We start from the raw sequence: 54,870 nt of genomic DNA on the forward strand, positions 1-54,870 counted from the left end.
CCGCCCCTAAGAGAGTGCGGCGCGACGCGCGGGGGGATCTGGTCTTGTCGGAGTTTGTGTGGGTCGTTGGTCTGGGGGGCGGCCCGGGCCGCCGGGGGGGCGCGGGGCGGACGTCAGGCGAGCATCTGGTGGAGGGCGGGAAAGACGATCAGGACGGTCATCAGCAGGGTCAGCGCGGACCCGGGGGCGACCATCCGCTCGCTGTCGGCGTTGGCGCGGGCCAGGTCCTCGGCGAGCAGTTCGCCCCGCAGGCCCTTGGCGCGGGCCCGCAGGGTGTCGTACACGGCGGCGCCGTCGGTGCCGGACAGGCGCATGATGTCGGCGACGTCCTGGAGCGGGGTGAGGCCGAGTTCGGCGGCCAGCGCGTCCAGCCCGGCCCACGGCGGCATGCGGTCGGTGGCGGCGCGGTCGAGGGCGTCGCGGATGCGCAGGAACACCGTGCCGCGCCCGACCGAGGCGGCCCGGCGCAGCGCCTCGGCCGGCCCGCAGTCGGCGGCCCGTTCGAGCGCGACGAGTTCGAGGTAGGCGGCGATGCCGTGCAGGTACTCGACGCGCGCCTCCTTGGCCTCGCCGGCGACGATGGCGTCGGGGACGAACCAGAGCAGCGCGGCCAGCAGCGGCCCGGCCACCATCGGCAGGGCGAAGGGCAGTTGGACGTCCACGACGGCGAACACCGCCGCCAGGTAGGCGGGCAGCATCAGGCCGATCACGGCGAACAGCAGCTTGTGCACCATGAAACGGGCCGGGGTGCGGCCGATCAGGGCGAGTTCGCGGTGCGGGACGCGCACCCCGCGCACGGCGACGGAGCGCTCGCCGATCCGGTCGTACCAGCGCGGGCGCTCGTCCGGGTCCTCGGGGCGGTCGGCGGGGACGCGGTGCAGCCGGTCCAGGGCCTGGCGCAGGTCCGGCGGCGCCGGGCGCAGTTCGGCGATCAGCAGCGCGACGCCGCCGGCCGCGGCGGCACCGGCCAGGACGGACCACGGCGAGATCATCGGGCCTCCCCGAGCAACTCCGCTGCCTCGTCGGCGCCTTGGGCGTCCTGGCCGGGCGCGGCACGGCGGCGGCCGGTGCGGCTGCGCCGGTCGGCCACCAGCAGCCGGGGCACCGGCGGGTGGGAGGCGAGCGCGCGCATCCACGCGATGATGGCGACGAACAGCGCGGCGACGACGGCGAGCACGACCTGCCCGACGAGGGTGGTGTACGGGCGGGTGTAGTCGGAGTTGAAGGCGCCGACCACTATCACCAGCGTGATGATGCCGACCAGCCAGCGGATCGTGGTCCGGTGCTTGGAGCGGTCGGCCTCGATGGCGCGGCGCTGGCGCACCTCCTCGCGCACCGAGTCGGCCATGTCGGCGAGCGCGCGGGCGAGGCCGGGGCCGCTGTCGCCGGCCCGCAGGAGGAGCGCGGCGAGCACCTTGTCGGCGGTGGCGTCGGCGAGGCTGTCGGCGAAGGCGCGCAGCGCCTCCTCCGGCCGCCAGCGGGCCTGGAGGCGGGCGGCGAGCTCGCCGATCTCCTCCTCCAGGGCGGCGGGGGCGGTGCGGCGGCTGGTGACGATCGCCTGGTTGAGGCCGACGCCGAGCAGCAGCACGTCCGCGATGCGCTGGGTCCACTCGGAGAGCGCTTCGAGGCGTTCGATCCGGTGGGTGTCGGAGCGGGTGGTGTCGAACAGCCAGGGCAGGCCGAACACGGCGAGCGGCACCAGCAGGGCGGTCAGCGGGATTCCGGTGAACAGCCAGCCGAGCGCGGCGCCGATCAGCGCGAGCGGCAGCTGGATCCGGCGCAGGCGCACCATCCGGGCGGGGGCGGTGCCGGGGGCGCCGTACCAGAGCGTGTGGGCCCGGGTGGCGAGCGGGTTCTCCTGCTCGTCGCCGCCGTCCGCTTCCGGCGCCGGTTCGCTGCCGCGGGCCCACGCCACCAGGGCGACGACGCCACCGGTGACCAGCAGCCCGCACAGCACGAAGAGCAGCATCATCGGGCGCCACCGCCGATCCGCAGCTGGAGCTGGGAGGCCCAACTCCCGTAGCGGGAGCCGAGGAGCGAGGCGTCGAAGCCCGCCCGGCGCAGGTCGTCCAGGCACTGCGGCGGGGTGTGCGGGACGGCGCGCGGCTCGCCGTGCTCGGGGCGCGGGCCGAAGACGGTGTTCAGCGCGGGCCGGCCGCTCTCGCCGAGGCCGGTGACCTCCAGGACGTGCGAGACGAAGCGGTGCCGGCGCCCGCCGACGGCCGTCTCGTCGACCATGGCGACGTGGACGATCAGGTCCAGCGCGTTGGCGGTGAGGCGGTAGGCGAGGCCGTCGGTCATGTGCGAGCCGTACTCCAGGCAGAGCTCGGCGATGCGGTCGACGACCATGTGCGGACCGCGGGCGTGCAGCGTGCACATCGAGCCGCCCTCGCCGTTGGTCATGACGCGCAGCATCGGCACGACCTCGCCGGAGCGGACCTCGCCGACGATGATCCGCGAGAGCGTCATCCGCAGCGCGGCCGGGATGAGGTCGCCGATCGTCAACTCACCTGCCAGGCGGCCCTCGACGCGTTCCCCGTTGCCCTCGCGGGCCTCCATCGGGACGACCTGGCGCAGGTGGCCGAGGGTGTGCAGCCAGAGCTCGAACTCCGACTCCAGGGTGCCGATCCGCTCGTCCGGCGGGATCTCGGCGGCCATGGCGCGCAGCAGGCTGGTCTTGCCGACGCCCTGGGTGCCGGTGATCATCACGTTCTTCCGGGCCCGGATGGCGGCGGCCAGGAAGGCGGCCAAGGTGCTGTCCAGGGTGCCGAGCCGGACCATCTCGGGGAGCGTCGCGGAGGCCACCCGGTGGCGCCGGATCGCGACGTACGGGCGGGGCGTGACCTCGGTGAGCGCCTGGAGGCGCATGCCGCCCTCCAGGCGCAGGGCGAGGGTCGGGCTGGCGGTGGAGAGGCTGCGCTCTCCGCCGCCGTGCTGGCGGGCCAGGTCCTGGAGCAGCTCGACGAGTTCGGCGTCGCTGTCGGCCACCGGCGGCACCTGGCGCAGCGGCTGGTGCACGCGCGAGACCCAGACGTCGTCGCAGCCGTTGATCAGGATGTTCTCGATCTCCGGGTCGTCCAGGTAGGGCTGGAGCCGCCCGGCGCGGAACAGCAGGTCGAACACGGCCTCGGCGAGCGCGCGGTCCTGCTCCCGGGTGGGCGGGATGCCGTGGGTCTGCGCGTAGGCGTCCGACCAGCGCGCGACGGCCTCCTCGATGAGCGCCCGGCCGCGCTGGCGGCGGGTGGCGCGGTCCGGCTCGGCGCCGGTGCCGGAGGTCAACCGGGCGATCTGCTGGTGCAGTTCGGCCGCGACCTGGCGCTTGAGCTCGCGCGCGACCTGCGGGTCGACGGCCGGCCGGGTCCCGGCGCCGCGCAGGTCGAGCGAGGGCAGCTGGGACGGGACGGCGGTGGGCCCGGCCGGCGCCGCCGCGTACGCGGACTGCTGGGCGTACGGCGGCTGCTGGGCGTGCTGATGCGGCTGTTGGTCGGGCACCGGCTGGGGCACGGGCTGAGGCGCCGACTGGGGCACCGGCTGCGGATGGACCGGCCCGGTCGCGGGCAGCGGGCCCGACCACGGGAGCGCGGCCGGATCGGCGGACGGGCGCTGGTGCAGGGGGCTACCGCGCACGGAGCACCTCCCCGGGGCCGTGGGGCCGACCGTTCACCGGGGGCTGCTGCTCCTGGTGCGGGTCCGGCTCCTGGACGTGCTGTTCTGGGACCTGCTGCTGCGGGTGGGACTGCTGCTGGACGTACGGCTGCTGCGGCTGTTGTCCGTAGGCCTGCTGCTCGTAGGTCCGTTGCTCGTAGGTCCGTTGCTCGTACGCCTGCTGCCCGTGCGCCTGCGGGGCGTACGGCGACGGGGCCTGCACCTGCGGGCCGTACGCCTGCGACCCCTGCCCGGGGAACGGTGCGGGTGCGGCCGGCTGCGGCGCGAGCCCGGCGAGCGGCGCCACCGGGCCGGTGACGATCACCGGCGCGACCGGCTGCGGCTGCGCCTGGAACTGCACCTGGGCCTGCGGCTGTACCTGCGGCCGCACCTGGCCGGACGACTGCATCGGAGACTGCAACCTCGCCTGAGCGTACGGAAGTTGCTCCGCCTCCACCGACGACGGCGCCGCCATGGCAGCCCCGGCGGGCACGCCGACCGGCGCCCCCGGCTGCGCGCTCCGCGCGGGCGCGGCGACGGGCCCCGCCATCGACGCCACCGCCGTGACCGACGCCACCGGCGCCACCGCCGCGACCGGCACGTGCGCCACCGCCTGTCCGGGCGCCAGCCGCTGGCGCCGACGGCGCACCGCGAGCTGCACCTCGTCCGCCGCCGACCGCGCCGTGCGCATCAGCTCCGAACGGATGAACCGCCGGTCGGTGATGTCCCCGCCGTCGGAGAGCACCCGCGCGGTGCGCACCGCGTGCGGCAGCAGCCCGAGCACCGGCAGGCCGAACTCGCGCGACACCTCCGCCCCCGAGTACGGCCCCTCCGCGACGAGCAGCAGCCCGAGCGCGTCCGCCCCGGTGCCGGCCGTCGCCAGGTCCTCGGCGAGCGCGGCCAGCCGGGGCCGGGCCGCGCTCAGCCCGCGCAGGGTCGTCCGCACGGTGGCCGCGACGACGTCCGCCCGGCGGGCGAGGACGGCGCTCGCGCCGGTGGTGCCGGAGCGGCCGAGGTCCACGATGACGTCGTAGCCCTGCTGTTCGAGCCCGTGCAGCAGGTCGGCGAGCGGCTCCCAGGTGTAGGCGAGGCCGGGCGCCTGGCTCGGGTCGGTGAGGCCGGGCAGCAGGAGGCGCTCGGCGGTGCCGTCCGGGGAGAGGTCGACGAGCTGTTCCCAGAGCGTCTGGGCGAGCAGGCCGCGCCGGTCGGCGATGGCCAGGTTGCGCAGTCCGTACACCGCTTCGACGCGCCCCTCCAGGGCGCCCGCGAGCACGGCGCCGCCGTCCGGGTCGGCCTCGACGAGAACGACCCGGCGGCCGGGCTCCAGCGGCCAGGCGAGCAGGAGGGCCAGCGCGGACGTGGTCGCACCGGGTGCGCCGGGGCCGCCGGCCACCGCGATCACCGCCATCAGGCCCCACCCGCCCCTGTGCTGCGGCTCGCCCCGGCCGACGGGCTGCCCGCGGGCGGCGCCCCGGCGGCGGAGGTCCCGGGCGCGGGAGTCCCCGGCGCCGGTGTCCCCGCGGCCGGGGAGGCAGGAGCCGAGGGAGTCGAGGGGGCCGGGGTGGACGCCCCGGTGGCCGGCGGCGCGTCCCCGGCGGCGGCGCGCGGCGCGAGCAGCACCTGGATCCGTCCGCTCGCGACCCACTGGGCCAGCCGGGGCCCGTCCGCCGTGCCGATCGCCACGTCGGTCACGACGCTGCCGTCGGTGTCCGGGCGCCCGACCGTGATGACCGTCGCGGTCAGCGAGTCCGCCCGGCCGTTGTCGGGGGTGTAGACGATCACGACCTGCATGCCCGGCTGGAGCCGGGAGGCGGGCAGCTGGCTGCGGTGGGCCGCCACGCCGACGATGATCTGCCCGGGCTGCACGGCCAGCGACTGGGCGAGGTCGCCCTTGGTGAGCATCGCACCGCGCTTGAGGTCGGTGGCGGCCCGCAGGCCGACCGCGCCCGACCGGTCCTGCGCGGACACCGGGCGCAGCGCCGGGTCGGAGGCGATCCGCGCCACCACGAGGTCGTCGTCGGTGATCACCTGCCCGTACGGGACGTCCCGGGCGAGCGCCAGCACGGCGACCCGCTGCCCGGTGCTGCTGTAGAGGACGGCGCCGCCGAGCCCGCCGGCGGCGATCAGCGCGATCGACATGGCGAGCACGGCCGGACGGCGGCGCCGGGCCCGCAGAGTGCGGGCGGGGGCGTGCGGCGCGGCGCGGCCCTTGCCCTTCCCCGTCCCCTTGCCGCCGCCTTGGCCCTGTGCCTGTTCGGGCACGGCCACGGACACCGCGGCGCCTGCGGGTGTGCCGGGTCCCGGCGTCGCGTACGTACGGTTCTCCACCGGGTTGAGGCCTTTCGCGTGTCGTCGTGCTCGTCGGTCGTCGGTCATCGGTCGCCGATCGTCGGTCGCCGATCGTCGGTCGTCGGTCGTCGGTCGTCGGTCGTCGGCGGAGCAGGTCAGTTGAGGACCTGCACCTCGGCGACCTTGAGCTGGAAGGTGGCGCTCTGCGGCATGGGGATCGGGTCGACCTTGGTGTTCAGGCCCGTGACGGTGACCTCGCCCACCCAGTTCGCCGTGGCGGACACGGTGAACGCGCCGCCGGGCTCACGGGCCGAGCCGGTCGGGAACTCGAAGCCGCAGTCGGGCGACTTGGCGGCGCCGTAGCCGGGGTCGTACGGCGTCCCGGGCTTGTCGCAGGTCAGCGAGTACTTGTCGTTGAAGGTCCAGACCACGTTCTTCAGCCTGGGCGTGACGGTGACGGTGATGCCCTGGAGCGGCAGGGAGATGGGCTCCGGCGCCTGGCGGCCGTTCAGCCAGAGCCAGACCGGTGACTTCACCACCGCCGTGCCGAGTGGCGCGGCGGCGGGCGCGGGGGCCGGGAAGGGCATCCGGCCCACGATCTTCATCGCGATCGCCCGCGGGTCCGGCGGCGGTGCGGAGGGTGCGGTGGCGCTGAACTGGATCTTGCCCGGGGAGAAGCCTCCCCCGGCCTGCGGGCACGACGGCAGGTACAACGAACCCTCGGACGGCTTGTGCCCCTCCCACGCGGGGTCGTCGGCCGGCTTGTCGACGGTGGTGTAGTAGCAGCCGTCGCTGTTGCTGAACCAGCCCATCTCGGGGTCGTGGCACGGCCATTCCTGCCCGTGGTAACTGCACAGCAGCGGGCCGCCGCTGTTGCCGCCCCCGCCACCGCCTCCGTTTCCGCCGCCCGTGGACGTGCCTCCCCCACCGTGGACCTCACCGCAGATCACGTTCGGGGCGCATTGCTGCGCGCTGCCGCCCGGTGTTTCGTCCGCGATCGCCGGAACAGCCGCCGACATCAGCAGCAGGGCCGCCGACACCGGCGCGAGGGGTGCGAATCGCCGAGCGGTATTCCTGGTGTTCAGCATGTCCGGTCCGCCTCCCGCTTGAAGTCGTAGATCAGCCAGCGTGCTTGGAACCAGCGCAGGGACGCCTTCGCCACGTACCGGTCGACCCGCCCCACCGGTTCCCGCGCGGCCTTCGTGGTGGCGTCGACCCGGTTCCACTGCGACACGTCGAGGCAGTCCTCGATCACCGCGGTGTGCGGATCGGCGTTCAGGTCGACCGCCGTCACGACGGCGGAATTGCGCGGCGCCCCGGTCATCACCAGTTTGGCGTCGTGGAGTTGACGCAGTCCGACGAGCGTATCGGCGAGCGCCTGTCCGGAGGAGTACGTCTCCAGAGCGATTCCGTCCGAATCCGTGCGCCCGAATGCCTCGGTCTGGGCCCGCCACCAGTCCTGATAGGTGTTCACGGCCAGTCGGCCCGCGGCACCTTCCGGACCGGTGGTCGGCGCGATCGTGGCGTTTACGGAACCACCCGAAGGAGTTAGCGGGTTCACTTGCGCGACGCTCGGCGCACCCGTCCCGAGACGATCGACGGAACCGCCCGGCCCACCGCTCGCGCACGCGCCCAGCAGCATCGCCAGAACCACCCCACCGACCCCAACCGCCCCAGGGCGCAACACATTTCCGCGCTGCCGCATCGCCCCACCTCATCGCGACCGAACCCGACCGAAGTCCGTGGCCGCCGGAAGAATTCCGCCGTCCCACCGATGTTTCCGCGGGGCATCGATTCTTCGCCAACCCACCCCATCACGGCAACACCTCGGGCCCCCTGACCTTACGCGGAAGGCGGATCCGTCGGGGCACTTTCGCGCCACAGGACGGCCAACAGTTCTTCGGAAAGCGACAATCCGGCCAATGCGCCCCGCACCGCCGCCCGATTGCGCATCAAGAGGCGCCCGCCCTGCGGCGGAACGAGCAGGCGCGCGCCCGGCGCACCCGAACTTCCGGCCGGTTCCGCGCGGTCCACGACCGCGGCGACGGCGGGCTGGAGGTCCAGCGGCCCGACGGCGGCCGGCGCCCCCGGCAGGCCCTGGCGCAGCACGGTGGCGAGGGCGTGGCTGAACGATCCCTCACCGCCCGGCAGCACGGCGTCCCGGCCGCGTCTACCGGGGACGTAACGACCGATCCGGCCCCAGAGCGGGACGCGCGAGTAGCTCAGCAGTTCGCCCGCGCCCTCCTGGCCGGAACGAGTGTCGGCACCGCGTTCGAGCGCCGCCCAGGTGTCCCGGTCGGCGACGGCGTCGACGAGCAGCAGCGTCTCCTCCTGGTCGCCGTGCACCATGGCGCTGACCACCCAGTCCCAGGCGAGGCCGCGGCGGTAGGCGTTGCCGGCGGTGCTGCCGGCCGTGACCAGGGCGAGCCGGCGCCCGCGCGGGTCGGCGACCAGCTGGCCGAGCAGGCAGACCACCAGCCAGCGACCGGGGTGCTGGGCCGCCGAACGGACGGCGGTGAGCATCGCGTTGGCGTCCGCGTCCGGCGCGACGGCGGTGACCCGGCAGCCCCCCGCGCCGGTGTCGAAGCACATCCCGGGCAGTTCCCCGGCGAGCAGGCGGGCGCCGTCCGGCGCGTGCGCCGACCCGCCGAAAGCCTTGTCGGGGCCGCCGTCCGCCCCGATCACCACCAGATCGACCCCACCGGCCATCAGCACACCCCCTCCTCGCCGGCCCCGGCGCACCCGGGGCCGCCCGCCGGGCAGGCTACCGCCCCCGGCCGCCGCCGACGGGGCTCCCGGCCCCTTCGCTCCGGGACCATGGGCCCTATCGGCCCGCGCGGCGGCCGGAGGACGATCGGACGCATGGAGCCCGACGACCGTGTGGAGACCCTGAGCGAGACCGAGTGCCTACGGCTGCTCAGCACCGTGCCCGTCGGGCGCGTGGTGTACACCGAGCACGCGCTGCCCGCCGTCCTGCCGGTCTCCTTCGAGGTCGTGGACGGGCGGTTGCTGCTCGCCGTGCGCCGGGGGAGTGCGACCGCGCGCGGGCTCGACGGCACCGTCGTGGCGTTCCAGGCGGACCTCCTGGACCCGGTCACCCGCACCGGATGGAGCGTGCTCGTGCACGGGCGGGCCAACGCGGTCGGCGACCCCGAGCAGGTGCGGCGGGCGCTGCGCTCCGGGCTGCGGCCGTGGGTGGGGGACCCGGAGCCGACGTACTTCGCGCTGGTGCCGGAGCTGGTGAGCGGGCGCCGGCTGCTCCCGGCCGGACACGGGGTCCTGTGGTCCCGAGGGGTGCCGCGGGTCTCGACGAGTGCTGCGGGCCCCGATGGGTGCTGCGGGTCCTGAGGGGTGCTGCGGGTCCCTAGGGGCGCTGCGGTCCTGAGGCGCTGACCTGGGAGTTCCGCGTCCACCCTCGATGAGGTGCGGGGCCCGCTCCTGACAGGTACCCGGGAGTAGGCATACCCTGCCGACGTCCTGATCACCGGGCTGCGGCCCGTCCCCCTCCAGGAGCGACCGTGACGAGCTTCGCCTCCCTCGCCGACCTCACCAACGCCGTCGGCACCGAGCTGGGCACCAGCCAGTGGCACACGATCGAGCAGCGGCAGATCGACCTGTTCGCCGAGGCGACCGGCGACCACCAGTGGATCCATGTGGACCCGCAGCGGGCCAAGGAGAGCCGGTTCGGCTCGACGATCGCGCACGGGTACCTGACGCAGTCGATGATCCCGGTGCTCGCCAAGGAGTGCTACAGCGTCGAGGGGGTGCGGATGGCGCTCAACTACGGGTCGGAGAAGGTGCGCTTCCCGGCGCCCGTGCCGGTGGGCACCGCGATCCGGGCCACCGCCGAGCTCGTCTCGGCCACCGAGGTGCCGGGCGGGGTCCAGGCGGTCGTGCGCTTCACCATCACCAGCGCGGAGAGCGCCAAGCCGCACTGCGTCGCGGAGACGATCACCCGCTTCTACGCCTGACCCGCCGCCCGGGGGCCCGCCCGCAGCGGCGGGCCCGCACTCCAATTGGCCTGTACGCCGATCGGCTCGCACTCCTATCGGCCCGTGCTCCGATCGGCCCGCACTCCTATCGGCCCGTGCTCCGACTGGTCCGTACTCCGATTGGCCCGCACGGACGTCTCCACCGGGTCCGGACGGCTCACGGGGCGTAATCTCCGACGAGATGGTTGTCGCACCGCGTGGGGGCCGCACCCGGCCCGCCCCGTGGTGCGCCCCCCGGCATGCCCGGTAGCCGTGACCGTCCCTGGAGGAGCCGTGCCCCGCCCTGCCCCGTGGTTCTCCCGCCTCGCCGGTCTGACCTCCCAGCTCGCTCCTCCGCCCGCACGCCCGGCCCGCGGCCCGGGATCCAGCCCGGGATCCAGCCCGGGACCCGGCCTCGCCCAACTGCCCCGCGCGGCCTGGCACCGCGTGCGGGCCGAGGCCTTCGGGGCCGACCCGCGCGGCGAACGACTGGCCCGCATCCACCGCTCCCCGCAGTTCGCCGACGGCTCCTTCCGCAACCCGCTGCCCACCCGCCGGCTGGTGTACGAGCGCAGCCCGCTGGAGATCACCCTCGCCCAGCTGTCCGGCGACAAGACCCGCCGGGCGCCCGCCGCCGCCGTACCGGTGCACCGGCTCCTGCCCTCCGACCTCGCCGAGCCGCCGGAGTCCGGGCTGCGGCTCACCTGGCTCGGGCACGCGACCGTCCTCGCCGAGATCGGCGGACGCCGGGTGCTGCTCGACCCGGTGTGGGGCGAGCGCTGCTCGCCGTTCGCCTGGACGGGCCCCAAGCGGCTGCACCCGGTGCCGCTGCCGCTCGCCGAACTCGGGCCGGTGGACGTGGTCGTGGTCTCGCACGACCACTACGACCACCTCGACATGGCGACCGTCCGCGCGCTCAACGGGACGGGCGCGGTGTTCGCGGTGCCGCTCGGGGTCGGTGCGCACCTGGAGCACTGGGGGGTGCCGACTGCGCGGATCGTCGAGCTGGACTGGTGGGAGTCGGCCGAGGTCGCCGGGCTGACGCTGACGGCCACGCCCGCCCGGCACTACTGCAGCCGGGGACCGCGCACGAGCGCGCTGTTCCTGTGGGCGTCCTGGGTGGTGGCCGGCGGCGGGCACCGGATCTTCCACAGCGGGGACACCGGCTACTTCCCCGGCTTCGCCGAGATCGGGCGCCGGCTCGGGCCGTTCGACGCGACGATGATGCAGGTCGGCGCGTACAGCGACTTCTGGCCCGAGGTCCACATGACGCCCGAGGAGGGCGTGCGGGCGCACCTGGACCTGGGCGGCGAACTGCTGCTGCCGATCCACTGGTGCACCTTCAACCTCGCGCTGCACCCGTGGGAGGAGCCGGCCGAGCGGGTGGTCACGGCCGCCCACGCGCTCGGCGCCCACCTCGCGGTGCCCCGACCGGGCAAGCCGTTCGAGCCGGTGAATCCGCCGGCCCTGCGGCTGTGGTGGCGGGCGGTCGCGGCGGCGGCGCGCGGGAGCGTCGACCCGGTGGTGGTGCGGGAGACGGGTTTCAGCGAACAGATTTCAAAATCTGTTCGCTGAAATCTGTTATCTGTTATCTGTCTTCTGTCAGCTGTCTTCTGTCAGCTGTCACCCGTCGCCGCTCCCCCCGACGTCCGCCCGCCCCCCACGCCCTGCCCCCTACGCCCTACTCCCCCAGGACGTCCCGCAGGGCCCGGGCCTCCTTCACCACCCGGCCAGAGCCGCCCTTCGCCGCCGTGCCCGTCACCTCGGCGATCGCACCGCGCGCCCCCGTCCGGCGGGCGCAGTCGGCGGCCAGCGCGACGAGGTCCCCGAGGCCGCGCACGCTCTGGTCCCCCGCCAGCAGAACCGGCAGCGCGGCGCCGAGCACCGACCACACCGTGGCGTACGCCCCCGTCCCTGCCGCGAGGCCCAGCGCCGAGGCGAGCCGGGTGGGCTTCACCACACCGCACTCGACCAGTGCGCCCAGCTCCCGCCCGAGGAGCGCGCCGTCGAGGTCGCCGCGGGCGGCCAGCACGAGCAGCGCGTCGACGGCCGCCGTCCGGTCCTCGGCGTGCCGGGCACCGAGCCCGTACCCGAGGGCCAGGTGCAGCGCGAGCCCCGCCCGCCCGCCGGCCTCGGCGAGCACGGGCAGCAGCGGCCCCGCCCCGCGCTCGTCGAAGTCGGCCGCCGCGGCGAACCAGTCGAGCCAGCGGGCCGCCAGCTCCTCGCGGTGCCACGGCAGCATCGCCGCCCAGTGCGCCGTCGGCATCCACAGCCAGTGCCGCTGCGCCCGGACCCGCGCCACGCTCGGCTCGGTGCCGTCCAGCAGCGCCCGGAAGTCGCCCGCGAGCCGCTCACCCGCCGGTCCCTCGGGCCCGGCGCCGAGGCCCGGCTGGGCGACGGCGACCCGGTGCAGGTCCTCCCACCAGCGCTCGCCGTAGAGGTGCGAACTCCGCGCGCCCCGGCCGGGCGCGAAGACCACCCGCTCCGACGGCTGGGCGGGCAGGCCGCCGCCGCGCAGCCACTGAGCCACCCACCGCCCGGCGGGCGTGGGCACCGCCTCCGCCGCGCGGAGCACGCCGGCGTCGGCCGGCCCGACCCGCAGCAGCGCCGAGCACAGGTCCGCCTGGCCCGGTGTGACGCCCGCCGCCGCGTACCCGGCCAGCCGCTCGACCAGCACCGCGGCGTCCAGCGCTCCGGTCGCGTCGGTGGGCGTGGCCAGCAGGTACGGCGGGCGGTTCGCCGTCACCTGCCACGCCGCCTCCTCCAGTCGGGCAGCGAGCACCCGGCCGTGCAGCGTCGTGTAGTCGCCGCGCAGCGGGGAGCGGCCCTTGCCGCCGAGGAAGTCCCGGAGCCGGTGCGGCGGCGTCCGGCCGGCCGCCGCCGTCGCGACGTAGAGGACGCCCCCGGGGCCGCAGTCCTGCCAACGCCCGACGTCGTTCCACTCGTGCACCCGAAGGACCGGCCCCAGCGCCTCGACGAGCGCGGCCCGGTCCTCGCAGGCGTGCCGCACGAGCCCGTCCAGGACGCGCTCGAACACCGCGACCTCCGGCGCCGAGGACGCGAGCAACGCGGACAGCTCCTCCGCGACCTCCGCCGCCGAGGCGATCGGCGCCCCGAGCGGCAGCGGCTCGGGAACGGGCGGCAGCAGCTCGTTCCACCCGGTGTCCGGGTCGTCCCCGCCGACCGGTGCGCCGAACAGCTCGCCCGCGCGCGGATGGTGGACGGGGTTCAACCCCTCGGCGGCGAAGAGGAGTTCGGGCAGCACCGCGCTCCCGGCCGCCTTGAGGTGACGGGCCACCACGTTCAACGCCCGCTCCTGGACGCCCGCGTCCGGGTGCCCGAACGCCCCGGCCGCGGCGAGCACCACCGCGCCCGCCCGCTCCGGCGAGCGCCGGGCCGCCTTGTCCAGCCACCCCAACTGCGCGCGCACCAGCTTCTTCTCGGCCCGGAACAGCACCACCGCCGAGGCCTCGCCCAGCAGTTCGGGCTCGACCAGCCCGGCCTCGTCCAGCCCGGCCAGCGCCTCCTGCGCGTACCCGGCGATGACCGCCAGGCCGTCCAGCATCGCCACCAAGTCCCGTGCGCGGGCCGCGAACTCCTCGGGCGTCGGCGCGAGGGCGCGCAGCACGTCGGCGAAGAGCCGCTGGTCGGCGGGCCGCCCGCCGCGCAGCAGCCGGGCCAGGCAGCGGTCGAGCACCTCACCGCGCTCCAGCACCCCGGAGGAGGCGAGCTCCGCGACGGCCTCCGTGAACACGTCCCCTGGCCGGTTGCTGAGCGACCAGGACAACAACTGCCCGACGTCGTCGAGTTCGAAGACCCTCGGTATCAGCACCGGGGTGAAGGCGTCGGCGCGCAGCTGCTGCGCGAGCGTCGGGCGCGCGCCGGTGCGGCCGATCTGCCCGTTCAGCCACTCCCGCACGAACGGCTCGCTCTGCGGCACCGCGCACCCGGTGCGCCGCACCACGGCCTCGACCACCGGGTGGAGCGACCAGCCCCAGCCCGGCACCGCCCGCTCGGCCAGCCGCGCGGCCACCTCGACCTGCCACTCCACCGGCTGCGCCGCGACGACCACGGCCAGCTCCCGGGGCAACGTGCCGCTGCGCCCGCCGAAGTCCCGCCCGCCGATCCAGGTGGCCGCCCCGGCCGGGCCCGCGTGGCAGCCGGCCCCGGCGACCAGCAGGGCGGCGGCCCGCGCGTTCGCGAGGTTCGACCACTCGCCGCGGATCTCCCGGCGCTGCTCCTTCAGCCCGGGCACGCAGGCCCGCCGCTGCGCCGGGTCCAGCGCGGCGAGCAGGCCGGGCACCGCCCGCACCGCACCGCTCCGGACGGCCGCGAGCAGCTCGCCGACCCCGTCCGCCATCGCCACGGCCGCGTCCGCCGATGCCACCGCGTTCACGCCCCGGCCTCCTTGCCGTCCCGTACGATCCCCACCGCGAGCGCGTGCTTGCACGGCCCGCGCCCGCCGCGGTACTTGGCCCACCACAGGCAGGTGCAGCTCACCCGGCCCGCTTCGTCCGTCCGCACCCGCTGGACATGGTCGTCCACCGTGACGACGGCCGTCACACCGCCCTCCTCCAGCCGCACCGCGCCCGCCGCGACGAGCGCCCGCGCGGCCCGCAGCCGCGGGTTCGCCGCCTCGGCCCGCCCGGCGTCGTACGGGAGCTGCCGGTGGAAGTAGGCGGCCTCGGCGGTGTCGTAGCCGATCTGCCCGGCGGTGCCCAGCCTGGTGAGCGCGGCCCGCACCCGCTCCGCGGTGAGCCCGGACTGCTCGGCCAGGTCGGCGACCTCGATCCGCGGCTCCCACGCGAGCAGGACGGAGACGAGCTCGGCGTCGCGCTCGACGGTGTCGGTGGCCAGGGCCCCGAGCACGCCGCCCTCGCCGGAGAACCCGCGCGAGGCGTCCGGGGAGAGCGTCAGCGTCAGCCGCATGCCCGGCAGCACGACCTCCCACGCGGAGGCCGCCGGGCCGGCCAGGGCCGCACCGGCCACCGGCCCGTACACCCGAAGCGCGAGCGCGTGCCGCAGCACCCGCTGGAGCGCGACCAGCCGCTCGGGACCGGGCAGGCAGACCGCGCCGGGCACCGGACGGGTGGTCGGCCGCAGGGTGCGCCCGGCCGGCACGACCCACCCGACGCCGCCGCGCCCGCCGCCCCCGCCGCGCGGCAGCGAGCGCAGGAAGCGGACCGCCTCGGCGGCGGGCAGCTCGGCCCGCAGGTCGAAGCCGGCGGCGGTGACCTGCGTCTCGGCGAAGCCGCGCAGCCAGCGCTCGGGCAGCGGCACCTTCTTCTCCACCACCGGCCCGTCGAAGGTGGTGACCTCCAGCGCGTCCGGCCCGACCGCGAGGTGCAGCGGCTCGGCCGGGCCGATCCGGGTCAGGGCCTCGCGCAGCGGGTTGTTGACGTCCACGTTGGTGGTGCCGTGGCCGATGTCGTCGCCGTCGAGTCCGGCCTCCAGCACGTCGAGCCGGGCGTAGACGCCGCAGCAGCCGGAGAAGGACTCGAAGCGCAGCCGGTCCCCGTTGGCGGTGACCACCGGGTCGAGCGAGGCGCGCAGCTGCGGCTGGTAGTAGCGGGCGGCGGCGACGTCCGCGACGGCGAGCAGCGCGGCGGCGGCCGGCGCCGGGTCGGCGAGGAAGCCCGTGAAGAACCGCGGGTTGGCCGCCGCGCCGAGCGGCGTGGCCCCGCCCGAGGTGGCCAGGTCGAGTCGCCGGCCGGCACCCGCGGCGTCCGGATCGAGCACGGCGGAGGGGCGCAGATAGGCGTACGCGTGTGCGGATTGCGTCATGCCGAGCACGCTAGGTGAGGGCACTGACAATTCCTCACCCGCGAGCGCGACTGAAACAGGTTCTACATCTCTTTCGCCCCCTCGATGGTTACCCACGTCACACCGCCACCGGTTGGCATCTGCCACTATGGGCCCGTGACCGACCTGACCGAACAGGCGAGACGAGCCGACGCCCCGGCCGGCTCCTTCGCCTCGCTGCTGGAGATCGAGCGGCTGGACGAGAACACGTTCCGGGGCCGCTGCCACGCCGGGGCGCCGATGCGCGCGTTCGGCGGACAGGTCGCCGCGCAGGCGCTGACCGCCGCCGGGCGCACCTGCGACGGCGAACGCGCCGTGCACTCGCTGCACAGCTACTTCCTGCTGCCCGGCGACCCGACCGAGCCGATCGACTACGAGGTCGACCGGATCCGCGACGGCATGTCCTACACCACCCGCCGCGTCACGGCGGTGCAGAACGGGAACGCGATCTTCACGCTCTCCGCGTCCTTCAAGCGCCCCGAGCCGGCCGCCGAGCGCCACCGCCCGATGCCCCCGGTGCCCGGCCCCGACGGGCTGCCGGACGCGTTCTCGCTCTGGGAGCCGGCCGCCCGCGAGGCCCTCGCCCGCACCGAGGGCTTCCGCGAGCTCGAACTGCGCTTCGTCCCGGACGACGCGCCCGGCCTGCCGGAGGCCGTCCCGGGGATGCCGCAGCAGTTCGTCTGGCTGCGCACCGGCTCCCCGCTGCCGGACGGCGACCCGCTCCTGCACACGTGCGCGCTCACCTACCTGTCCGACCTCACCCTCGCGTCCACCGCCGGACTGCACGTGCAGCCGAACTTCTTCCGGCGCATCGAGCCGCCCCGGCTGCTGATGGCCTCGCTGGACCACGCGATGTGGTTCCACCGCCCGTTCCGGGCCGACGAGTGGCTGCTGTTCGCCCAGCGCAGCCCGTCCTCCTCGGACGGCCGGGGGCTGTCGCTCGGCGAGTTCTACGACCGGGACGGGCGGCTCGTCGCCTCGGCCGTGCAGGAGGCGCTGATCCGGGAACGGCGCTGATCCGGGCCGGGCCCGGCGGCCGGCGCCGCCCTGCTCAGCGCCGTCCCGGGCCTCCCCGGCACGGCGGTGACCGCCCGGCGAACGGAAGGGGGCCGGTCGGCGTCATACTCCTGAGCGGCCCCGGCCCGTATCATGGTGCGGGTGACCAAGGTTGACCTGTCACCACGGCCGGTGGAGGCGATGTCTCCGCGTCAGCTCGAACGCCGCGAAAGCCTGATCGCGGCGGCGCTCGCCCTGGTGAACGAGATCGGCGTCGAGCGGCTGCAGATGAAGCAGGTCTGCGAGCGGTCCGGAGTCGCCCTGGGGACGGCGTACCGCTACTTCTCCTCCAAGGACCACCTCCTGGCGGCGGCGATCGCCGAGTGGCACCGCCTGCTGCTGGCCGACCTGGTGGCCGAGCTGCGCGGGCCACGCGCCGGGCTGGGGGCCACGGACCGGGCGGTGCGGTTCGTCCGCGGCGGGATGCGCGCCTACCAGCGGCAGCCCGAGCTGGCGCGGCTGCGGGTGGCCGTCGCCGCGTCCACCGACCCCTTCGCCAGCGAGGCGCTGCAGGGCATGGCCCGGGCCGACAGCGCCGCGCTCCAGGCGCTGATGGGCGAAGTGCCGGGCGCCGCGAGCGACCTCGTGCGGCACATCGTGGGCCACGCCTGGCAAGGCGAGCTGACCGCGTGGGTGACCGGCCGCACGACGCTCGGGGACGCCAGGCGGCGCCTGGAGGACGTGGTGCGGCTGGTCCTGACCCCGTACGAGACGCCCTACCCGGCGCCCTACGAGGTCCAGACCGTGGTCCAGACCACTGCTGTACCGGCCACCGCGGTCCAGACCGCGCCGGTCCCGACCACCGCCTAGACCGGGCCCCGCCTAGACCCGGCCCCCGGCGGGTGCCGGTCCCGCGACCACCGTCACCGGGTGGGCCACCGCCGCACCGAACAGGTAGCCCTCCCGGTTGAACTCCGCCGACCGCGGCTGCGTGCCGCCCCGGCGGTCCGTCGCCCGGGCGAGCAGCTCGTGGCGGCCGGGCCCCGTGGGGCGCCAGCCGATGCTCCAGCGCGTCCAGTCGCGGGCGCGCGGCTCGTCGTGCAGCTCGGCCCGCCGCCACGTCCGGCCGCCGTCGTCGCTCACCTCCACCCGGAGCACCGCGGCCCCGCCGGACCACGAGCGGCCGTGCAGCCGGTGGGTGCACCCGGCCGCCAGCACGGCGCCCTCGGCGAGCTCGAAGGCGCACTTCGGCACCTGCCGGCTCAACGGGGCGCCGCCGCCGGGCGGGTGGCCGGGGCCGAACATCCGGTAGAAGTCGGTGTTCCAGGGCGAGGACAGCGGCCGGTCGGCGACCTCGATCGAGCCGAGCCACTTGATCGAGGCGATGCCCACCCAGCCCGGCACCACCAGTCGGGCCGGCGCGCCGTGGTCGGGCGTCAGCGGTTCGCCGTTCATCCCGTAGGCGAGCAGCACGTCGTCCAGCGCCTTGGCGAGCGGCAGCGGGCGGCGCACCGGGCCGTGGTCGACGCCGTCGCGGACGTAGTGCGGGTCGAGGCCGGCCGGCAGCAGGTCGACCGCGCCGGGGCCCAGCCCGGCCTCGCGCAGCACGTCCGCGAGCCGGACGCCGTACCAGCTCGCGGAGCCGACGCCGCCGAGCGCCCAGGGCGTGCCCGGGACGCGCTGGTGCTGGCGGCTCGCGTAGTAGCTGCGGCCGTTCCCGGCGCACTCGATCAGGGCGCTGATCCGGGTGCGGGGCAGGGCCCGGAGGTCGTCGAGGGAGAACTCGACCGGCCGGTCGGCGGAGGGGGAGCCGCGCAGACCGGTGCCGAACAGCCGCAGCCGCCACGTGCCGGGGTCGATCAGCGGGGTGCGGGTGTGGTTGCGGACGAAGAACCGTTCCACCGGGACGTGCCGGCCGATCGCCGCGCGGCCGTCCGCGCCGCGCAGCGCGTCCCAGCGCATCTCGGCGTTGGTGTCGTGCGCCACGAACCACGCCGCGGGCAGCGGCTTGACGATCCCGGGCACGTGGACGGACTCAGGGGCGGACTCACGAACGGATTCCCGAACGGACACCTCGGCTGGTGCGTGGGCGGGCGCATGGACGTCATCGGCCATGGGCGGACTCCTTCCCTCGGACGGAAGGCACTGTGCGCCACCGTTCCGTCACGCTCCGGATGGTACGGCCGCGCACCGGCCCCCCGTAAGACGGCCGGGGGGCTTGACCTTCTCACCGGTGTGAACACCTACCGTACGGACGAGCCGCGCCCCGCACCCACGGACAGGAGCACCCACGATGGCGTCCACCCCCTTCCCCCCGCTCGCCCGGATCGTCCGCGGCACCGGCCCCGGCCTGCTGCTCGCCCACGGCGCCGGCGGCAGCGCCCGGGACAACTGGGGCCCGCTGCTGGCCGGCCTCGCCGCCCACCGCACCGTCGTCGCCCCCGACTACCCCGGCTCCGGCGACTCCCCCTACGAGCCCGGCGAGCCCACCCTCGACGACCTCGCCGACCGGCTCGTGGCGACCGCCGACGAGGAGGGCCTCGACACCTTCGACCTGGCCGGCTACTCGCTCGGCGCCGCCGTCGCCGTCCGGGCCGCCACCCGCCACCCAGGGCGGGTCCGCTCGCTGCTGCTCCTCGCGGGCGTGGCCGGCGGCTCGGCGCGGCTGCGACTGCTGGCCGACCTCGCCATCGACCTCGCCGACCGCCCGGCCGACCTGACCCGCCTGATGCTCACCGTCGTACTCGGCGGGACGTGGATCGACGCGCTCTCCCCCGACGACCTCGCGTTCCTGCGGGAGTCGCTCGACTCGCCCGTCCCGGCGGGCTTCCGGCAGCAGTTCCGGCTGGCGGGCCGGGCCGACGTGCGCGCCGAGCTCGCCGCGATAGCCGTGCCGACCCTCGTCGTCAGCACCACCGAGGACCAACTCGTGCCGCCCGGCCAGCACCGAGTCCTGGCCGACGGCATCCCCGGCGCCCGCCTCGCCGAAATCGCCTCCGGCCACCTCCCCGTGGTCGAGCGGCTGCCCGAACTGCGTTCCGTGGTGCTCGACTTCCTCAAGGAACTGGACGCCACAGCCGTCTGAGGCCTGCCACCGAGCCCTCGGAGAGCAGCGGGCAACGGCGGGGAACACCGCCCGCCGACGGGACGTTCGCCCGGTCATGCGCATCGGAGAAGTCTCCCGCCTGACCGGGGTGTCCACCCGCCTGCTCCGCTACTACGAGGAGCAGGGTCTGCTCGAACCGGCCCGCTCGGCCGCCGGCTACCGCGAGTACGCCGAGGCCGACACCGTCCGGGTCCGGCAGATCCGCAGCCTGCTCGCGGCCGGCCTGTCCACCCGCGTCATCGCCGAGATCCTCCCTTGCGCCACCGGCCCGATCCCGGCCCTGGAGGCCTGCCCGGACCTGCTCGCCACGCTGCGCGGCGAACTCGCCGACATCGACTCGCGCATCGACGAGCTGACCCGAAGCCGCCAGGCCCTCGCCCGCTACCTGACCACCGCGCACGCTCCAGCACACGAGTACGCGGCCTGACCACCGCGCGCCCCGCCGACGCACGAGTACGGAGCCTGACCGTCACCGGCGAGCGGCCGTGACGGGACGTAAGTCCCCTCCCGCCGCCTCCCCGGCGCGCCCTCCCCGCCCTCGCGGTGCGAACTGGACATAGTGCGATATGCAGCCGAATCCCCGTCATATCGCCGCCGCCCCGGTCCGCCCCGCGAGGTACGAGAGGTACGCCCGATGAGCACCCAGCCGCCGCAGTCCGAGCCCCGCCCCAAGGGTCCGGACGAACCCGCCGCGACCCTCCCCGTCGACCGGGTGGTGTTCGGGGTCGGCGCCGTCCTGGTCCTGGCGGTGGTCGCCTGGGGCATCTTCGCCGAGGACTCCCTCGGCCGGACCTCGAAGACGGCGCTGGGCTGGGTCCTGCACAACTTCGGCTGGCTGTTCGTCGTCGCCGCCGACGTGTTCCTCGCCCTCACCGTCCTGCTGGCCTTCAGCCGCTTCGGCCGCATCCGGCTCGGCCGCGACGACGACGAGCCCGAGTTCTCCACCCTCGCGTGGGTCGCGATGATGTTCAGCGCCGGCATGGGCATCGGCCTCATGTTCTACGGCGTCGGCGAGCCGCTGCAGTTGTTCGCCGCCCCGCAGCCCGGCTCCGGCCTCGAACCGCAGAGCGCCGCCGCGGCCCAGCAGGCCATGGAGTTCTCGCTGTTCCACTGGACCCTGCACCCGTGGGCGATCTACGCCGTCGGCGGCCTCGCGCTCGCCTACACCACCTTCCGCAAGGGCCGGGGCAACCGGATCTCCTCGGCCTTCGTCCCGCTGATCGGGCAGCGCGGCGCGGACGGCTGGCCGGGGCGGGCGATCGACCTGCTCGCCGTGTTCGCCACCGTCTTCGGCTCGGCGACCAGCCTCGGCCTCGGCGCCCTCCAGGTGGCCGACGGGCTCGGCTACATCTCGTCCGTCCGCAACACCCAGAACGCCCAGATGGTCATCATCGGCTCGCTGACCGCCGCCTTCGTGCTGTCCGCGTTCTCCGGCGTCCACAAGGGCGTCAAGTGGCTCTCCACCGCGAACGTCGTGCTCGCCTCGCTGATCATGCTCTTCGTGTTCGTGTTCGGGCCCTCGGTGTTCGTCCTGGACGCCGTCCCGTCCACCGTCGGCGGGTACCTGTCCGACCTGCTCGCGATGTCCACCCAGACCGGCGCCTTCACCGACGAGAGCTGGCTCGGCTCCTGGACGATCTTCTACTGGGCCTGGTGGCTCTCCTGGGCGCCGTTCGTCGGCACCTTCATCGCCCGCATCTCGCGCGGCCGGACCATCCGCCAGTTCCTGCTCGGCGTGCTGCTGGTGCCCAGCGGGGCCACCGTCGTCTGGTTCTGCGTGATGGGCGGCACCGCGATCCGGCTGGTCACCACCCGCACCGCCGACCTCGTCGCCACGATCCCGCAGGGCGCCGAGGCCTCGCTGTTCGAGATGCTGCGCTCGCTGCCGCTCGGGTCGGTGACCAGCGTCGTCGCGGTGGTGCTCGTGATGACCTTCTTCATCACCAGCGCCGACTCCGCCTCGCTCGTCCTCGGCTCGCTGTCCAGCCGGGGCTCGCTGCACCCGCGCACGTGGCTCGTCGTGGTGTGGGGCGTGCTCATGGGCGGGGTCGCCGCCGCGCTGCTGCTCGCGGGCGGGCTCACCGCCCTGCAGAACGCGACGATCCTCGTCGCACTGCCGTTCGTCGTCGTGATGCTGCTGCTCTGCGTGTCCCTCGTGAAGGAGCTGCGGGAGGACCCGGCCGCCGGGCCGTCCCGGTTCCACCCGGCGCACGGACTGCGGGACGCGGTCCGCGTCGCGGTCGGCGAGGCCCTCGCCGACGCGGGCCGCCGCGACCGCACACCACCCGTCTGACCAGCCACGACGCCCCGCCCGAGCCAGGTTGGGGCGTATCCGCCCCAACCGACGTCCAACCCCCGTCCGGACTTAACCCGTGCGTACCGACCGTTCATTCCGTCCTGCCACCCTCCGTGACATGAACGCCTTCCCTCCGGCGACCTACCAGGAACCGCGCTTCCCGCTCCCCCAGCGCCACCGCCGCCTGCTCGCCTGCGCCGCCGTCCTCGCCTCCATCGTCCTCGGCACCTTCGGCGTCGGCGCGACCGTGGAGACCGTCCAGCACGACACCGTGACGACGACCGCCACCGCCGGCAAGTAACCGACCGCCCCACCGGACCCACCAGCACCGCCGTCCCCAGGGGCGCGGTGCTTTCGCATGTCCGGGCCGGACAGCCCGGGAGGGCCTCGGGAGCGCCTACTCGCGCTCGTCGCGGCGGGAGTGGCGGCCCGTGCCCGGGGAGGGGCAGAGGTCCAGCGCGGGGGCGTAGCGGGCGGCCGGGGGGCGCAGGAGCCACGCCGGGGGACGGGTCGCACGCGGGGCGGGGGTGATCAGGCCCAGGCGGTGCAGGAGGTCGAGGGCGTCGCGGCGCAGCGCGGTGCGGTCGGCGAGGTAGTCGCGGCGCCAGCCGGCCGGGAGGCCGTACTCGTCGGCGATGTCGCCGAGGACGCCGTCTATCAGCGCGTCGGGGATCGGCACGTCGCCGTCGGTCGGGTCGCCGGGCAGCGGGCGGACCTCCTCGACGAGGCGCTCGACGAGCAGCAGGGCCGCCTGCGGCAGGGTGCCGGCACCGGGCAGGGCGAGGTCGGTCAGTTCGTCGGCCGGGTCCAGCAGGGCCACCCCTTCGGCCCTCAACTCGGCTTCCAGGCCGAGGAATTCGCCGAGTGCGGCGGGCCCGCTGAGTCGGTGGTCGCGCAGCCATTCACGCTGCTCGCCGGGGAGGTCGGCGGCGAGGACAGCGGGGGTCTCGGCGAGCAGGCGGCGCACGGCGGTGGCGGGTTCGGCGTCGGCGGCGCGGCGGATGAGGTCGGCGGCGCCGTCGGCGAGGGCGGGCGGCCCGGCGGGGACGGCGCGGGCGAGTTCACGGTCGACGGTGAGCACGCAGGAGCGGTCGGCGGCGGCCGGGTCGTCCGGGAGTCCGTCGAGCACCTGCCAGTCGGCGAGCGCGGCGAGGGCCATGGCGCGGTCGGCGGGCGCGGCGGGCAGGTCGGGCGCGGCGGCGCGCATGGCGTCGAGCAGCCGCCGGTACGGGAGTTGCTCGGGGGCGTCGACGAGCAGGGCGAGCGCGAGGGCGAGCTGGGCGTAGCCGGCGGGGGTGAACGGGGTGCCGGTGCCGGGGTCGTGGAGGCGGCGGGCGGCGGCGGGGCCGAGGCCGGCCTTGTAGAGGCGGGCGTGCCAGGGGCCGACGACGAGGCGGTAGCCGAGCAGGGTGTCGAAGCGTTCGGTGAGCCAGTCGCGGTGACGGCGGATCAGCGGGAAGCCGTCGGCGTGCGGGCCGGAGGCGGTGACGAGGGGGTGGGCGAGCAGCAGCCGCGCGGCGATGCGGCGTTCGGCGGCAGCGTCGGGGTGCGGCGGGTCCTGGGGGCCGCGATCCCGGGCCTCACGCTCATGGGCAGCAGGCTCATGGGCAGCACACCCCTGGGCGGCACACTCCTGGGCAGCACGCTCCTGGACATCGCGGTCCCGGGCTTCAAGGGGCTGGACGTCACGCGGCTGCTTTTCGCACGCCTGCGTTCCGCACGCCTGGACCGCGCACCCCTCGGTTTCCCGCTCCTGGGCGGAACGATCCTGCGCGCCGGGCAGCGGCCGGGTCCGCTCGGGCTTGCGGTGCCTTCCGGGCTTGCCCGCCTTGGCGCCTGAGCGCACGACGGGCGGCGCGGCGGCGTCCCGGCGGGCGCGGCGCAGGCCGCGCACCGGGCGGGCCTCGCGGACGCGGCGCACGGCGGCGGCGTGCGCGGTGGGGCCGTGCCACCAGCTGATGTCGGCGTCGGCCGGCACGTCGGCCGGAACACCGAAGTGACGGGCCGGATAGAGGCCGAAGGACGCGGTGCACAGGTCGTCGGCGATGCCGGGGCCGGCCGCGGCGAACCAGTGCGCGAGCCGCAGCAGCCCCGGATCCGGCGACAGCTCCCGCCCCGCCGGGGACTGCCCCTTCACATCGTCAGACCTACTGCCGGGAACGGGGACGGACGCCGTGACGGACGGCACGACGGACGGCGTGACGGATGCACAGGAGGTCGCGGACGCAGCGGCGGGGGCGGGTACGGCGAGGACGGCGTCGGTGGTCCCCCGCCCCGTTCCGCCCGTGCGCCCGTCCGGCCTGCCGTCCGCCACCCGGGTGGCGGAGGCCGCGTACTCCTGCTGCTCCATGTCGGGGACCAGACTAGACGGTGGCCGGGTCACCCGTCGGCAGCAACCGGGCCCCGGGCGGACATCCCGGCCAAGTGGCCGCCCGCCCTCCGCTACGTCGCCGACGGCCTGCGGGCACCGTCACCCCGGCCCCGTCGCGCCCCCGCCACAGCCCCATCGCGCTCCCCGAGTACCGCTCGCCGAGGTGTCATCCCCCGCCCCCGAATGGGGTTACGCACCGGTAACCCGGTCTACCGCCGCACCGGGCGGTCGCCTAGGGTTCGAGCGCGAGGCCCGTTTCCCCCACCCTCATTCCCGGAGGTCAGCAGCCGCATGAGCATCAGTACGACCACCCGAGCCGTCCTCGGCGGGCGCCTGCGCTCGACCACCGGCCTGCTGGGCGGCTTCGCGGCCACCTCGGCGGCACACCTGGGCGCGATCCTCTCCGGCACCTCCGTGCTCCGCAACGCCACCAAGCCCGCCCTGATGCCCCTGCTGGCCGCGCACAGCGTCTCGGCGGCGACGGCGGCGGAGCGGGAGGCGCCGAAGCTGCTGGCACCGGCGCTGCTGCTGAGCGCGGGCGGGGACGTGCTGCTCCAGCTCAAGGACGACACCGCGTTCCTGGCCGGAATGGGCTCCTTCGCGGCGGCGCACGTCTGCTACGTGACGATGTTCGTGCGCCAGGGGGCGCTCACCGACCGCAAGCGCGCCCTCCTGGTGGCGGCCGCGTACGCGGGGGCGTGGGCCGGCATGATCGGGCAGCTCTGGCCGGACCTCGGGGACCTCCGGGTGCCGGTGGCGGGCTACAGCCTGCTGCTCGCCTCGACCGCCGTGACCTCGGCGGGGCTGGGCTGGCGCACCGGCCTGGGCGGGGCACTGTTCCTGCTGTCCGACACCCTGATCGCCACCCAGCTGGCGAAGTGGCGCGAGCTGCCGGGGCATCAGTTCTGGATCATGGCGACGTACATCCTCGCCCAGTACCTGCTGGCCGACGGCGCCCTGAAGGCCGAGCAGCGGCAGGCCTGAGCCCGCCCCGAGGCGCCCTGGCGTCCCGGGGCACCGCGGCAACACCATCGGGACACCACCGCGCCGCCGGTCCGAGAACGGTCCGGCGGCGCGGCGGATGCGAGCGGGAGGCACGCGGAAGGGCCATCAGGCACCGCGCCTCCGCAGCAGCCAGAAGCCGCCGACCCCGCCGGCGACGAGCACCAGGCCGCCCGCCAGCTCGGCCGGGTCGCCCGCGACCGAGCCGCCGAGGCCGGTGTGGACGGAGCCGTGCGGGGCGACCTGCTGGCTCCCGGCACCGGACTGACCGAGCGAACCGGCCCACTCCCCGGCCGCCTTGCCCCAGTCGCCCAGGCCTTTGTCGGGGCCTTTGTCGGTGCCCTGGTCCGGGCCCGTGACGGTGGTGACCGTGACGGACGTGGAGAAGGCACCGCCGTCGGGGCAGGTGCCGTCGACCTTGCTGTCCCCGCCGTGCTGGCCGGCCAGGCGCGCGGAGCCGCTGTGCTTGCCGTCCGGGCCCAGGGTGAGGGTGGCCGGGCCGCCCTCGAAGGCCGCCGAGTGGGCGGTGATGGTCTTCGCGTCGGGTTTGTCCGACTTCTCGCAGGAGACCGTGACCGTCACGGTCTGGCCCGGTGCGGCCTGGGACGGGCTGACCGAGGCCGCACCGTCCCTGGCGATCGCGAGGGGGGCCGTCAGACCGGTCAGTACCGTCGCGCCGATCAGGGCGGCGGCGGCCGTACGCGTGGGGCGCATGCCGGAACCTCCGGGATTCTCGGGCGCGGCCGGGGACTCCCATGTCCACGTGGTCGAACAACCGCACCCAGTCACTCACCGACGGTAGGCACCCCTTCGGCGCCCGGCCACCGCGCAGGACCGTTCGGGTTACGGGCGGTAGCTGTGCGTGACACGGCAGCTGTACGTGACGCGGTAGCTGTGCGTGACTCAGAGATCCAGGTCGACGACCACCGGGGCGTGGTCCGAGGTGCCCTTGCCCTTGCGCGCCTCGCGGTCGACGTAACTGTCGGTGACGGCGTCGGCGAAGGGCCCGTTGGCGTAGGTGAGGTCGATGCGCATGCCCCGGTTCTTCGGGAACGCCAGCTGGCGGTAGTCCCAGTAGGTGTAGGGGTGGTCGTACTTGAGCGGGCGGGGCACGACGTCGTGCAGGCCGACCTCGCCGAGGGCCTCCAGCGCGGCCCGCTCGGCCGGGGTGACGTGGGTGAGGCCCTCGAAGGCGGCCACGTCGAAGACGTCGTCGTCGGTGGGGGCGATGTTGAAGTCCCCGAGGACGGCGAAGGGGCGCGGCCCGGCCGCGTCGTCGGCGGAGGCCTTGCGCAGGGCCTCCAGCCACTCCAGCTTGTAGCGGTAGTGGGCGTGGTCGACCTCGCGGCCGTTGGGCACGTAGACGGACCAGACCCGGACGGGGCCGCAGGTGGCGGCGATGGCGCGGGGCTCGACGTCGGGCAGCAGGGCGTCGTCGGCGAGGTAGCCGGGCTGGCCGGGCAGGTCGCGCACGACGTCGTCGAGGCCGAGCCGGGAGACGATCGCGACGCCGTTCCACCGGCCGTTGCCGTGGGCGGCCGTCTCGTAGCCGAGCGCGCGGACGTCCTCGTAGGGGAAGGCGTCGGCCGCGCACTTGAGCTCCTGGAGGCAGAGCACGTCGGGCTTGGCGCTCTCCAGCCACTCCAGGAGCTTGGGCAGCCGCGCGGTGACGGAGTTGATGTTCCAGGTGGCGATGCGGACGGTCACGGCGGGCGGCCTTCCCGGGTCGTACGGACGGCGGACGGGGCGGGCGCCCGCTGGGAGCGCCCACCCCGAACATACCGCCCGCTACCGACAATCCCGGCAGGCTCCGGTCCGCATCTCAGCCCGCGGGCCGGACCACGGCGGCCGCGCCGCCGCCGCGCCGCACGGGTTCGGCCGCGGCCACCCAGCGGCCGTCCGGCAGCCGCTCGACGCCGGTCGCGGCCCCGATCTCGTCCACCGGGCTGAAGCGCTGCCCGAGCGCCTCCAGCCCGGACCGCTCGGGCAGCGCGAGGAAGCCCGGCTCGGCCTGGGTGGTGGCGGTGTTGCGCTGGCTGGCGCGCGGCGCGGCGATGGCCTGCTCCAGGCTCAGGCCGCGGTCGAGGCGGCCGAGGAGCACCTGGAGGGTGGTGGTGATGATGGTCGCGCCGCCGGGGCTGCCGGTGGCGAGCAGCGGCTCGCCGTCGCGCAGCACGACGGTCGGCGACATCGACGAGCGCGGCCGCTTGCCGGGCCCGGGCAGGTTGGGGTCGGGCACGCCGGCCGCGAGCGGGGCGAAGTCGAAGTCGGTCAGCTCGTTGTTGAGCAGGAAGCCGCGGCCGGGGACGGTGATGCCGCTGCCGCCGGTCTGCTCGATGGACAGGGTGTACGCGACGACGTTGCCCCAGCGGTCGGCCACGGTGAGGTGCGTGGTGTTCTGGCCCTCGTACGGCTCGGGGGCGGCCTGGCCGCCGTCCGCGCAATCGGCCGGGTCGTACGGGTCACCGGGGGCGAGCGGGCTGGTCAGGGCCTTGTCCGGACTGATCAGGCAGGCCCGGGAGGCGGCGTAGTCGGGCGAGAGCAGTTCCTTCGTCGGCACCTCCGAGAAGCGCGGGTCGCCGAGCCAGCGGTTGCGGTCGGCGAAGGCGATCCGGGAGGCCTCCAGGAAGTGGTGGTAGTACTGCGTGCCGCTGTAGCCGGAGACGTCGCCGTTCTCCAGGATGCCGAGGGCCTCGCCGACGGTGGTGCCGCCGGAGCTGGACGGGGCGATCGAGTAGACGTCGTAGTCCCGGTAGGCGACGTGTGTCGGGGCCTGGCGGCGGACCGCGTAGGAGGCGAGGTCGGCGGCGTCGACCTTGCCGGGTCGGGCGTTGCGCCCGGAGGCGGGGTCGACCGGCGGGTGCTGGAGGGTGTTGACGACGTCCCGGCCGATGTCGCCCTGGTAGAACGCCTTGGTGCCGTCCTTGCCCAACTGCCGGTAGGTGGCGGCGAGATCGGGGTTGCGCAGGACGGAGCCGACCTCGGGGAGCTTGCCGCCGGGCAGGAACAGCCCGGCCGTCGCCGGGAAGTCCTTGAAGCGGCTGTAGTTGTCCTCGGTCATGCCGCGGAAGGTGGCGTTGACGACGAAGCCGTCGTCGGCGATCCGCTCGGCGGGCCGCAGGTTCTCGGCGAGCGAGCGCGAGCCCCACTGCCGTAGCGCGTCGTCCCAGGTGGCCGCGGTGCCGGGGACGCCGACCGACAGGCCGCTGGTGACGGCGTCGGGGAAGGCGAGCGGCTTTCCGCCCTCCAGGAAGAGCCCGGTGTCGGCGGTGCGGCCGGCGGTCTCGCGGCCGTCGATGGTGTGCACGCGGCCGGTGGCGTGGTCGTAGTAGACGAAGTACCCGCCGCCGCCGATCCCCGACGAGTACGGCTCGGTGACGCCGAGGGCCGCGGCGGCGGCGACGGCCGCGTCCACCGCGTTCCCGCCCTTGCGCAGCACCTCGATCCCGGCGGCGGTGGCCTCCGCGGACACCGTGGACACGGCCCCGCCCCACCCGACCGCCTCCGGCACGTGGGCCGGCGGCGCCACCGCCCCGGCCGGCCCGGCGGCGGACCACACCAGAGCACTCGCGAGCAACAACGGTGGCGCGAGCCGGGTCAGAGCCCTCATCCCATTCCTCCTGAGTCGGCGTCAACTCCGTTGTTTCACAGGAGGTGTGATCCCGACAACCACACGGCGGCGGCGAAGTGCGGTGACCGGCCCCGACCCCGGCCTCTGACGACCGGGACCGCTGGAAGGCCGAGGGCTGACCCTTCGGGAACCCGCGGGCGGGGGGACGGCCGACAACCAACAGCGAACAGATAACAGAAAACGAAATCTGTCATCTGTTATCTGTTCGCTGAAAGTTGTTCGCCGCCCCCCCCGCCCGCCCTACAGCGCGCTGCGCTCGACCCGGCGGCGCTTGATCGTGCGGAAGCGGCGGGCGACCTGGCGGGCGAGGTCGGCGGCGCCGACCAGGCCCGCCTCGTTGCCGAGGGCCGCGTGGACGATGACGGCCTCGGGGCGGAAGCCCCGGCCGGTGAGGGTGCGCCGGAAGGTGTCCCGGGCGGGGCCGAGCAGGAGGTCGCCCGCCTCGGAGACGCCGCCGCCGATGACGAACCGGCCCGGGTCGAGGGCCGCGGCCAGGTTGGCGATGCCGACGCCCAGCCAGGTGCCGACCTCGTAGAGCAACTCGGTCGCCGTCGGGTCGCCGGCCTGCGCGGCCTCGGTGACCAGCGGGCCGGTGATGCCCTCGACGGTCCCGCCCGCGAGGGCCAGCAGCGGCTGCACCACCGGCGACTCCTCGGCGATCAGCTCGCGCGCGTCGCGCACCAGCGCGTTGCCGGAGGAGTACTGCTCCCAGCAGCCCCGGTTGCCGCACGGGCAGCGGTGGCCGCCGGGCACCACCTGCATGTGCCCGAACTCGCCCGCGAGCCCGTACTTGCCGCGGTCGACGTAGCCGTCGCGCACGACGGCCCCGCCGATGCCGGTGCCCAGCGTGAGCATCACCATGTGGTCCTCGCCGCGCCCGGCACCGAAGCGCCACTCGGCCCAGGCCGCCGCGTTGGCATCGTTCTCGACGATCACCGGGAACCGCAGCCGCTCGCTGAGCGCCTGCTGGAGCGGCTCGTTGCGCCAGTTGAGGTGGGGGGCGAAGAGCACCTTGGAGCGGTCGGCGTCCACCCAGCCGGCCGCGCCGATGCCGACGGCGTGGACGTCGTGCCGGTCGGCGAGCTCCAGCACCAGTTCGACGATCACGTCCTCGACGACCTTGGGGCTCTTGCTCTTGTGCGGGGTGTCGGTGCGCAGCTTCTCCAGCACCTTGCCCTCGCCGTCCACGACGCCCGCGACGACCTTGGTGCCGCCGATGTCGATGCCGATGGTGGGCAGCCGCAGTATCCCGGCGGGCAGGGCGCGGCGGCGGCGTTCGGCGCGCGGGCCGAGGCCGAGCAGGGTGGGCAGGACGGCCGGCCGGGTGCTGCCTTGGGGGCTGTTCACGGCTTCGGACGCTCCTCACGGGTGTCGGAACGGGTGTCGGAACGGGTGGTCTCGGAACGGGGGGCGTCGGAACCGGTGGTGTCGGAACCGGTGATGTCGGTACGGGTGTCGTCAGGGCCGGACGCGCCGCGCGGGCCGCCGCCCGCGTTCGGCCGCGCCAGCTCGTGGGAGAGCTCGGCGAGGTCGGAGCCCCCGGCCATCTCGGTGGTGAGCTGTTCGAGCCCGATCGCGTCGCGCGGGTGGCTGCCGGCCATCCGGCCTCGCTTGAGCAGGGTGAAGTGGTCGCCGACCAGGTACGCGTGGTGCGGGTTGTGCGTGATCAGGACGACCCCGAGCCCGGCGTCGCGCGCCGCGGTGACGTACTTGAGCACGACGCCCGACTGCTTGACGCCCAGGGCGGCGGTGGGCTCGTCCAGGATGAGCACCTTGGCGCCGAAGTGGACGGCGCGGGCGATGGCCACGCACTGGCGCTGGCCGCCGGACAGGGTGCCGATCGGGCGGTCGACGTCGTGCAGGTCGATGCCCATCCGGGCGAGCGCCTCGCGGGTGGTGGCGCGCATGCCGTCGGCGTCGAGGCGCAGGCCGCCCCAGCGGCGCAGGCCGCGCTCGGAGCCGAGAAAGAAGTTGCGCCACACGGGCATCAGGGGGACGACGGCCAGGTCCTGGTAGACGGTGGCGATGCCGCGGTCGAGGGCCTGGCGCGGGGAGTCGAACCGGACCTCCTCGCCGCCGACGGTGTAGACGCCCTCGTCGTGCCGGTGCAGCCCCGCGATGATCTTGATCAGGGTGGACTTGCCCGCGCCGTTGTCGCCGAGCACGCAGCTGATCTCGCCGGCCCGCAGGGTCAGCGAGACGTCCTGCAGCGCCCGGACGGTGCCGTAGCTCTTGCCCACGCCGTCGAGCGCGAGCAGTTCGCCCTCGGAAGGAATCCCGGCAGTCATCGCGGCCCCCGCTCGGCCCGGCGCTTGACGAACGCGTTCAGCAGGGCGGCGAGCAACAGCATCGCGCCCAGGAAGAACTTGAACCAGTCCGGGTTCCACTGCGCGTACACGATCCCCTTGCTGGCCATGCCGAAGATCAGCGCGCCGAGCGCGGAGCCGGCCACCGAGCCGTAGCCGCCGGTGATCAGACAGCCGCCGATGACGGCCGCGACGATGTAGATCAGCTCGTTGCCGACGCCCTCGCCGGACTGGACGGTGTCGAAGGAGAACAGCAGGTGCTGGCCGAGCACCCAGGCGCCGAAGCCGACGCCGAGGTAGAGCACGGTCTTCGTCCGGGCGACGGGCACGCCGACCGCTCGGGCCGCGGCCGCGTCGCCGCCGACGGCGAAGATCCAGTTGCCGAAGCGGGTGCGCAGCAGCACCCAGCTGCCGACGGCGAGCATGCCGAGCCACCACCACACGGTGGCCTTGACCGTCAGCCCGCCGACGGTGACCTCGGAGGCGAACAGCCAGCGGCAGGAGGCGAAGCCCTGCATGTCGGAGATCGGCTTGGTCGACACGGTGCCGGAGACGAGCTTGGTGACACCGAGGTTGGCGCCGGTCAGCATCAGGAAGGTGCCGAGCGTGACGATGAAGCTGGGCAGCTTGGTGCGCCCGAGCATCCAGCCGTTGAACCAGCCGACCGCGAGCGCGGCGGCGAGCGAGACGACGACGCCGACCCAGGTGACGGCGGTGAACTGGTAGGAGACCATCGACGAGGTCAGCGCGGCGGTGGTGACCAGCACGCCGGCCGACAGGTCGAACTCGCCGCCGATCATCAGCAGGGAGACCGGCACCGCCATGATCCCGATGGTGGACGCGGCGTAGAGCACGGTGCCCAGCGAGGCGACCCGCAGAAAGGGTTCGGCGGCGGCCGCGAAGACCAGGAAGACGGCGCCGGCGGCGATCAGCGCCCCGAGCTCGGGGCGCGCCAGGAGGCGCCGCAGGGCCGCCGGACGGTCCTGGACGAGGAAGTCCGCCGCACTCGGCGAGAAGCTCGACGGAGGGCCGGACGGAGGGCCGGACGGGCTGCTCAACGGGTCCCCCTCGCGACGTACTCGGCGAGCGCGTCCGCGTCGTTCTTCGTGAGGATCTGCGGGCCGGTCGCGACCGGCTTGCCGCCGCCGAGCATGTCCAGGTTGGACTTGTACAGCCACAGCAGGTCGACGCCCTCGTAGCCCTGGAGGTAGGGCTGCTGGTCGACGGCGAAGCCGACGCTGCCGGACTTCAGCCCGGCGACGACCTGGGTGCCGAGGTCGAAGGTGTCGAGCTCGACCTGGCGGCGGGCGTCCTGGACGGCCTGGAGGCCGGTGGCGGCCATCGGACCGGAGAGGGTGAGCACGGTGTCGATGGCCGGGTCGGCCTGGAGCTTGGCGGAGATCGCGGCCCGGGCGTCGGGCATGTTGACGCCGTCGACGTAGAGCACCTGGAAGGAGGCGCCGGGCAGCGCGGAGCCGGACTGGGCGCCGGAGCAGCGCTGCTCCTGGCCGACGTTGCCCTGCTCGTGGATGACGCACAGGACGGACTTGCGGCCGCGGGAGGCGAGCTCGGCGCCGGCGGCCTGGCCGGCCGTCGTCTCGTCCTGGCCGATGTGGGTGAGCGCGCCGAACTTCGCGGAGTACTCCTGGCCGGAGTTGATCGTGATCACCGGGATGCCGGCGGCCTTGGCCTTGGCGAGGACGGCGGCCATGGCGTCGCCCTTGGCGAGGGTGACGAGCAGGCCGTCGACCTTCTGGTCGATGGCGGCCTGGACGAGCTGGACCTGGTTCTGGGTCTGCGCGTCGTTGGAGTACAGGAAAGTGATGTTGTCCTTGGCGGCGGCCTGCTCGGCGCCCTTGCGCACGCTGTCCCAGAAGGCGTCGCCGGGCCCGGCGTGGGTCACCATGGCGACCTTCCACCGCGGGGTGGTGACGGCGCTGCCGCCGGCGGCCGCGGCCTTGGCGCGGGCCTCCTCGGCGCGTCTGCCTCCGGTACTGCTGCAGCCGGCCACGGCGACCGCGACCGCGAGGACGGCGAGGACGGGCCGGAACCGGCGGGACGGGCGAAAGCGGGTTGTGCTCATCCCACGATTCTCTCCGTAACCGCGGTACGGGCTCGCACCGCCTCGCCCGGCGGCCGGGGCGGGGCGGACGGTAAGGTGCCTCGGGGCACCTTCCTGAGCGTCGGCTGGACACCTCGTCCGGCGGACGGCCGTCCGGGTGGCAGACTAGACGCCGATCCGAAAGCGGAACATCACAGAAACGTGATGTTCCTCTCAGGTTCCGCACAGATTCGGACGGCAACCGATCCCGGGTTCAACGCCGTCCCTTGCCATTGGAGTGCGCGCGGGCGAGTGGGGCCCGAGCGGCTTGCGATCCGGATAACGAGAACTGATGCAACTGACAGGTACGCCCTTCTTCATCCTCACGGTCGTCCTCGTGCCGGTGTCGATCGCGGTCGCGCTGTTCTTCTGGGGCAAGGTGCGCGGACCCGAACCGGTCAAGGTGCTCTCGCGGCTGGTCATGATCGTGTTCTGCCAGATCACGGCCGTGCTGACGGTCTTCGTGATGGTGAACAACGCGAACCTGATCTACGGCAGCTGGGACGACCTGCTCGGCACCGGCGACCACGTCCGCGCGGTGCCCGCCGTGCCGAAGGACGACGCGGCCGGCGCGGCCAAGTCGGGCGGGGACGCCAAGCCCCCGGCGAAGGTGCTCCAGCAGTTCGGCGGCGTGAACGACCCGGCGGTGCCCGGCGACGTCAAGAAGACCGAGCTCAAGGGCCAGGTGTCCGGCGTCGACGGCGAGGTGCTGGTCTGGACGCCGCCGCAGTACGACGACCCGGCCTACAAGGACAAGAAGTTCCCGGTCGTCGAGCTGATCCCGGGCTACCCGGGCTCGTCCTCCACCTGGTACGGCACCCTCAAGGTGTCCGAGCAGCTCAAGCCGCTCATGCAGCAGGGCAAGGTCGCCCCGTTCATCCTGGTCTCGCCGCGCACCCTGCTCCTCGGCAACCACCAGGACGCCGGCTGCACCGACATCCCCGGCAAGGTCAACGCCGACGCGTGGGTCACCCGGGACGTGCCGCAGATGATCATGGACAACTTCCGGGCCGACCCCTCCCCCGATCGCTGGGCGATCGCCGGCTACTCGGCCGGCGCGCACTGCGCCGCCAAGCTCTCGCTCGCGCACCCGAACCGCTACCGGGCCGGCATCAGCCTCTCCGGCTACAACGACCCGGCCCAGGAGTCGGACTCGCTGGTCGGCAAGAACCCGCAGCTGCGCGAGGCCAACAACCCGGTCAACATCCTGAAGACCGCCCAGACCCCGCCGAAGGTCTCGCTCTTCATCAGCGGCGCCAAGGGCGACGGCTTCGAGGACGCCCAGGCGCTGGCCGCCGCGGCCAAGGCCCCCACCACCATCCAGGTGCAGGAGACCACCGGCCCGCACACCACCGACCTGTGGAAGCGCATGGTGCCGAACGTCTTCGAGTGGCTGACCGGGATCATCCCCGCGCAGTAACGATCACCCGAACGACGAAGGGGCCCACCGCGAACGTACGCGGCGGGCCCCTTCGTCATGTCGTCCGGGTGTCAGGCCAGTTCGAGGGCCAGGTAGAAGTCCACCCGGTCCTCCAGGCGCGAGAGGTCCCGGCCCGTCAGCTCCTCGATGCGGCCGATCCGGTAGCGCAGCGTGTTGACGTGGACGTGCAGCTGCCCGGCGCAGCGCGTCCAGGAGCCGTCCGAGCGCAGGAACGCCTCCAGGGTGCGCACGAGGTCCGCCTGGTGCTCGATGTCGTAGCCGATCACCTTGTCCAGCAGGCGGCTGCGGAACGCGCGGCGCACCTCGTCGGGGACGGCGGCCAGCAGGAGCACGTGCGAGGCGAGCTCCTCGGGGCCGGCCACGCACACCCGGCCGACCCGGGCGGCGGCGATCCGGCGGGCGTGCCGGGCCTCCTCCAGGGCGCCGCGCAGGCCGCCGGCCTCGGAGGCGGGGGCGGAGACGCCGAGGGTGATGCGGCCCTCGGAGCCGAGGCCGGCCTCCAGCGGGGCGAGCAGTTCGCGCAGCGTGTCGGCGGGCACGGCGGCCTCCAGCACGGGCATCACGACGACCGCGCCGGTGCCGGCCCCGGCGACCAGCGCGCGGTCGGTGGTGCCGCCGAGCGCCTCCTCCAGGACGGCCCGCACCATGCCCTCGGGCAGGCCGGTGCCGTCGGCGCTGAGCACCAGCCAGGAGCCCTCCGGGGCCTGCGGCTTGGGCTCGGCGTTCTCGTACCGGGCGGCCATCGCCGAGGAGGCGTACAGGGTGCGGCTGATCTCGGCCGGGTCGGCGTCGCGGCGCAGCCGGTCGAGCAGTTCGTCGGCCAGGCGGCGGCGCAGCCGGCGGCCCTCGTCGCGGCGCTGGCGCTCGGCGGCGACGAGGCGGGCGAGGTTCTCGGCGAGCTGCTGGCGCTTGGTGGTCCATTCGGTGACGTCGCCGGCCACGGCGAGCACCCAGTCGGCGAGCGGCGCCTCGTGCTCGGCGTCGGCGGTGGCCGGGGCGGGCAGCAGCGAGTACGCGCCGGTGGCGAGGCGGGCCCGGTGCGGGGGGCGGCGGCGCTGGCGCTGGGCGGCGAGGTGGGCGCGCACCAGCTGGTCGCGGTCCTCGGCGGACAGCCGGTCGGCGGGCCCGGCGATCACGGCGCCGGTCGGGGTGAGCACCCAGCAGTCGAGGTCGAGGTCGCCGCCGAGCAGGTCCAGGACGGCGTCCAGGCCGCCGCCGCCGGCCGCCGAGACGAGCAGCCGGTGGCGGTCGACGAGGGCGGCGAGGTCGGCGGCGCGGTCGGCGGAGACCTGCCGGCCGACGAACTCGGTGACCGTTCCGAAGGCGATGTCGTCGGGGACGGCGAGCAGGGGCATCCGGTGCCGGCGACAGGCGTCGACGAGGTCCTCGGGCACCGGGCCGACCTCGGCCTCGCCGGCCGCGAGGGCGACGGCCCCGCCGGCCGCGATGGTGCGCACGAAGCGCTCCGAGTCGGCCGGGCCGGTGCGCCAGAGCATGCCGGTGAGCACCAGCTCGCCGCCGTGCAGGTAGCGCCCGGGGTCGTGCAGGTCCGTGGTCATGACACCGCTGACCTGCCGGTCCAGCTCGTCCTCGGCCGCGAGCAGGCGCAGTCGCGGGGCGCCGGGGGCGAGCAGGTCACGGACACGCATCCGCAGACTCCTAACGGGCTGGATCGGTGGGGGTGAGGGGCCCGAACGCGCTGCCGGGGGTGACAGTGTGCCCGAACATCCGTGCTTGGCGTTACGTCCGTCCGGGACGGCGGGTCACGGGCCCGTAGCTCCCGAATCACGGCCGGATTACGGTCGTAGGTAGCGCCTGGTGATTAGCTGGACTGCGACGTTGTCCTCCTTAGAGGAACGTACAGGATGCCGGGCGGGACCACAGCCGGGGCTTCATGCCATCGGTGACTGCCAGTGGGCCCCGTCACAGCGGTTCACTGGCCACACGCCGCCGGACACAGCCCGGTGACCGGGATCCGACGCCGAGGCGACGACACGGTGGGCAGGTCCCGAACACCGGGTTCCGGGCACCCAGCCCACCCGTCCGGCCGGCGACGACTTGAGGAGACACCCGCATGGAGTTCCTTCGGCCCGCTACCTGGGACGAGGCACTCGCGGCGAAGGCTGAGTACCCGACCGCGCTGCCCATCTCGGGCGGTACGGACGTCATGGTCGAGATGAACTTCGACGTGCACCGGCCATCCGCGATTCTCGACCTGAACCGCATCACCGAGCTCACCGAATGGTCCAACGACGGCAACGTCGTGCGGCTCGGCGCCTCGGTCCCCTACGCCCGGATCATCGACGAGCTGTCCGGTCCGCTGCCCGGCCTCGCGCTGGCGGCCCACACCGTCGGCTCGCCGCAGATCCGCAACCGGGGCGGTGTCGGGGGCAACCTCGGCGGCGCCTCCCCGGCCGGTGACGCGCACCCCGCGCTGCTGGCGGCCGGGCGGGACGTGTTCGTCGAAGCGGCCTCCGTGCGCGGCACCCGGATGATCCCGATCGACGAGTTCTACGTCGGCGTGAAGCGCAACAGCCTGGCGGCCGACGAGCTGATCCGGGCCGTGCACATCCCGGTCGCCGACGGCCCCCAGCAGTTCTCGAAGATCGGCACCCGCAACGCGATGGTCATCGCGGTGTGCGCCTTCGGCTTCGCCCTGCACCCCAGGACCGGCACCGTCGGCACCGGCATCGGCTCGGCCGCCCCCACTCCGCGCCGCGCCGTCGAGGCCGAGGAGTACCTCCAGGGCGTCCTCGCCGAGCGCGGCCTCTGGGAGTCCGGCGGCCTGCTGGGCACCGAGGTGATCCAGCGCTTCGGCGAGCTGGTGAAGGCCGCGGCCTCCCCCATCGACGACGTCCGGGGCACCGCCGAGTACCGGCGCCACTCCCTGGCCGTGATGGCCCGCCGCACCCTCACCTGGTGTTGGAACGACTACAGCAAGCAGATCAGGAGCGCGGCATGAGGGTCACTTTCACCGCCAACGGCAAGCCGGTCGAGGCCGACGACGTGTGGGAGGGCGAGAGCCTCCTGTACGTGCTGCGCGAGCGGGTCGGCCTGCCCGGCTCCAAGAACGCCTGCGAGCAGGGCGAGTGCGGCTCCTGCACCGTCTACCTCGACGGCGTGCCGGTCTGCTCCTGCCTGGTCGCGGCCGGCCAGGTGCAGGACCGCGAGGTCCGCACGGTCGAGGGCCTGGCCGACGAGAACGGCGAGCTCGGCCTCGTCCAGCAGGCGTTCATCGACGCCGGCGCCGTCCAGTGCGGCTTCTGCACCCCCGGCCTGCTGGTGCAGACCGACGCCCTGCTGGAGCGCGACGAGCAGCCCAGCGACAACGACATCCGCGAGGCGCTGTCGGGCAACCTGTGCCGTTGCACCGGCTACGAGAAGATCATGGACGCGGTGCGGCTCGCCTCCGCCCGCAAGTGCGCCGGTAAGGGGACTGCGGAATGAGCACGCGCACGATCCAGGGGCAGAAGAACCTCCAGAACATCGACCAGGCGTCCAAGGACGGCATCGGCGGCTCGCCGCTGCGCCCGGACGGCAACCTGAAGGTCAAGGGCGAGTTCGCCTACTCGTCCGACATGTGGCACGAGGACATGCTGTGGGGTATGGCGCTGCGCTCGCCGCACCCCCGGGCCAACATCCTCAGCGTCGACATCTCCGAGGCGCTCAAGGTGCCCGGCGTGTACGCCGTCCTCACCCACCAGGACATCCCGGGCTCGAAGTTCTACGGCCTGGAGATCCAGGACCAGCCGGCCCTCGCGATCGACAAGGTCCGCTACCACGGCGAGGCGATCGCGCTGGTCGCGGCCGACCACCCGGAGACGGCCCGCCGCGCGGTGAAGAAGATCAAGGTCGAGTACGAGGTGCTCACCCCGATCGTCACCGAGGAGCAGTGCCTGGACCCGGAGACCCACGGCTACGTGCACGAGCCGCACGAGTTCAAGTCGCACGGCTACGGCAACATCTGCCACGAGCAGAAGCTGGTCTCCGGCCTCGGCGTCACCGACGAGGTCCGCGCGCTCGCGGACGTCATCGTCAGCGGCGACTACGAGGTCGGCATGCAGGACCAGGCCTTCCTCGGCCCGGAGTCCGGCCTCGCCGTGCCCGCCGAGGACGGCGGCATCGACCTGTACATCGCCACCCAGTGGCTGCACGTCGACCGCGAGCAGATGGCCCCGGTGCTGGACCTGCCCGAGGAGAAGGTCCGGCTCACCCTCGCCGGTGTCGGCGGCGCCTTCGGCGGCCGCGAGGACATCTCGATGCAGATCCACGCGTGCCTGCTGGCGCAGCACACCGGCAAGCCCGTCAAGATCGTCTACGCTCGCGACGAGTCCTTCTACGGCCACGTGCACCGCCACCCGGCGAAGATGCACTACGAGCACGGTGTCACCCGCGACGGCAAGCTCGTCTTCGCCGACTGCCGGATCGTGCTGGACGGCGGCGCCTACGCCTCCGCCTCCCCCGCCGTCGTCGGCAACGCGGCCTCGCTCGGCCACGGCCCGTACGTGATCCCGAACGTCAAGATGCACGCCATCGCGCTCTACAGCAACAACCCGTCCTGCGGGGCGATGCGCGGCTTCGGCGCGGTGCAGGCCGCGTTCGGCTACGAGACGCAGATGGACCGGATCGCCGCCGAACTGGGCATGGACCCGGTCGAGTTCCGCCAGCTCAACGCCATGGCCGAGGGCGACTTCATGCCCACCGGCCAGCAGATCGACTCGCCGGCCCCGGTGGCCGACCTGCTCCAGCGGGTCAAGGACATGCCGCTGCCCCCGCCGCTGGACACCGCCCACCTGGACGTGCGCCAGCTGCCCGGCGCGCTGTCCAACACCTCGCACGGCGAGGGCATCGTGCGCGGCGTCGGCTACTCCGTCGGCATCAAGAACGTCGGCTTCTCCGAGGGCTTCGACGACTACTCCACCGCCCGGGTGCGCCTGGAGGTGATCGGCGGCGAGCCGGTCGCCATGGTGCACACCGCGATGGCGGAGGTCGGCCAGGGCGGCGTCACCGTGCACGCCCAGATCGCCCGCACCGAGCTCGGCGTCGAGCTCGTCACCATCCACCCGGCCAACACCGAGGTGGGGTCGGCCGGTTCGACCTCCGCGTCGCGCCAGACCTACATGACCGGCGGCGCCGTCAAGCTCGCCGCCGAGGCGGTCAAGCGCGCGCTGATCGACAAGGGCCGCCGCCGCTACGGCTGGCTGCACGACGACATCACCCTCGTCGGCGGCAAGGTCGTCTCCGAGGGCGCGGGCCCGCTGGTCTCCATGGTCGACCTGCTCGGCGACGAGGCCATCGACCTCACCCGCGAGCACCACCACCGCCCGACCCAGGCGTTCGACAAGGAGACCGGACAGGGCTTCGGCCACGTCCAGTACACCTTCTGCGCCAACCGCGCGGTCGTCGACGTCGACGTCGAGCTCGGCCTGGTCAAGGTGGTCGAGCTGACCGCCGTCCAGGACGTCGGCAAGGCGCTCAACCCGCTCTCCGTGGTCGGCCAGATCCAGGGCGGCTGCACCCAGGCGCTCGGCCTCGCCGTCATGGAGGAGATCATCGTCCGGGACGGGAAGGTGCGCAACGCCTCCTTCACGGACTACCTGATCCCCACCATCCTCGACACCCCGCCGATCCCGGTCGAGATCCTCGAACTGCCCGACCCCAACGCCCCCTACGGGCTGCGCGGCGTCGGCGAGGCCCCGACCGTCTCGGCCACCCCGTCGATCGTGGCGGCCATCCGCAACGCCACCGGCCTCGCGCTCAAGCGGATCCCGGTCCGCCCCGAGCACCTGACCACCGAACAGCCCGGCTGACCCCGGCCGTTCACCGGACGTCCCCGGGGCGGCGACCGTCTTCCCCGCCGCCCCGGGGCAGCACCACCCGGCACCACCAGCACCAACCCCCACCTCGCAGTTGAGGCGACTCCCATGCACCACAAGCCGATACGCGAACGCACTGTCCCGCTGCCTCTCCCACGCCGGGGTTCTGCAGCGGTGCGCACCACCTACGCACCGCCGGCACAGCCACAGAGTGCGCCCAGTGAGTCGATTAGTCCCCCTGCGCCGGATTCGTTGCCTGGCAGTCAGGTCGGCTCGCCCACCCCAACCCCCTTTGAACCTTGGGAGTGGACATGACCCGGATCCCCACGGAACCCGGCACCACCGAAGACAGACCCGCCGAGGACGACACCCCCACGTCGGTCCCGGCAGCACGGCCGAACAGCGCGCTCGACGCGTACTTCAAGATCTCGGCCCGGGGATCGACGCTCGCCAACGAACTACGCGGTGGTCTCACCACCTTCATGGCGATGGCGTACATCATCCTGCTCAACCCGCTCATCCTGAGCGGCGCGGACGTCACCGGCGTGAAGCTCGACCACGCGGCGCTGACCACCGCGACGGCCCTCGCGGCCGCCGTCACCACGATCCTCATGGGCGTGGTCGGCAACGTGCCGCTGGCCCTCGCCGCCGGCCTCTCCGTCTCCGGCGCGGTCTCCGCCCTGGTCGTCCCGCACACCACGTGGCCGCAGGCCATGGGCCTGTGCGTGATCTACGGCCTGCTGATCGTCCTGCTGGTCGTCTCCGGCCTGCGCGAGAAGATCATGAACGGCATACCCCTGCCGCTCAAGCACGCGATCACCATCGGCATCGGCCTGTTCGTCACCATCATCGGCCTCTACAAGGCCGGCTTCGTGCACACCGGCGGCCCCACCCCGCTGTCGCTGGGCCCCTTCGGCGAGCTCTCCGGCTGGCCCGTCCTGATCTTCTGCCTCACCCTGCTGACGATCTTCGTGCTGATGGCGCGCAACGTGCGCGGCGCGATCCTGATCGGCATCGCCGGCGGCACCGTGGTCGCCATCGTCGTCAACAAGCTGGCCCACGTGCCGGCCAAGGCCTGGGCGAACTCCGTCCCGGTGTGGCCCGGCAGCCCGGTCGCCGCACCCGACTTCAGCCTCTTCGGCCACGTCGACCTCTTCGGCGCCTTCGGCGGCAAGGGCATGGGGGCGATCAGCGCCTCCGTCGCGGTCTTCACCCTCGTGCTCGCCGGCTTCTTCGACGCGATGGCCACCATCATCGGCGTCGGCACCGAAGCGGGCCTGGCCGACAAGCAGGGCCGCATGCCGGGCCTGTCCAAGGCCCTGTTCATCGACGGCGCCGGCGGCGCGGTCGGCGGCCTGGCCGGCGCCTCCGGCCAGACGGTCTTCGTCGAGTCCGCCACCGGCGTCGGCGACGGCGCCCGCACCGGACTCGCCTCCACCGTCACCGGCGGCCTGTTCGCCCTGATGCTGTTCTTCTCCCCGCTGGCCGGCATCGTCCCGGTCGAGGTCGCCTCCGCCGCGCTCGTCGTCATCGGCTCGATGATGCTCAGCCAGGCCCGGCACATCGACTGGTCCGACCGCGAGGTCGCCATCCCGGCCTTCCTCACCTGCGTCCTGATGCCGTTCACCTACAGCATCACCGCGGGTGTGGCCGCCGGTGTCATCTCGTACACGGTCATCAAGGCCGGCCAGGGCAAGTGGCGCGAGCCCGGCGTCCTGATGTGGATCCTCACCGGCGTGTTCGTCGTGTACTTCGCGCTCTCGCCGATCAAGTCCTGGCTGGGCGTGCACTAGCCGCGGCGCGCGGGCGGCCAACTGCGGCACGGTGACCGCTCGCACACCAACGCCGCCGTACGGGATCGTTTCCCGTACGGCGGCGCCCCCGCTACTGTCGAAACGTGTAAGGAGCCTCCCGACATGCAGGACATCGCCGACCAGCTGCAGGCCTGGCACGCGTCCGGGCGCTCCTTCGCCGTGGCCACCGTCGTCGGCGTCTCCGGCAGCGCGCCCCGCGACCCCGGCGCCGCCCTCGCCGTCGACGCGGACGGCGAGGCGATCGGCAGCGTCTCCGGCGGCTGCGTCGAGGGCGCCGTGTACGAGCTGTGCCAGAGCGCCATCGCGAGCGGCGAACCCGTCCTCGAACGCTTCGGCTACAGCGACGAGGACGCCTTCGCCGTCGGCCTGACCTGCGGCGGGATCCTCGACGTGTTCGTCCAGCCGGTCGTGCCCGGGACCGACCCCGGCCTCGACGCCGGCATCGCCCACATCGCCGCCGGCACGCCCGTCGCGCTCGCCCGGATCATCGCCGGACCCGGCGGACTCGTCGGCGCGACGCTCGCCGTCACCGCCGACGGCGCGACCGGGGCGCTGTCCCCGGCCCCCTCGACGGTCGGCGGGCTCCAGCGGGCCATCGTCGCCGAGGCCCGCGCCATGCTCGACGCCGGACGCACCGGCCGGATCGTCCTCGGCCTCGACGGCCGCCCCTGCGACGAGCACGACCAGGGCACCGTGACCTGCTTCGTCGAGTCCTACGTGCCCGCGCCGCGGATGATCGTCTTCGGCGCCATCGACTTCGCCGCCGCCGTCGTGCGGATCGGCCGCTTCCTCGGCTACCACGTCACCGTCTGCGACGCCCGGCCCGTCTTCGCCACCGCCCGGCGCTTCCCCGACGCCGACGAGGTCGTCGTCGACTGGCCCCACCGCTACCTCGACTCCCAGCTCGACCGGATCGACGGGCGCACCGTGCTCTGCGTCCTCACCCACGACGCCAAGTTCGACATCCCCCTGCTGGAGCGCGCCCTGCGGCTGCCCGTCGGCTACGTCGGCGCGATGGGCTCCCGCCGCACCCACCGCGACCGCAACGCCCGGCTGCGCGAGGTCGGCCTCACCGACGCCGAGATCGCCCGGCTGCGCTCCCCCATCGGCCTCGACCTCGGCGCCCGCACCCCCGAGGAGACCGCCGTCTCGGTCGCCGCCGAGATCATCGCCCACCGGCGCGGCGGCAGCTGCCTCCCGCTCAGCGCCGGCAGCGGGCCGATCCACCACGACGTGGCGGCGGAACCCGCGGACAGCCAGGCACCGCGCACGCACGCCGCCTGACGGGCGAGGGCGGCTCGCCGGCCGACGCCGACGGGCGCCGGCTGACGGACCGGCTCAGCGCACGACGCGGTAGGCCTCGAAGACCTGCGGCGGATCGGCCGGGATGCCGACGTCCTGGAGGATCGGCCGCAGCACCTCGGCGAAGCGGTCGAACGCCTCGCGGCTCTCCCACACGTCGGTGACGTGCCAGCCGGTCGCCGTCGGACCGGCCACGTGCGACACGATGCCCGCGACGGGCAGGTCGGACGGCAGGTTGAAGCCGGTGGTGCTGCCGGTCAGGGCCTTGATCACCCCGTCGTACTGGGCCTGGGTCACACCGGGGATGTCGAAGGTCACAACGATCGCCATAGCGGGCTCCTTCTCGGCTGGGCAGTGGCCCAACCAGTGCAGCCCGCCACGCCCGCCGCGGCCACCCACCGGCCGCCACGCGGGTGACGTTGCGGCCCCTGGTGGCCGGCGCGAGGCTGGAGTTGCGGACTCACCCCGAGCCCGGGCAAGGAGCACCTGCCATGCGCGTCCTGCTGGACATCGAAATCGACACCGCGACCACGAACAAGCTGATCGCCGACGGCACGGTCGGCGAGAGGTTCGAACGGATCATGGCCGCCCTCAAGCCCGAAGCGGCCTACTTCTTCAACCGCAACGGCCACCGCGCCCAGATCATCGTGGTCGACGTCCCGGACGAGGCCGCCCTGCCGTCCATCTGCGAACCGTTCTGGCTGGAGTTCAACGCGACCGTGCAGACCCACATCTGCATGAACCCCGACGACCTGCGCGAGGGGCTGTCGCGGCTGGGGCGTTAACCGTCGGCGGTGCCTCCGGTCCGCTCAGTCGGACAGCGCGAGCTTCAGCCCGAACCCCACCACCACCGTGCCCGTCACCCGGTCCATCAGCCGGCGCGCCGACGGACGGCGCAGCCAGCCGCGCACCACCTGCGCGAAGCCCACCAGGACCGCCGACCACAGCCCGCCCTCCACGACGTGGACGCAGGTCAGAGCCACCCCGGCGGCGAAGTGCGGCGCCCCCGACGGGATGAACTGCGGCAGCACGGCGACGTAGAAGACCCCGACCTTCGGGTTCAGCAGGTTGGTCAGCGCACCCCGCCGCCACCCGTACCGGAACCCGCCCCGCACCGGCGCCTCCTCCTCCGCGGCCTGCACCCCGCGGCTGCGCAGCATCCCGACGCCCATCCACACCAGGTACGCGGCCCCGCCCCAGCGCAGCACCTCGTACGCCACCTGCGAGGCGGTCAGCAGCGCCGTGACCCCGGCCGACGTGAGCGTCCCCCAGACCAGCGTCCCCGTCTGGATCCCGAGCACGACCCCCCACGCCTGCCGCCGCCCCGCCAGCGCGGACGTCCGCAGCACGAGCGCGGTGTCCAGTCCGGGCGTGAGCGTCAACAACCCCACGACGAGGGCGAAGGACCACAGGGCAGTCGTCATCTCCATGGGCCGCCATGGTACGGACGAACCACGACGGCTTGCGCGGGTACCCCCTGCACACATGGCAGACCAGCACACCGCCGCCGGCACCGCCGACCTCGCCGCCCGGTCGCAGCGCACCTGGGACGAACCCTTCTTCACTGCCGTCCATCGCCCGGTCGGGACTGCGACTACAGACGACGTCTGGGCCGACAAAGCCGTGGCGTATGCGCGCGCCAGGCAAGAGCGCGAACGGACACGGGAATCGAGCAGGACGTAAACCCTCCGTCACCCGCGATCCTCCGCCGTACTGGCAGGATCGGGCCGCGATGTGCGGTGCGCACCCACTGTCGCAGACCCGTACCGGCCTCAGGTCACGTTCAGGCGGGCGGCCAGGCGCAGGAGGGCGGGGCTGAGGCGGCTGAGGAGGCGGGCGGCCTTGGCCTCGGGGGTGACGGGGACGACGGGCTTCTTCGTACGGACGGCCTGGAGGATCGCGGCGGCCACCTTCTCCGGCGGGAAGCCGCGGCGGGCGTAGAGCCGGGCGGCGCGGGCCTGCTTGGCGGCCTGCTCGTCGGCGGTGGTGGCGGAGAAGGTCGAGGTGCGGGTGATGTTGGTGTTCACGATGCCGGGGCAGATCGTGGAGACCCCGATGTCGTGGGACGCGAGGTCGGCGCGCAGGCAGTCGGAGAGCATGAACACCGCGGCCTTGCTGGTCGCGTACGCGGTGAGCGCCTTGGACGGCAGGTAGGCGGCGGCCGAGGAGACGTTGACGATGTGGCCGCCCTCGCCGCGCTCGGCCATCAGGGCCGCGAAGGCGCGGCAGCCGTGGATGACACCCCACAGGTTGACGTCCAGCACGCGCCGCCACTCCTGCTCGGTGGTCTGCAGGAACGTCCCGGAGTGGCCGATGCCCGCGTTGTTGACCACGACGTCGGGCACGCCGTGGTCGGCGGCCACGGCCTTCGCGAAGGCGTCCACCGCGGCGCCGTCGGCGACGTCCACCCGGTAGGCGTGGGCCTGCGGGCCGATGAGGGAGGCCAGTTCGGCGGTACGCTCGGCCGCGGCGAGGTCGAGGTCGCACACCACCACCCGGGCGCCGTCCTCGGCGAAGGCGAGCGCGGTGGCCCGGCCGATGCCGCTGCCGCCGCCGGTGACGACGACCAGCGGGCCGTCGCCCTTCGCCGGACGCCCGTCGCCCGCCTCCGCCTTCGCCGTGAACTCGCGGACCATACCGGCCACGTGCGCTCCCTTCTCCAGCAGCGCCGACCAGTGGCCGGCCCGCAGCGTCCGTCGGGTGAGGTTCGGGGCCCAGCGCTCCAGGCCCTCGGAGAGGTAGGTGCCGACGTAGCGGTCCCGGGTGAGGGTCACCAGCTGGACCGGCACCTCGGTCGGCCGCTCGCGCGGACTGCCCAGCGCGGGGCCGAAGTTGGCCCGGTACAGCTCGATGCCGCGCACCGCGTCCCGGCGCAGGCCCGGCTGCGGGTGGCCCGGGCGGGGGGTGACGTGCTCCAGGTCGCGCAGCACCCGCGGCCACGCGCGGGCGAGGCCGAGGCGCCACACGCCCGGGCCGAGGAACGGCAGGTGGAACGCGGTGATGTACCAGGAGTGCAGGCCCTGGTGGAGCAGCTGCCCGAGGTGGCGCGGGGTGGGGCGGCGCAGCCGGTGGCGCAGCCAGTACCCCATGTGGTCGAGGCAGGGCCCGGACATCGTCGTGTAGGACGCGATCCGGGCCTCCGCGCCGGGCGAGGTGACGGCCTCCCAGGACTGGACCGAGCCCCAGTCGTGGGCGACGACGTGCACCGGGCGCCCGGGGCTGACCGCGTCGGCGACCGCGAACAGGTCGTCGGCGAGCTGCTCCAGGCGGTAGCCGTCGCGGGTCGCGGGGGCGCCGGAAGCGCCGGCGCCGCGGACGTCGTAGCGCACCACGTGGTGGTCGCGGGCGAGGTCGTCGGCGACGTCGTCCCAGACGGCGTGGGTGTCGGGGTAGCCGTGCACGAGGAGGACGGTGGGGGCGTCCGGGTCGCCCTGCTCGTAGACGGCGAGCGGCAGGCCGCCGGAGCGGACGGTCCGGCGGGTCTTCGGGCTCTCGCTCATCGGGCTCTCGCTCATCGGGCTCTCGCTCATCGGGCGGTCTCCAGGGCGGTGGGCTCGGGCGCGGACGTGGGCGCGGACTGGGACGTGGACCCGGACGTCCAGCGGCGGACGTGCGGCAGGTCGTCGTCGAGCCAGTAGGCGTCGTCCTCGGTGACGACCAGCAGCTCCTCGAACTTGATGCCCACGCCCCGGAAGGCGATGTGCGGCTCCACCGCCCACAGCCCCGGGGTGGGCGCGTGCCGCGACGAGCGGCCGTCCGCCCACAGCGGCGAACGGCCGTGCAGGCGCTCGGAGACCAGCTCGCGGCCGAGGGTCTGCAGGGTGCGCACGCCGAAGCCGAAAACGGTGACCCCGGCCGGACCGCGCGCGGTCGTCCTCGTCACCTGGTGGCCGATCACCCGGCCAGGGTAGACCCGGTGGCGGTTGTCGTAGCCGTGCTCGGCGAGCTGCGCGTCCACGGCCGCGTACACCTCGTCCAGCGGGCGGCGGGCCCGCACCTCGGCCAGGATCAGCTCCCGGTAGACCCGCAGGTCGGCCGCGAGGCGGTCCCAGACCGGGTTCTCCCCGACCTTGCCGCCGTAGCCGATGTCCGCCGTGTAGCCGTCGACGATCGGCGCGCAGTCGAGGACGTACGGCATGCCCTCCTCCAGGCGGCGGTTGCCCGCGAAGAACTGCAGCGGGGTGCGGAAGTGCCGGAACGCCGTCCGGTCGCCGAACCACGCGAACGGGACGTGGAAGAAATCCTGGACCCCGGCCGCCACCAGGCGCCGGCGCAGCTCGGCGGTGGCCTGCCGCTCGGTGACGCCCGGCTCGATCCAGGCGGCGACCTCCTCGGCGCAGTCGTAGGCGAGCTGCTGCGTCTCGCGGAACCGGGCGAGGTCGCGCTCGTCGTACGGGAAGGACGGGGTCGGTTTCGCCGTCGGGGGCAGCTTCGCCGTCGGGGGCATCGGGGCTCCTTCTGCAGGTCGAGCACGCTCGTGGGGGGCGCCTGGGGGGTCAGGGGTCCGGCTAGAGGTCCAGGACGAGGGTCTCGCCCTCGGCGGCCCGGGAGACGCAGGGCAGCAGGGCGCCGGCGGCCCGCTGCTCGGGGGTGAGGCGGCGGTCCCGGTGCTCGGGGCCGCCGGCCAGCACGCGGACCTCGCAGGTGCCGCAGAAACCCTGGTGGCACGAGTACGGGAGGTCCGGCCGGGCCTCGCGCAGCACGTCCAGGGCGGACCGGTCGGCCGGCACGTCGAGCGCCGGACCGTCCGCGCCCAGCCGCACCGTGAAGGGCTTGCCGCCGGTGATCGGGGCGGCCCCGAAGCGCTCGAAGTGCAGGGCCCCGGCCGGGGAGGAGTCCAGCGCCCGCTGGACGGAGGCCAGCATCGGGGCCGGCCCGCAGCAGTAGACGGCCGCGCCGCGCGGGGCGTGCGCGAGCAGCTCGTCGCCCGTCGGGACGCCGCCGTGCTCGTCGTCGGTGCGCAGCACGACCCGGCGCGGGTCGAGGGCGCGCAGCTCGTCCGCGTACGGGAGGGTGTCGGCACTGCGGCCGACCTGGACGAGCCGCCAGTCGAGGCCGTGGCGCTGCGCCTCGCGGGCCATGGGGAGGAGGGGGGTGATGCCGATGCCGCCGGCGAGGAGGAGGACGGTGGGCTCGGCGCAGAACGCGAAGCCGTTGCGGGGGCGGCGGGCGGTGAGGCGGGTGCCGCGGTGGAGGGTGTCGTGGATCTCGGCGGACCCTCCGCCGCCTCCGGGGAGCCGGCGGACGGCGATCCGGTAGGTGGCGGGGTCGGCGGGGTCGCCGCTGAGGGAGTAGTGGCGCTCGCGGCCGGAGGGCAGGGCGAGCCGCAGGTGGGCGCCGGGCTGCCAGCCGGGCAGCGGGCCGCCGGAGGGGTCGGCCAGCGTCAACTCGACGACGTCGGTGGCGAGTTCGCGGCGGGCGGCGACGACCAGTTGCAGCAGCGGGGTGGGCCGGCTGAGCGGGCGGCGGGGGTTGCGGCGCAGCAGCGGGCCGCCGAGGGCCGGGGAGTAGCGGTCGCCGAAGGCGGTCAGCCGCCGCATGAAGCCGTCGGCGCCGGGGCGGCCGTAGAGGTCGGGGGGCGGGTTGAGCAGGTCCATCCGGCGGGCTCCTTGGCGTCGGTGCGGGCGGGGCGGGCGGGGGCGCGCGGGGGGCGGCTGGTGGCTCGTGGCGGGCAACCGCCGACGGCTGACGGCTGACAACTTTCAGATTTCAGATAACAGATAACGTTTTCTGTTATCTGTTATCTGAAATCTGTCGGCCGTCACCTGTCAGCCACCCCCGTCACCCGCTCCCCGCCACCGCCACCGCCGCGGCGCGGGCGGCCGGGGAGGTCGCGAGGTAGCCGAGGGCCTGGCTGGAGGAGCCCTCCTGGGTCGGGTGGTAGCCGGGCTTGAGGTAGCGCAGGCCCGAGCGGATCGAGTTGACCGGGTCGGGCAGCAGCCCGCGCTTGGCGATCCGGCCGGCCTCGCGCCAGGTGGGCTTGATCCGCCCGTCCAGGGTGGGGTCGGCGGCGAGCATGAACCGGGCGCCGCGCACCCACAGGTGCACCAGCAGCGGCCCGGAGACGGCCATCCCGCGGATCCGGCGCAGGTAGCCCGGGTCGAGGTGGACCATCAGGTCGTAGGCCACGCTGCGGTGTTCGACCTCCTCGGCGCCGTGCCAGCGCAGCAGGTCGAGCATCGTCGGGTCGGCCTTGGCGCGGTCCAGGCCGGGCGAGTTGAGCACCCAGTTGCCGAGGAAGGCGGTGAAGTGCTCGATGGCCGCGATGAACGCGACCCGCTCGATGATGTTCTCGCGCCGCCGGGCGGGCGACAGGCCGGGCTTGTCGCCGAGCACGCGCCGGAACAGCCAGGCGACCTGCCGCACGTACGGACGCGGGTCGAGCCCCTGCCCGAGGAGGTGGTCGAGGACCTCCTGGTGCGCCTCCGCATGGATGGCCTCCTGGCCGATGAACCCGAGCACCTCCTCGCGCAGTTGCTCGTCCCGGATCAGCGGCAGCGCCTCCTTGAACACCTTGACGAACCAGCGCTCCCCCTCGGGCAGCAGCAGGTGCAGCACGTTGATGACGTGGGTGGCCATCGGCTCGTCGGGGATCCAGTGCAGCGAGAGGGCGGCCCAGTCGAAGCGGACGTCCCGGGGCTCCAGGACGAGGCTCTCGTGCACGCGGGCCGCAGGGGCGGCGAGGGCGGGAACGGGGGTGGATCGGGGCATGGCGGGCCCTCCTGACCTGGGGGCGGCGGCTCGGGGCGGCGGCTCGACTCAGGGAAACGTACTCGCGGGTAGCGACGGGGACAAGGGTTTCGGCGGCTCTTATCGACATCGAGTCTAATAAGTGATGTGCGCCGGAGAACGCCCCGGGAAACGCGCGGAGCCCCACCGGTTCTCCGGTGGGGCTCCGTCGAACGGACCGCGGCGCTCAGACCGCCATCGCCAGCATCACCGGCGCCGCCCGGGCCGCGAGCAGTTCGGCCGCCGCCCTGAGCCGGTGCACGTTGTCCACCGGCATCGACATCGCCAGGCAGCCGACCGTGCTGCCCGCCGTCACCGGGACGGCCGCGCACACCGTGCCGAGCGCGTACTCCTGGATGTCCAGCACCGGGACGGTGGCCGGCTGCCGCTCCAGACGGTGCATCAGCTGGTCGGCGTCGGTGACGGTGCGGGAGGTGAGCCGGGCGACCGGGTGGCGGGAGAGGTGGTCGCGCCGGCCGTCCGAGTCGAGCTGGCTGAGCAGGCACTTGCCGATCGCGCTCGCGTGCGCGGTGGCCCGGAAGTCCACCCACTCGTGCACCGGCGGGGCGTACTCGGACGAGGAGACCGCCTCGACCGTCAGCTCCCCGTCGTGGTAGCGGCCGAAGTACACGGCGGCGCCCAGCTCGTCGCGGATCTCGGCGAGCTTGCGGTTGAGCCGGGCGCGGACGAGCTGCTCCCGGTTGTGCTGGCCGAGCAGCGCGAAGGTGCCGCCGAGCACCCAGCCGCCGTCCTGGCACTGGAGGTAGCCCTCGATCTCCAGGATCTCCGCGAGCCGGCGCACGGTGGGCAGCCCGAGCGAGGTCTCCCGGGCGAGGGCGACCAGGGTGGCGCCGTCGGAGTGCCGGTCGACGGCTTCCAGCAGTCTGAGGGCGTGCTGCAGGGAGGTGAACGGACCGGGCAGTCCCTGGTCCAGCGCGGCGTGACGACCCGGGGCTGGTGTCGACATGTCGTCCCCTTCCGATGTCCCCCACGGAGCGACCGCGGGCGTCCTCCAGCCTATCGACCCGAAGGCTCCGGCAACTGCTCTCCGTGAATATTCCGTGCAGCTCCGTATTCACGGATTTACCGGGCGGCGCACGGAGGCACGCGGGGGCGGAAAACGCCGCGACGGGCCCTCCCCCACTGCCCAGGGGGAAGGCCCGTCGTGCGGCCGCCGGGGTGCGGGCCCCGGCGGCCGGTGAGGGTGGAGGAGGAGCGGAGGTGGCGGAGCCCGTGTCAGCCCTCGTCGCCCGCGCGGAGCTTGGCGACGGCCGCCTCCAGGCGGGCGCCGTACTCCTCGTCGGCGGCGTGGAAGTGGGCCAGGTTCTTCTCGACGATGTCGTCGCGCGTCACCTGGGCCAGGAAGCCCGCGATGTTGTCGATCAGGCGGGTCTTCTCGCCGGCCGACATGAGGCGGTAGAGCTCGCCGGCCTGGAAGAAGTCGTCGTCCTTGGTGTGGGCCGGCGTGGTGTAGGTGCCGGTGTGGCCGTCCAGCTTGACCGGCGCGGCGAGCGCGTTGTCGGTCTGGGCCGGGCCGTCGTACGAGTTGGGCTCGTAGTTCTTGGCGCGGCCGGCGCTGTTGGCGGCCATGAAGCCGTCGCGGCCGTAGTTGTTGGCCTCGGTGGCGCGCGGCGCGTTGACCGGCAGCAGGGTGTGGTTGACGCCGAGGCGGTAGCGCTGGGCGTCGGCGTAGGCGAACAGGCGGCCCTGGAGCATCTTGTCCGGGGACGGGCCGATGCCGGGCACGAAGTTGTTCGGCGAGAACGCGGACTGCTCGACGTCGGCGAAGACGTTCTCCGGGTTCCGGTTGAGCACCAGGCGGCCGACCTTGACCAGCGGGTAGTCGGCGTGCGGCCACACCTTGGTGAGGTCGAAGGGGTTGAAGCGGTAGTCCGCGGCCTCGGCGACCGGCATCAGCTGGACGTAGAGGGTCCAGGACGGGAACACGCCGCGCTCGATGGCCTGGTGGAGGTCGCGCTGGTGGGAGTCGGCGTCGGCGCCGAGCACCTCGGCGGACTGGTCGCCGTCCAGGGAGCGGATGCCCTGGTTGGTCTTGAAGTGGTACTTCACCCAGTACGCGTCGCCGTTGGCGTTGACCCACTGGTAGGTGTGGGAGCCGTAGCCGTTCATGTGGCGGTAGGAGGCCGGGATCCCGCGGTCGCCGAACAGCCAGGTGATCTGGTGGGTGGAGGCCGGCGAGTGGGCCCAGAAGTCCCAGACGTTGTCGGCCTCCTGCACGCCCGTGTACGGGTCGCGCTTCTGCGAGTGGATGAAGTCGGGGAACTTCACCGGGTCCTTGATGAAGAAGACCGGGGTGTTGTTGCCGACGAGGTCGTAGTTGCCCTCGCCCGTGTAGAACTTCAGCGCGAAGCCGCGCGGGTCGCGCACCGCGTCGCTGGAGCCGAGGGCGCCGGCCACGGTGGAGAAGCGCAGGAAGACCTCGGTGCGCTTGCCGACCTCGGAGAGGAAGTCCGCCCGGGTGTACTGCGAGACCTCGTCGGTGACCTCGAAGTAGCCGTAGGCGCCGGAGCCGCGGGCGTGCACCACGCGCTCCGGGATGCGCTCGCGGTTGAAGCGGGCGAGCTTCTCCAGCAGCTGCTGGTCCTGGATCAGCAGCGGGCCGTACTCGCCGGCCGAGGCCGAGTTCTGGTTGTCGGCGACCGGGGCGCCGGACTCCGTGGTCAGGATCTTGGACATGGAGGGGTCCTTCAGGTGTCGGAACAGGCGGTGCGTGACGAGGGGAGGAGGTGGACCGGGCGGGGGCTCAGACGCCGAGCAGGCGCCAGAGCGCCGAGCGGCGCCGCGAGGAGTGCTCGCCGTCGGGGCCGTCGGACGGCTGGAGCGCGGCGACGGCGGCGGTGGCCGCGGCCGGGTCGGCCAGCGGGCGGGCGGCGGTCAGCGCGGCGGCCTCGTCGGCGCTCAGACCTGCCTCGGCGAGCGCGGCGGCGGCCTCGGCGGCCGGGACGGCGTTGAACCAGCGCAGCGCGAGGGCCGCGCGGCCCGCCTCGGTGAGCCGGCCGGTGAGGCGCAGGCGGGCGAGGCCGCCGTCCGGGTAGACGTTGATGCGCACGTGGGTCACCGGTCGGCCGACGTCGAGCCGGAAGCGGTGGCGGGTGTCGGGCTGCAGGCGGGTGCGGGGCAGGATCTCGAACCACTCGCCGTCCGCGCCCTCGGAGGGGTTCCCGCCCGTGGAGGCGTCGAAGCCGACGAGGTCGGCCCAGCCGGGGGCATTGGCGACGAAGTGGGTGGTGTCCACCTCGGCGGCCAGGACCTCACCGCCCCCGGCCAGGGCGATCTGCACCCAGTCGTTGGCCTTGTCGCGCCGACGCCGGGTCTCCCAGCCCTCGCCCATGACGGAGGCGCGACCGGGAGCGTTCAGGTTGTGCGGGGAGGAGAAGTAGCGGTCGGACGCCGCCTCGGCCACGCCGCCGTACTCCTGGGCGGCGAGGTCGAAGGTCAGGCCGTCGAGCTCGCGCGGGTCGGGCAGCACCTCGCCGTGCACGCGCAGGCGGGCGACGCCGCCGTCCGGGAAGATGCTCAGGCGCACGTGGGTGTAGCGGGTGTCGTCCTCGACGGCGAACTCGTGGACGGTGTCGCCCTTGAGCGCGGTGCGCGGCACCAGCGTCGTCCACTCGGCGGCGGCGACCTCCTCGGGCGAGGGCCGGCCCGGTACGGACGCGGCCTCGACGCGGGCGCTCTCCGGGTAGTTGCCGGTGAAGTGGGCGGTGTCGACGATCACGCCGCGGATCACGCCGCCGGAGCCCAGCCGGACGATCGTCCAGTCGTGGTCCTGGTCGGTGGGGTGCGGCTGGTCGGCCGAGACGCCGCGGCGGCGCTTGGACTCCCAGCCGTCCATGATCTGGCCCTTGTGGCCGAAGGTGTGCGGGCGGAACTCGGCGGGCTTGGCGACCAGCAGGTTCTCGGCGTCGGCGAAGGTGTCCTCGTTGGTGGCGACGACGCCCGCGCCCAGCAGCCGGGAGGCCAGGTTGACCAGCTCTGTGAAGGAAGCGCTCGGGGTGTCGGCGGTGGTCACGTCGTCTCCTCGGTTCGAGTCGGTGCGAGTCGGTGCGGGTGGGTGCGGGCCGGGCGGCGCGGGTCAGTTCGACCCGGGCGGGGCGGCCGCGGGGGCGGGGGCGGCCGGGCGGGCCAGCTGCCGGCCGAACCGCTCGGCGGCGGGGTCCACGACCCCGCCGCGCAGCCCCGGGGTGCGCACGGCGCCCGGCCGGGTCAACCCCGCGGACGGGGTCACCGG

47 protein-coding genes are annotated in these 54,870 nt (G+C 74.2%); 17 read left to right on the top strand and 30 right to left on the bottom strand.

Going from position 1 to position 54,870, the window contains the following annotated elements; translation table 11 throughout:
* Positions 1 to 113: 113 nt before the first annotated feature.
* The 8 genes from ACFV4F_RS00070 to ACFV4F_RS00105 all read right to left on the bottom strand — a co-directional run bounded on the left by ACFV4F_RS00070 (position 114) and on the right by ACFV4F_RS00105 (position 8,643).
* Positions 114 to 992 (bottom strand): hypothetical protein, encoded by an 879-nt coding sequence (locus ACFV4F_RS00070; RefSeq protein WP_380437911.1) that lies wholly within the window; start codon positions 990 to 992, stop codon positions 114 to 116.
* Positions 989 to 1,972: a type II secretion system F family protein gene (locus tag ACFV4F_RS00075; protein ID WP_380437909.1), complete on the bottom strand. Its 984-nt coding sequence runs from the start codon at positions 1,970 to 1,972 to the stop codon at positions 989 to 991. Before ACFV4F_RS00075 ends, ACFV4F_RS00070 begins: the two co-directional genes overlap by 4 nt.
* On the bottom strand, positions 1,969 to 3,627 hold the full coding sequence (locus ACFV4F_RS00080; RefSeq protein ID WP_380499807.1) for a CpaF family protein: 1,659 nt from the start codon (positions 3,625 to 3,627) through the stop codon (positions 1,969 to 1,971). Before ACFV4F_RS00080 ends, ACFV4F_RS00075 begins: the two co-directional genes overlap by 4 nt.
* Entirely contained in the window at positions 3,617 to 5,053 is a 1,437-nt protein-coding gene (locus ACFV4F_RS00085; protein WP_380499809.1) for a hypothetical protein, read from the bottom strand. Before ACFV4F_RS00085 ends, ACFV4F_RS00080 begins: the two co-directional genes overlap by 11 nt.
* Entirely contained in the window at positions 5,053 to 5,973 is a 921-nt protein-coding gene (locus ACFV4F_RS00090; protein ID WP_380499811.1) for an SAF domain-containing protein, read from the bottom strand. Before ACFV4F_RS00090 ends, ACFV4F_RS00085 begins: the two co-directional genes overlap by 1 nt.
* 116 nt (positions 5,974 to 6,089) lie before the next feature.
* The gene (locus tag ACFV4F_RS00095) at positions 6,090 to 7,022 is read right to left on the bottom strand and encodes a hypothetical protein (protein ID WP_380437901.1); all 933 of its coding nucleotides are present in this window, start codon (positions 7,020 to 7,022) and stop codon (positions 6,090 to 6,092) included.
* Positions 7,016 to 7,576 (bottom strand): hypothetical protein, encoded by a 561-nt coding sequence (locus ACFV4F_RS00100; RefSeq protein WP_380437899.1) that lies wholly within the window; start codon positions 7,574 to 7,576, stop codon positions 7,016 to 7,018. Before ACFV4F_RS00100 ends, ACFV4F_RS00095 begins: the two co-directional genes overlap by 7 nt.
* A gap of 200 nt (positions 7,577 to 7,776) precedes the next feature.
* Positions 7,777 to 8,643 (bottom strand): hypothetical protein, encoded by an 867-nt coding sequence (locus ACFV4F_RS00105; protein ID WP_380499813.1) that lies wholly within the window; start codon positions 8,641 to 8,643, stop codon positions 7,777 to 7,779.
* A gap of 153 nt (positions 8,644 to 8,796) precedes the next feature.
* On the opposite strand from ACFV4F_RS00105, the gene ACFV4F_RS00110 reads away from it, so the two are divergent.
* The 3 genes from ACFV4F_RS00110 (at position 8,797) to ACFV4F_RS00120 (ending at position 11,480) form a co-directional block, all read left to right on the top strand.
* Entirely contained in the window at positions 8,797 to 9,282 is a 486-nt protein-coding gene (locus tag ACFV4F_RS00110; RefSeq protein ID WP_380499815.1) for a pyridoxamine 5'-phosphate oxidase family protein, read from the top strand.
* A gap of 170 nt (positions 9,283 to 9,452) precedes the next feature.
* On the top strand, positions 9,453 to 9,905 hold the full coding sequence (locus ACFV4F_RS00115; RefSeq protein ID WP_380499817.1) for a MaoC family dehydratase: 453 nt from the start codon (positions 9,453 to 9,455) through the stop codon (positions 9,903 to 9,905).
* Positions 9,906 to 10,328: 423 nt separating this feature from the next.
* Positions 10,329 to 11,480: an MBL fold metallo-hydrolase gene (locus tag ACFV4F_RS00120; RefSeq protein WP_380499996.1), complete on the top strand. Its 1,152-nt coding sequence runs from the start codon at positions 10,329 to 10,331 to the stop codon at positions 11,478 to 11,480.
* 106 nt (positions 11,481 to 11,586) lie between these two features.
* Here ACFV4F_RS00120 and ACFV4F_RS00125 read toward each other — a convergent pair whose 3' ends face one another.
* Both ACFV4F_RS00125 and ACFV4F_RS00130 read right to left on the bottom strand, forming a co-directional pair.
* Positions 11,587 to 14,301 (bottom strand): DUF6493 family protein, encoded by a 2,715-nt coding sequence (locus ACFV4F_RS00125; protein WP_380499820.1) that lies wholly within the window; start codon positions 14,299 to 14,301, stop codon positions 11,587 to 11,589.
* On the bottom strand, positions 14,298 to 15,689 hold the full coding sequence (locus ACFV4F_RS00130) for an SWIM zinc finger family protein (RefSeq protein WP_380499822.1): 1,392 nt from the start codon (positions 15,687 to 15,689) through the stop codon (positions 14,298 to 14,300). The genes ACFV4F_RS00125 and ACFV4F_RS00130 overlap by 4 nt, the downstream gene beginning before the upstream one ends.
* Before the next feature lie 135 nt (positions 15,690 to 15,824).
* Here ACFV4F_RS00130 and ACFV4F_RS00135 point away from each other — a divergent pair, with 135 nt between their 5' ends.
* Positions 15,825 to 16,724: an acyl-CoA thioesterase gene (locus tag ACFV4F_RS00135; protein WP_380437887.1), complete on the top strand. Its 900-nt coding sequence runs from the start codon at positions 15,825 to 15,827 to the stop codon at positions 16,722 to 16,724.
* Positions 16,725 to 16,865: 141 nt separating this feature from the next.
* Positions 16,866 to 17,573, top strand: coding sequence for a TetR/AcrR family transcriptional regulator (locus tag ACFV4F_RS00140; RefSeq protein ID WP_380437885.1), 708 nt, complete (start codon positions 16,866 to 16,868; stop codon positions 17,571 to 17,573).
* A gap of 12 nt (positions 17,574 to 17,585) precedes the next feature.
* Here the strand turns inward: ACFV4F_RS00140 and ACFV4F_RS00145 are convergent, their stop codons facing one another.
* On the bottom strand, positions 17,586 to 18,818 hold the full coding sequence (locus ACFV4F_RS00145; protein WP_380499823.1) for a sulfite oxidase: 1,233 nt from the start codon (positions 18,816 to 18,818) through the stop codon (positions 17,586 to 17,588).
* Between the two features lie 178 nt (positions 18,819 to 18,996).
* On the opposite strand from ACFV4F_RS00145, the gene ACFV4F_RS00150 reads away from it, so the two are divergent.
* The 4 genes from ACFV4F_RS00150 to ACFV4F_RS00165 all read left to right on the top strand — a co-directional run bounded on the left by ACFV4F_RS00150 (position 18,997) and on the right by ACFV4F_RS00165 (position 22,406).
* Entirely contained in the window at positions 18,997 to 19,788 is a 792-nt protein-coding gene (locus ACFV4F_RS00150) for an alpha/beta fold hydrolase (RefSeq protein WP_380499824.1), read from the top strand.
* A 76-nt stretch (positions 19,789 to 19,864) separates the two neighbouring features.
* Positions 19,865 to 20,236 carry a MerR family transcriptional regulator gene (locus tag ACFV4F_RS00155; protein WP_380437881.1) on the top strand — a complete coding sequence of 124 codons (372 nt, stop codon included), beginning with the start codon at positions 19,865 to 19,867 and terminating at the stop codon, positions 20,234 to 20,236.
* Positions 20,237 to 20,443: 207 nt separating this feature from the next.
* The gene (locus ACFV4F_RS00160) at positions 20,444 to 22,102 is read left to right on the top strand and encodes a BCCT family transporter (RefSeq protein ID WP_380489427.1); all 1,659 of its coding nucleotides are present in this window, start codon (positions 20,444 to 20,446) and stop codon (positions 22,100 to 22,102) included.
* Positions 22,103 to 22,223: 121 nt separating this feature from the next.
* Positions 22,224 to 22,406, top strand: coding sequence for a hypothetical protein (locus tag ACFV4F_RS00165; protein WP_380437877.1), 183 nt, complete (start codon positions 22,224 to 22,226; stop codon positions 22,404 to 22,406).
* A 96-nt stretch (positions 22,407 to 22,502) separates the two neighbouring features.
* Here ACFV4F_RS00165 and ACFV4F_RS00170 read toward each other — a convergent pair whose 3' ends face one another.
* Positions 22,503 to 24,455 (bottom strand): DUF2398 family protein, encoded by a 1,953-nt coding sequence (locus ACFV4F_RS00170; RefSeq protein ID WP_380499825.1) that lies wholly within the window; start codon positions 24,453 to 24,455, stop codon positions 22,503 to 22,505.
* A 312-nt stretch (positions 24,456 to 24,767) separates the two neighbouring features.
* Here ACFV4F_RS00170 and ACFV4F_RS00175 point away from each other — a divergent pair, with 312 nt between their 5' ends.
* Positions 24,768 to 25,460, top strand: coding sequence for a lysoplasmalogenase (locus ACFV4F_RS00175; RefSeq protein WP_380499826.1), 693 nt, complete (start codon positions 24,768 to 24,770; stop codon positions 25,458 to 25,460).
* Positions 25,461 to 25,586: 126 nt separating this feature from the next.
* Here the strand turns inward: ACFV4F_RS00175 and ACFV4F_RS00180 are convergent, their stop codons facing one another.
* From ACFV4F_RS00180 to ACFV4F_RS00210, 7 genes are all read right to left on the bottom strand, one after another.
* Positions 25,587 to 26,192: a hypothetical protein gene (locus ACFV4F_RS00180; protein WP_380437871.1), complete on the bottom strand. Its 606-nt coding sequence runs from the start codon at positions 26,190 to 26,192 to the stop codon at positions 25,587 to 25,589.
* 189 nt (positions 26,193 to 26,381) lie between these two features.
* Complete coding sequence (locus ACFV4F_RS00185) at positions 26,382 to 27,185, bottom strand: exodeoxyribonuclease III (RefSeq protein WP_380499827.1); 804 nt, start codon at positions 27,183 to 27,185, stop codon at positions 26,382 to 26,384.
* A gap of 115 nt (positions 27,186 to 27,300) precedes the next feature.
* Complete coding sequence (gene ggt / locus ACFV4F_RS00190) at positions 27,301 to 29,088, bottom strand: gamma-glutamyltransferase (protein WP_380499828.1); 1,788 nt, start codon at positions 29,086 to 29,088, stop codon at positions 27,301 to 27,303.
* A gap of 261 nt (positions 29,089 to 29,349) precedes the next feature.
* On the bottom strand, positions 29,350 to 30,456 hold the full coding sequence (locus ACFV4F_RS00195; RefSeq protein WP_380437863.1) for an ROK family glucokinase: 1,107 nt from the start codon (positions 30,454 to 30,456) through the stop codon (positions 29,350 to 29,352).
* Entirely contained in the window at positions 30,453 to 31,397 is a 945-nt protein-coding gene (locus tag ACFV4F_RS00200; protein ID WP_380499829.1) for an ATP-binding cassette domain-containing protein, read from the bottom strand. The genes ACFV4F_RS00195 and ACFV4F_RS00200 overlap by 4 nt, the downstream gene beginning before the upstream one ends.
* Positions 31,394 to 32,473, bottom strand: a complete 1,080-nt coding sequence (locus ACFV4F_RS00205; protein WP_380499830.1) for an ABC transporter permease — start codon at positions 32,471 to 32,473, stop codon at positions 31,394 to 31,396. Before ACFV4F_RS00205 ends, ACFV4F_RS00200 begins: the two co-directional genes overlap by 4 nt.
* Positions 32,470 to 33,498: a substrate-binding domain-containing protein gene (locus tag ACFV4F_RS00210; protein WP_380437859.1), complete on the bottom strand. Its 1,029-nt coding sequence runs from the start codon at positions 33,496 to 33,498 to the stop codon at positions 32,470 to 32,472. The genes ACFV4F_RS00205 and ACFV4F_RS00210 overlap by 4 nt, the downstream gene beginning before the upstream one ends.
* A 310-nt stretch (positions 33,499 to 33,808) precedes the next feature.
* Between ACFV4F_RS00210 and ACFV4F_RS00215 the strand changes: the two genes are divergently transcribed.
* Positions 33,809 to 34,936, top strand: coding sequence for an alpha/beta hydrolase (locus ACFV4F_RS00215; RefSeq protein WP_380437857.1), 1,128 nt, complete (start codon positions 33,809 to 33,811; stop codon positions 34,934 to 34,936).
* A 71-nt stretch (positions 34,937 to 35,007) separates the two neighbouring features.
* Here ACFV4F_RS00215 and ACFV4F_RS00220 read toward each other — a convergent pair whose 3' ends face one another.
* Positions 35,008 to 36,606: a PucR family transcriptional regulator gene (locus ACFV4F_RS00220; protein WP_380437855.1), complete on the bottom strand. Its 1,599-nt coding sequence runs from the start codon at positions 36,604 to 36,606 to the stop codon at positions 35,008 to 35,010.
* 425 nt (positions 36,607 to 37,031) lie between these two features.
* Here ACFV4F_RS00220 and ACFV4F_RS00225 point away from each other — a divergent pair, with 425 nt between their 5' ends.
* The 5 genes from ACFV4F_RS00225 (at position 37,032) to ACFV4F_RS00245 (ending at position 43,871) form a co-directional block, all read left to right on the top strand.
* Positions 37,032 to 37,919 (top strand): FAD binding domain-containing protein, encoded by an 888-nt coding sequence (locus ACFV4F_RS00225; protein WP_380499831.1) that lies wholly within the window; start codon positions 37,032 to 37,034, stop codon positions 37,917 to 37,919.
* A complete protein-coding gene (locus ACFV4F_RS00230; RefSeq protein ID WP_380437851.1) occupies positions 37,916 to 38,404 on the top strand; it encodes a (2Fe-2S)-binding protein in 489 nt (162 codons plus the stop codon). The genes ACFV4F_RS00225 and ACFV4F_RS00230 overlap by 4 nt, the downstream gene beginning before the upstream one ends.
* Positions 38,401 to 40,767: a xanthine dehydrogenase subunit D gene (pucD, locus tag ACFV4F_RS00235; RefSeq protein WP_380499833.1), complete on the top strand. Its 2,367-nt coding sequence runs from the start codon at positions 38,401 to 38,403 to the stop codon at positions 40,765 to 40,767. Before ACFV4F_RS00230 ends, pucD begins: the two co-directional genes overlap by 4 nt.
* Before the next feature lie 317 nt (positions 40,768 to 41,084).
* Positions 41,085 to 42,566 (top strand): NCS2 family permease, encoded by a 1,482-nt coding sequence (locus ACFV4F_RS00240; RefSeq protein ID WP_380437847.1) that lies wholly within the window; start codon positions 41,085 to 41,087, stop codon positions 42,564 to 42,566.
* Between the two features lie 123 nt (positions 42,567 to 42,689).
* Positions 42,690 to 43,871, top strand: coding sequence for an XdhC family protein (locus ACFV4F_RS00245; protein ID WP_380499834.1), 1,182 nt, complete (start codon positions 42,690 to 42,692; stop codon positions 43,869 to 43,871).
* 54 nt (positions 43,872 to 43,925) lie between these two features.
* Here ACFV4F_RS00245 and ACFV4F_RS00250 read toward each other — a convergent pair whose 3' ends face one another.
* Positions 43,926 to 44,219: a hypothetical protein gene (locus ACFV4F_RS00250; RefSeq protein WP_380437843.1), complete on the bottom strand. Its 294-nt coding sequence runs from the start codon at positions 44,217 to 44,219 to the stop codon at positions 43,926 to 43,928.
* A gap of 161 nt (positions 44,220 to 44,380) precedes the next feature.
* Here ACFV4F_RS00250 and ACFV4F_RS00255 point away from each other — a divergent pair, with 161 nt between their 5' ends.
* A complete protein-coding gene (locus ACFV4F_RS00255) occupies positions 44,381 to 44,674 on the top strand; it encodes a hypothetical protein (protein ID WP_380437841.1) in 294 nt (97 codons plus the stop codon).
* Between the two features lie 24 nt (positions 44,675 to 44,698).
* On the opposite strand, the gene ACFV4F_RS00260 is transcribed toward ACFV4F_RS00255, so the two are convergent.
* The 9 genes from ACFV4F_RS00260 to ACFV4F_RS00300 all read right to left on the bottom strand — a co-directional run bounded on the left by ACFV4F_RS00260 (position 44,699) and on the right by ACFV4F_RS00300 (position 54,867).
* Complete coding sequence (locus tag ACFV4F_RS00260; protein WP_380499835.1) at positions 44,699 to 45,319, bottom strand: LysE family translocator; 621 nt, start codon at positions 45,317 to 45,319, stop codon at positions 44,699 to 44,701.
* Between the two features lie 342 nt (positions 45,320 to 45,661).
* Positions 45,662 to 47,419: an SDR family oxidoreductase gene (locus ACFV4F_RS00265; protein WP_380499837.1), complete on the bottom strand. Its 1,758-nt coding sequence runs from the start codon at positions 47,417 to 47,419 to the stop codon at positions 45,662 to 45,664.
* Complete coding sequence (locus ACFV4F_RS00270) at positions 47,416 to 48,336, bottom strand: M24 family metallopeptidase (protein WP_380499838.1); 921 nt, start codon at positions 48,334 to 48,336, stop codon at positions 47,416 to 47,418. Before ACFV4F_RS00270 ends, ACFV4F_RS00265 begins: the two co-directional genes overlap by 4 nt.
* Positions 48,337 to 48,397: 61 nt before the next feature.
* Entirely contained in the window at positions 48,398 to 49,486 is a 1,089-nt protein-coding gene (locus ACFV4F_RS00275) for a PDR/VanB family oxidoreductase (protein ID WP_380499839.1), read from the bottom strand.
* A 184-nt stretch (positions 49,487 to 49,670) separates the two neighbouring features.
* The gene (locus ACFV4F_RS00280) at positions 49,671 to 50,600 is read right to left on the bottom strand and encodes a metal-dependent hydrolase (protein WP_380499840.1); all 930 of its coding nucleotides are present in this window, start codon (positions 50,598 to 50,600) and stop codon (positions 49,671 to 49,673) included.
* Positions 50,601 to 50,805: 205 nt separating this feature from the next.
* A complete protein-coding gene (locus ACFV4F_RS00285; protein ID WP_380437830.1) occupies positions 50,806 to 51,585 on the bottom strand; it encodes an IclR family transcriptional regulator in 780 nt (259 codons plus the stop codon).
* Between the two features lie 269 nt (positions 51,586 to 51,854).
* Positions 51,855 to 53,315, bottom strand: a complete 1,461-nt coding sequence (locus tag ACFV4F_RS00290) for a catalase (RefSeq protein ID WP_380489468.1) — start codon at positions 53,313 to 53,315, stop codon at positions 51,855 to 51,857.
* Positions 53,316 to 53,382: 67 nt separating this feature from the next.
* Positions 53,383 to 54,651 (bottom strand): allantoicase, encoded by a 1,269-nt coding sequence (gene alc, locus ACFV4F_RS00295; protein WP_380499841.1) that lies wholly within the window; start codon positions 54,649 to 54,651, stop codon positions 53,383 to 53,385.
* A gap of 63 nt (positions 54,652 to 54,714) precedes the next feature.
* Complete coding sequence (locus tag ACFV4F_RS00300; protein ID WP_380499842.1) at positions 54,715 to 54,867, bottom strand: hypothetical protein; 153 nt, start codon at positions 54,865 to 54,867, stop codon at positions 54,715 to 54,717.
* Between the last annotated feature and the right edge of the window lie 3 nt (positions 54,868 to 54,870).

The sequence above is a fragment of the Kitasatospora sp. NPDC059722 genome (genome assembly GCF_042733235.1).
In the GTDB taxonomy this organism is placed as follows: Bacteria; Actinomycetota; Actinomycetes; order Streptomycetales; family Streptomycetaceae; genus Kitasatospora.

Bases quoted from the DNA above. Each gene is read 5' to 3' on its own strand.
- ACFV4F_RS00070 (WP_380437911.1), bottom strand. From the start codon at position 992: ATGATCTCGCCGTGGTCCGTCCTGGCCGGTGCCGCCGCGGCCGGCGGC.
- ACFV4F_RS00075 (WP_380437909.1), bottom strand. From the start codon at position 1,972: ATGATGCTGCTCTTCGTGCTGTGCGGGCTGCTGGTCACCGGTGGCGTC.
- ACFV4F_RS00085 (WP_380499809.1), bottom strand. From the start codon at position 5,053: ATGGCGGTGATCGCGGTGGCCGGCGGCCCCGGCGCACCCGGTGCGACC.
- ACFV4F_RS00095 (WP_380437901.1), bottom strand. From the start codon at position 7,022: ATGCTGAACACCAGGAATACCGCTCGGCGATTCGCACCCCTCGCGCCG.
- ACFV4F_RS00100 (WP_380437899.1), bottom strand. From the start codon at position 7,576: ATGCTGCTGGGCGCGTGCGCGAGCGGTGGGCCGGGCGGTTCCGTCGAT.
- ACFV4F_RS00105 (WP_380499813.1), bottom strand. From the start codon at position 8,643: ATGGCCGGTGGGGTCGATCTGGTGGTGATCGGGGCGGACGGCGGCCCC.
- ACFV4F_RS00110 (WP_380499815.1), top strand. From the start codon at position 8,797: ATGGAGCCCGACGACCGTGTGGAGACCCTGAGCGAGACCGAGTGCCTA.
- ACFV4F_RS00130 (WP_380499822.1), bottom strand. From the start codon at position 15,689: ATGACGCAATCCGCACACGCGTACGCCTATCTGCGCCCCTCCGCCGTG.
- ACFV4F_RS00145 (WP_380499823.1), bottom strand. From the start codon at position 18,818: ATGGCCGATGACGTCCATGCGCCCGCCCACGCACCAGCCGAGGTGTCC.
- ACFV4F_RS00150 (WP_380499824.1), top strand. From the start codon at position 18,997: ATGGCGTCCACCCCCTTCCCCCCGCTCGCCCGGATCGTCCGCGGCACC.
- ACFV4F_RS00155 (WP_380437881.1), top strand. From the start codon at position 19,865: ATGCGCATCGGAGAAGTCTCCCGCCTGACCGGGGTGTCCACCCGCCTG.
- ACFV4F_RS00160 (WP_380489427.1), top strand. From the start codon at position 20,444: ATGAGCACCCAGCCGCCGCAGTCCGAGCCCCGCCCCAAGGGTCCGGAC.
- ACFV4F_RS00165 (WP_380437877.1), top strand. From the start codon at position 22,224: ATGAACGCCTTCCCTCCGGCGACCTACCAGGAACCGCGCTTCCCGCTC.
- ACFV4F_RS00170 (WP_380499825.1), bottom strand. From the start codon at position 24,455: ATGGAGCAGCAGGAGTACGCGGCCTCCGCCACCCGGGTGGCGGACGGC.
- ACFV4F_RS00175 (WP_380499826.1), top strand. From the start codon at position 24,768: ATGAGCATCAGTACGACCACCCGAGCCGTCCTCGGCGGGCGCCTGCGC.
- ACFV4F_RS00180 (WP_380437871.1), bottom strand. From the start codon at position 26,192: ATGCGCCCCACGCGTACGGCCGCCGCCGCCCTGATCGGCGCGACGGTA.
- ggt (WP_380499828.1), bottom strand. From the start codon at position 29,088: ATGAGGGCTCTGACCCGGCTCGCGCCACCGTTGTTGCTCGCGAGTGCT.
- ACFV4F_RS00200 (WP_380499829.1), bottom strand. From the start codon at position 31,397: ATGACTGCCGGGATTCCTTCCGAGGGCGAACTGCTCGCGCTCGACGGC.
- ACFV4F_RS00210 (WP_380437859.1), bottom strand. From the start codon at position 33,498: ATGAGCACAACCCGCTTTCGCCCGTCCCGCCGGTTCCGGCCCGTCCTC.
- ACFV4F_RS00215 (WP_380437857.1), top strand. From the start codon at position 33,809: ATGCAACTGACAGGTACGCCCTTCTTCATCCTCACGGTCGTCCTCGTG.
- ACFV4F_RS00220 (WP_380437855.1), bottom strand. From the start codon at position 36,606: ATGCGTGTCCGTGACCTGCTCGCCCCCGGCGCCCCGCGACTGCGCCTG.
- ACFV4F_RS00225 (WP_380499831.1), top strand. From the start codon at position 37,032: ATGGAGTTCCTTCGGCCCGCTACCTGGGACGAGGCACTCGCGGCGAAG.
- ACFV4F_RS00230 (WP_380437851.1), top strand. From the start codon at position 37,916: ATGAGGGTCACTTTCACCGCCAACGGCAAGCCGGTCGAGGCCGACGAC.
- pucD (WP_380499833.1), top strand. From the start codon at position 38,401: ATGAGCACGCGCACGATCCAGGGGCAGAAGAACCTCCAGAACATCGAC.
- ACFV4F_RS00240 (WP_380437847.1), top strand. From the start codon at position 41,085: ATGACCCGGATCCCCACGGAACCCGGCACCACCGAAGACAGACCCGCC.
- ACFV4F_RS00245 (WP_380499834.1), top strand. From the start codon at position 42,690: ATGCAGGACATCGCCGACCAGCTGCAGGCCTGGCACGCGTCCGGGCGC.
- ACFV4F_RS00250 (WP_380437843.1), bottom strand. From the start codon at position 44,219: ATGGCGATCGTTGTGACCTTCGACATCCCCGGTGTGACCCAGGCCCAG.
- ACFV4F_RS00255 (WP_380437841.1), top strand. From the start codon at position 44,381: ATGCGCGTCCTGCTGGACATCGAAATCGACACCGCGACCACGAACAAG.
- ACFV4F_RS00260 (WP_380499835.1), bottom strand. From the start codon at position 45,319: ATGGAGATGACGACTGCCCTGTGGTCCTTCGCCCTCGTCGTGGGGTTG.
- ACFV4F_RS00265 (WP_380499837.1), bottom strand. From the start codon at position 47,419: ATGAGCGAGAGCCCGATGAGCGAGAGCCCGATGAGCGAGAGCCCGAAG.
- ACFV4F_RS00270 (WP_380499838.1), bottom strand. From the start codon at position 48,336: ATGCCCCCGACGGCGAAGCTGCCCCCGACGGCGAAACCGACCCCGTCC.
- ACFV4F_RS00275 (WP_380499839.1), bottom strand. From the start codon at position 49,486: ATGGACCTGCTCAACCCGCCCCCCGACCTCTACGGCCGCCCCGGCGCC.
- ACFV4F_RS00280 (WP_380499840.1), bottom strand. From the start codon at position 50,600: ATGCCCCGATCCACCCCCGTTCCCGCCCTCGCCGCCCCTGCGGCCCGC.
- ACFV4F_RS00285 (WP_380437830.1), bottom strand. From the start codon at position 51,585: ATGTCGACACCAGCCCCGGGTCGTCACGCCGCGCTGGACCAGGGACTG.
- ACFV4F_RS00290 (WP_380489468.1), bottom strand. From the start codon at position 53,315: ATGTCCAAGATCCTGACCACGGAGTCCGGCGCCCCGGTCGCCGACAAC.